The sequence below is a fragment of the Aeromonas sp. Y318-3 genome, assembly GCF_027706185.1.
In the GTDB taxonomy this organism is placed as follows: domain Bacteria; phylum Pseudomonadota; class Gammaproteobacteria; order Enterobacterales; family Aeromonadaceae; genus Aeromonas; species Aeromonas veronii.
Genome location: NZ_JAPDCN010000008.1, coordinates 113,960 through 171,630, shown reverse-complemented (window position 1 = coordinate 171,630; position 57,671 = coordinate 113,960). Strand labels below are relative to the sequence as shown.

The 57,671-nt window shown below is 59.7% G+C and carries 49 protein-coding genes, 1 tRNA gene and 1 riboswitch (2 of these 51 running past the window's edge); of the genes, 20 read left to right on the top strand and 30 right to left on the bottom strand.

Going from position 1 to position 57,671, the window contains the following annotated elements; translation table 11 throughout:
* Positions 1-386, top strand: the final stretch of a protein-coding gene (locus OKB77_RS13120) for an efflux RND transporter permease subunit (protein WP_042056447.1). The gene continues 2,719 nt to the left of window position 1, outside the view; 386 of the gene's 3,105 nt are visible here — the last part of the coding sequence; its start codon lies off the left edge, out of view; its stop codon occupies positions 384-386.
* A gap of 60 nt (positions 387-446) precedes the next feature.
* Here OKB77_RS13120 and OKB77_RS13115 read toward each other — a convergent pair whose 3' ends face one another.
* From OKB77_RS13115 to OKB77_RS13105, 3 genes are all read right to left on the bottom strand, one after another.
* A complete protein-coding gene (locus tag OKB77_RS13115) occupies positions 447-1,532 on the bottom strand; it encodes an HlyD family secretion protein (protein WP_270817800.1) in 1,086 nt (361 codons plus the stop codon).
* A complete protein-coding gene (locus tag OKB77_RS13110) occupies positions 1,529-1,984 on the bottom strand; it encodes a hypothetical protein (RefSeq protein WP_005353240.1) in 456 nt (151 codons plus the stop codon). Before OKB77_RS13110 ends, OKB77_RS13115 begins: the two co-directional genes overlap by 4 nt.
* A gap of 134 nt (positions 1,985-2,118) precedes the next feature.
* Positions 2,119-3,303, bottom strand: coding sequence for an OmpP1/FadL family transporter (locus OKB77_RS13105; protein ID WP_247823097.1), 1,185 nt, complete (start codon positions 3,301-3,303; stop codon positions 2,119-2,121).
* Between the two features lie 394 nt (positions 3,304-3,697).
* On the opposite strand from OKB77_RS13105, the gene OKB77_RS13100 reads away from it, so the two are divergent.
* The 4 genes from OKB77_RS13100 (at position 3,698) to OKB77_RS13085 (ending at position 9,633) form a co-directional block, all read left to right on the top strand.
* A complete protein-coding gene (locus tag OKB77_RS13100) occupies positions 3,698-4,198 on the top strand; it encodes a hypothetical protein (protein ID WP_247823098.1) in 501 nt (166 codons plus the stop codon).
* Between the two features lie 296 nt (positions 4,199-4,494).
* Complete coding sequence (locus OKB77_RS13095) at positions 4,495-6,030, top strand: efflux RND transporter periplasmic adaptor subunit (protein WP_270817799.1); 1,536 nt, start codon at positions 4,495-4,497, stop codon at positions 6,028-6,030.
* Positions 6,031-6,106: 76 nt separating this feature from the next.
* Positions 6,107-9,235: an efflux RND transporter permease subunit gene (locus OKB77_RS13090; protein WP_270817798.1), complete on the top strand. Its 3,129-nt coding sequence runs from the start codon at positions 6,107-6,109 to the stop codon at positions 9,233-9,235.
* Positions 9,236-9,279: 44 nt separating this feature from the next.
* Entirely contained in the window at positions 9,280-9,633 is a 354-nt protein-coding gene (locus OKB77_RS13085; RefSeq protein ID WP_042055517.1) for a copper-binding protein, read from the top strand.
* 119 nt (positions 9,634-9,752) lie between these two features.
* Here the strand turns inward: OKB77_RS13085 and OKB77_RS13080 are convergent, their stop codons facing one another.
* From OKB77_RS13080 to OKB77_RS13055, 6 genes are all read right to left on the bottom strand, one after another.
* Positions 9,753-10,670 (bottom strand): ABC transporter substrate-binding protein, encoded by a 918-nt coding sequence (locus OKB77_RS13080; protein WP_042055514.1) that lies wholly within the window; start codon positions 10,668-10,670, stop codon positions 9,753-9,755.
* 83 nt (positions 10,671-10,753) lie between these two features.
* On the bottom strand, positions 10,754-11,557 hold the full coding sequence (locus OKB77_RS13075) for an ABC transporter ATP-binding protein (protein ID WP_042055512.1): 804 nt from the start codon (positions 11,555-11,557) through the stop codon (positions 10,754-10,756).
* Positions 11,557-12,594: a FecCD family ABC transporter permease gene (locus OKB77_RS13070; protein WP_042055510.1), complete on the bottom strand. Its 1,038-nt coding sequence runs from the start codon at positions 12,592-12,594 to the stop codon at positions 11,557-11,559. The genes OKB77_RS13075 and OKB77_RS13070 overlap by 1 nt, the downstream gene beginning before the upstream one ends.
* Before the next feature lie 7 nt (positions 12,595-12,601).
* Positions 12,602-13,618 (bottom strand): FecCD family ABC transporter permease, encoded by a 1,017-nt coding sequence (locus OKB77_RS13065; RefSeq protein WP_110302427.1) that lies wholly within the window; start codon positions 13,616-13,618, stop codon positions 12,602-12,604.
* Between the two features lie 124 nt (positions 13,619-13,742).
* Positions 13,743-15,710 (bottom strand): TonB-dependent receptor domain-containing protein, encoded by a 1,968-nt coding sequence (locus OKB77_RS13060; RefSeq protein ID WP_110302644.1) that lies wholly within the window; start codon positions 15,708-15,710, stop codon positions 13,743-13,745.
* A gap of 278 nt (positions 15,711-15,988) precedes the next feature.
* Entirely contained in the window at positions 15,989-16,792 is an 804-nt protein-coding gene (locus OKB77_RS13055) for a siderophore-interacting protein (RefSeq protein ID WP_247823103.1), read from the bottom strand.
* A 324-nt stretch (positions 16,793-17,116) separates the two neighbouring features.
* Here OKB77_RS13055 and OKB77_RS13050 point away from each other — a divergent pair, with 324 nt between their 5' ends.
* Positions 17,117-18,634, top strand: coding sequence for an HD domain-containing phosphohydrolase (locus OKB77_RS13050; protein WP_270817835.1), 1,518 nt, complete (start codon positions 17,117-17,119; stop codon positions 18,632-18,634).
* Between the two features lie 93 nt (positions 18,635-18,727).
* On the opposite strand, the gene OKB77_RS13045 is transcribed toward OKB77_RS13050, so the two are convergent.
* Together OKB77_RS13045 and dnaQ are read right to left on the bottom strand one after the other, a co-directional pair.
* Complete coding sequence (locus OKB77_RS13045) at positions 18,728-19,993, bottom strand: TIGR03503 family protein (RefSeq protein ID WP_270817833.1); 1,266 nt, start codon at positions 19,991-19,993, stop codon at positions 18,728-18,730.
* Positions 19,990-20,724, bottom strand: coding sequence for a DNA polymerase III subunit epsilon (gene dnaQ, locus OKB77_RS13040; protein WP_047439188.1), 735 nt, complete (start codon positions 20,722-20,724; stop codon positions 19,990-19,992). The genes OKB77_RS13045 and dnaQ overlap by 4 nt, the downstream gene beginning before the upstream one ends.
* A 79-nt stretch (positions 20,725-20,803) precedes the next feature.
* Here dnaQ and rnhA point away from each other — a divergent pair, with 79 nt between their 5' ends.
* Positions 20,804-21,268, top strand: coding sequence for a ribonuclease HI (gene rnhA / locus OKB77_RS13035; protein WP_005353268.1), 465 nt, complete (start codon positions 20,804-20,806; stop codon positions 21,266-21,268).
* Here the strand turns inward: rnhA and OKB77_RS13030 are convergent.
* Complete coding sequence (locus tag OKB77_RS13030; protein WP_005361718.1) at positions 21,256-21,978, bottom strand: methyltransferase domain-containing protein; 723 nt, start codon at positions 21,976-21,978, stop codon at positions 21,256-21,258. The genes rnhA and OKB77_RS13030 overlap by 13 nt on opposite strands.
* Before the next feature lie 72 nt (positions 21,979-22,050).
* Here OKB77_RS13030 and gloB point away from each other — a divergent pair, with 72 nt between their 5' ends.
* Together gloB and OKB77_RS13020 are read left to right on the top strand one after the other, a co-directional pair.
* Complete coding sequence (gene gloB / locus OKB77_RS13025) at positions 22,051-22,815, top strand: hydroxyacylglutathione hydrolase (protein WP_005337817.1); 765 nt, start codon at positions 22,051-22,053, stop codon at positions 22,813-22,815.
* A gap of 70 nt (positions 22,816-22,885) precedes the next feature.
* Positions 22,886-24,439 carry a LysM peptidoglycan-binding domain-containing protein gene (locus tag OKB77_RS13020; protein WP_247823107.1) on the top strand — a complete coding sequence of 518 codons (1,554 nt, stop codon included), beginning with the start codon at positions 22,886-22,888 and terminating at the stop codon, positions 24,437-24,439.
* A gap of 160 nt (positions 24,440-24,599) precedes the next feature.
* Here the strand turns inward: OKB77_RS13020 and astE are convergent, their stop codons facing one another.
* Together astE and OKB77_RS13010 are read right to left on the bottom strand one after the other, a co-directional pair.
* Positions 24,600-25,625 carry a succinylglutamate desuccinylase gene (gene astE / locus OKB77_RS13015; protein ID WP_247823108.1) on the bottom strand — a complete coding sequence of 342 codons (1,026 nt, stop codon included), beginning with the start codon at positions 25,623-25,625 and terminating at the stop codon, positions 24,600-24,602.
* Positions 25,626-25,918: 293 nt separating this feature from the next.
* The gene (locus OKB77_RS13010) at positions 25,919-26,128 is read right to left on the bottom strand and encodes a DUF1127 domain-containing protein (protein ID WP_005337823.1); all 210 of its coding nucleotides are present in this window, start codon (positions 26,126-26,128) and stop codon (positions 25,919-25,921) included.
* A gap of 525 nt (positions 26,129-26,653) precedes the next feature.
* Here OKB77_RS13010 and OKB77_RS13005 point away from each other — a divergent pair.
* The gene (locus OKB77_RS13005; RefSeq protein ID WP_270817796.1) at positions 26,654-27,547 is read left to right on the top strand and encodes a DNA replication terminus site-binding protein; all 894 of its coding nucleotides are present in this window, start codon (positions 26,654-26,656) and stop codon (positions 27,545-27,547) included.
* 140 nt (positions 27,548-27,687) lie between these two features.
* Here OKB77_RS13005 and OKB77_RS13000 read toward each other — a convergent pair whose 3' ends face one another.
* The 3 genes from OKB77_RS13000 to OKB77_RS12990 form a co-directional block, all read right to left on the bottom strand.
* Complete coding sequence (locus tag OKB77_RS13000) at positions 27,688-31,524, bottom strand: DEAD/DEAH box helicase (protein ID WP_270817795.1); 3,837 nt, start codon at positions 31,522-31,524, stop codon at positions 27,688-27,690.
* Positions 31,525-31,957: 433 nt separating this feature from the next.
* Entirely contained in the window at positions 31,958-33,043 is a 1,086-nt protein-coding gene (locus tag OKB77_RS12995) for an ATP-binding protein (RefSeq protein WP_268011413.1), read from the bottom strand.
* On the bottom strand, positions 33,040-33,768 hold the full coding sequence (locus OKB77_RS12990) for a response regulator (protein WP_268011414.1): 729 nt from the start codon (positions 33,766-33,768) through the stop codon (positions 33,040-33,042). The genes OKB77_RS12995 and OKB77_RS12990 overlap by 4 nt, the downstream gene beginning before the upstream one ends.
* 157 nt (positions 33,769-33,925) lie before the next feature.
* Here OKB77_RS12990 and OKB77_RS12985 point away from each other — a divergent pair, with 157 nt between their 5' ends.
* Positions 33,926-35,083 (top strand): efflux RND transporter periplasmic adaptor subunit, encoded by a 1,158-nt coding sequence (locus OKB77_RS12985; RefSeq protein WP_270817794.1) that lies wholly within the window; start codon positions 33,926-33,928, stop codon positions 35,081-35,083.
* A 15-nt stretch (positions 35,084-35,098) separates the two neighbouring features.
* Entirely contained in the window at positions 35,099-38,233 is a 3,135-nt protein-coding gene (locus tag OKB77_RS12980) for a multidrug efflux RND transporter permease subunit (RefSeq protein ID WP_270817793.1), read from the top strand.
* 86 nt (positions 38,234-38,319) lie between these two features.
* Here the strand turns inward: OKB77_RS12980 and OKB77_RS12975 are convergent.
* Positions 38,320-38,409: transfer RNA gene (locus OKB77_RS12975), tRNA-Ser, on the bottom strand.
* 449 nt (positions 38,410-38,858) lie between these two features.
* Between OKB77_RS12975 and OKB77_RS12970 the strand changes: the two genes are divergently transcribed.
* The gene (locus OKB77_RS12970; protein WP_234781340.1) at positions 38,859-39,767 is read left to right on the top strand and encodes a L,D-transpeptidase family protein; all 909 of its coding nucleotides are present in this window, start codon (positions 38,859-38,861) and stop codon (positions 39,765-39,767) included.
* A 39-nt stretch (positions 39,768-39,806) separates the two neighbouring features.
* Complete coding sequence (locus OKB77_RS12965) at positions 39,807-40,796, top strand: DUF481 domain-containing protein (RefSeq protein WP_270817792.1); 990 nt, start codon at positions 39,807-39,809, stop codon at positions 40,794-40,796.
* Positions 40,797-40,862: 66 nt separating this feature from the next.
* Here OKB77_RS12965 and OKB77_RS12960 read toward each other — a convergent pair whose 3' ends face one another.
* From OKB77_RS12960 to OKB77_RS12945, 4 genes are all read right to left on the bottom strand, one after another.
* Positions 40,863-42,278, bottom strand: a complete 1,416-nt coding sequence (locus tag OKB77_RS12960; RefSeq protein ID WP_144712418.1) for an SLC13 family permease — start codon at positions 42,276-42,278, stop codon at positions 40,863-40,865.
* Positions 42,279-42,523: 245 nt separating this feature from the next.
* Positions 42,524-43,249 (bottom strand): MaoC family dehydratase, encoded by a 726-nt coding sequence (locus OKB77_RS12955; protein ID WP_270656043.1) that lies wholly within the window; start codon positions 43,247-43,249, stop codon positions 42,524-42,526.
* A 245-nt stretch (positions 43,250-43,494) separates the two neighbouring features.
* Positions 43,495-44,466: a 23S rRNA (adenine(1618)-N(6))-methyltransferase RlmF gene (rlmF, locus tag OKB77_RS12950; RefSeq protein ID WP_247823116.1), complete on the bottom strand. Its 972-nt coding sequence runs from the start codon at positions 44,464-44,466 to the stop codon at positions 43,495-43,497.
* A 148-nt stretch (positions 44,467-44,614) separates the two neighbouring features.
* Positions 44,615-45,103 (bottom strand): C40 family peptidase, encoded by a 489-nt coding sequence (locus OKB77_RS12945; protein ID WP_005334331.1) that lies wholly within the window; start codon positions 45,101-45,103, stop codon positions 44,615-44,617.
* A gap of 275 nt (positions 45,104-45,378) precedes the next feature.
* Between OKB77_RS12945 and OKB77_RS12940 the strand changes: the two genes are divergently transcribed.
* Positions 45,379-46,101 (top strand): 4'-phosphopantetheinyl transferase family protein, encoded by a 723-nt coding sequence (locus OKB77_RS12940; protein ID WP_247823117.1) that lies wholly within the window; start codon positions 45,379-45,381, stop codon positions 46,099-46,101.
* A complete protein-coding gene (locus tag OKB77_RS12935) occupies positions 46,098-46,946 on the top strand; it encodes a tetratricopeptide repeat protein (protein WP_111899466.1) in 849 nt (282 codons plus the stop codon). Before OKB77_RS12940 ends, OKB77_RS12935 begins: the two co-directional genes overlap by 4 nt.
* Before the next feature lie 156 nt (positions 46,947-47,102).
* Here OKB77_RS12935 and OKB77_RS12930 read toward each other — a convergent pair whose 3' ends face one another.
* Positions 47,103-47,345: an Lpp/OprI family alanine-zipper lipoprotein gene (locus OKB77_RS12930; protein WP_005334342.1), complete on the bottom strand. Its 243-nt coding sequence runs from the start codon at positions 47,343-47,345 to the stop codon at positions 47,103-47,105.
* 225 nt (positions 47,346-47,570) lie between these two features.
* The gene (gene ribB / locus OKB77_RS12925) at positions 47,571-48,224 is read right to left on the bottom strand and encodes a 3,4-dihydroxy-2-butanone-4-phosphate synthase (protein WP_005334344.1); all 654 of its coding nucleotides are present in this window, start codon (positions 48,222-48,224) and stop codon (positions 47,571-47,573) included.
* A 104-nt stretch (positions 48,225-48,328) separates the two neighbouring features.
* Positions 48,329-48,485, bottom strand: a riboswitch (FMN riboswitch).
* A gap of 263 nt (positions 48,486-48,748) precedes the next feature.
* On the opposite strand from ribB, the gene purU reads away from it, so the two are divergent.
* Positions 48,749-49,585 (top strand): formyltetrahydrofolate deformylase, encoded by an 837-nt coding sequence (gene purU, locus OKB77_RS12920; protein ID WP_019445959.1) that lies wholly within the window; start codon positions 48,749-48,751, stop codon positions 49,583-49,585.
* 79 nt (positions 49,586-49,664) lie between these two features.
* Here purU and OKB77_RS12915 read toward each other — a convergent pair whose 3' ends face one another.
* Entirely contained in the window at positions 49,665-50,927 is a 1,263-nt protein-coding gene (locus tag OKB77_RS12915; RefSeq protein WP_021229238.1) for a DUF945 family protein, read from the bottom strand.
* A gap of 107 nt (positions 50,928-51,034) precedes the next feature.
* On the bottom strand, positions 51,035-52,516 hold the full coding sequence (cls, locus tag OKB77_RS12910; protein ID WP_005361740.1) for a cardiolipin synthase: 1,482 nt from the start codon (positions 52,514-52,516) through the stop codon (positions 51,035-51,037).
* A gap of 97 nt (positions 52,517-52,613) precedes the next feature.
* On the opposite strand from cls, the gene OKB77_RS12905 reads away from it, so the two are divergent.
* Complete coding sequence (locus OKB77_RS12905; protein ID WP_005353308.1) at positions 52,614-53,156, top strand: DUF1439 domain-containing protein; 543 nt, start codon at positions 52,614-52,616, stop codon at positions 53,154-53,156.
* Positions 53,157-53,161: 5 nt separating this feature from the next.
* Here the strand turns inward: OKB77_RS12905 and OKB77_RS12900 are convergent, their stop codons facing one another.
* The gene (locus OKB77_RS12900; protein WP_041980377.1) at positions 53,162-53,602 is read right to left on the bottom strand and encodes a GNAT family N-acetyltransferase; all 441 of its coding nucleotides are present in this window, start codon (positions 53,600-53,602) and stop codon (positions 53,162-53,164) included.
* Between the two features lie 327 nt (positions 53,603-53,929).
* Here OKB77_RS12900 and OKB77_RS12895 point away from each other — a divergent pair, with 327 nt between their 5' ends.
* Entirely contained in the window at positions 53,930-54,679 is a 750-nt protein-coding gene (locus OKB77_RS12895) for a lytic transglycosylase domain-containing protein (protein WP_429041964.1), read from the top strand.
* 92 nt (positions 54,680-54,771) lie between these two features.
* Here the strand turns inward: OKB77_RS12895 and aqpZ are convergent, their stop codons facing one another.
* The gene (aqpZ, locus tag OKB77_RS12890; protein WP_270817790.1) at positions 54,772-55,461 is read right to left on the bottom strand and encodes an aquaporin Z; all 690 of its coding nucleotides are present in this window, start codon (positions 55,459-55,461) and stop codon (positions 54,772-54,774) included.
* 270 nt (positions 55,462-55,731) lie between these two features.
* On the bottom strand, positions 55,732-55,944 hold the full coding sequence (locus tag OKB77_RS12885) for a DUF1653 domain-containing protein (RefSeq protein ID WP_005334366.1): 213 nt from the start codon (positions 55,942-55,944) through the stop codon (positions 55,732-55,734).
* Positions 55,945-56,325: 381 nt separating this feature from the next.
* On the opposite strand from OKB77_RS12885, the gene OKB77_RS12880 reads away from it, so the two are divergent.
* Positions 56,326-57,540 (top strand): pyridoxal phosphate-dependent aminotransferase, encoded by a 1,215-nt coding sequence (locus OKB77_RS12880; RefSeq protein ID WP_005334367.1) that lies wholly within the window; start codon positions 56,326-56,328, stop codon positions 57,538-57,540.
* Positions 57,541-57,603: 63 nt separating this feature from the next.
* Here the strand turns inward: OKB77_RS12880 and OKB77_RS12875 are convergent, their stop codons facing one another.
* On the bottom strand, positions 57,604-57,671 hold the 3' end of the coding sequence (locus tag OKB77_RS12875) for a YfcC family protein (protein ID WP_270817789.1). Its footprint extends 1,408 nt past the window's final position; the window shows 68 of its 1,476 coding nt (coding positions 1,409-1,476); its start codon lies beyond the right edge, outside the window; the stop codon is at positions 57,604-57,606.

Genomic DNA, 57,671 nt, shown 5'->3' with positions numbered 1-57,671 from the left:
TGTTCGGTGCCCTGCTCGCCACCTGGCTGGTGGGGCTGACCAACAACGTCTACTTCCAGATCGGGCTGGTGACCCTGGTCGGCCTTGCCGCCAAGAACGCCATCCTGATCGTGGAGTTCGCGGTGATGAAGCACGAAGAGGGGATGAGCCTCATCGAGTCGGCACTGGAGGCGGCGCGCCTGCGTTTCCGTCCCATCGTGATGACCTCGCTCGCCTTCATCCTCGGCTGTGTGCCTTTGGTCACCTCCAGCGGGGCCGGTGCGGCAAGCCGTCACGCCCTCGGCTGGCCGGTCATCGGCGGCATGCTGGCCGCCACCTTTATCGCCATCTTCTTTATCCCGCTCTTCTTCCGGCTCATCATGCGCCGCTCGGAGAAACGGGCCTGACCACTGCGGTCTCGCTCACCAAGCCCCTCCCTCACGGAGGGGCTTTTTTATGTCACTCCGTTACATCGCAAACAGATAGGCCTTCATCGCCTTGAGACGCACGGTGGCGGCACCGATGATGTCGATAAAGCCAAGCAGCGGATGGGGTTTATGTGCCGAAATCCAGGCTGAGCCGGTTGCCCCAATTGGCAGGTCCACACCGTCCGGCACCAGCATGTCGAGTACCACTGTTCGGCCATGGCTCGACATGTTGTTGCCCACATGCTGCCGTACATCCTGATCCCCCTGCGCAACACTCATCTGGGCCTCCCCCGTACCAGTAAGTACTGAGTGCACCCGTGCCCGAAAGATGCGCCCGGGATAGGCATCTACATAAAACTCGGCAAACTGGCCTGGTGATATGTTGCGAAAACTCTGATCCGGAATGCGAAACTCCAGAAACTTGCGAGAAGTGTCGTATAGGTGCATGTTGCCGGTACGGGAACCGCTGGCAATATTGACTATCGAGACCTGACCATCAAACGGAGCCCTGATCACCTTCTCTTCATTCCGTCGCTCCTGCAAGGCCAGCTCTGTCTCTAGATTCAACACCTGAGCTTCAATCGCCTGAACCTTCGCTTCACTGGCACTCAGTTGCGCCAGATCGCCATCAATTTGGGTCTGCAGCTGGTCACGGCTCTGAATACTGGCAAAGTTACCCAACTGGGTCAGCCGAGCCAATTCCTTGTGATTGAGGTTCAGTCGTGACTGGATCGCTCTCTGCTGGCTTACCTCTGACGCCACCTGGGCATGCTGGGCGTCAATCTGATAGCTCAACGCCTGAGACTTACCGTTACTCTCCCAGTCCGCAAGACTATAAATGGGCTGACCACGCGCAACACGCTGATTATGCGCAACATAAATCTGATCTATCTGATGAAACTGGTTGATGCCTAGTAAGGGTCCCAACACCGCATGAGGTGCCTTGACCGTCGCCGAATCGGTAAAATCCACCGGAGCCAAATGGCGAGAGGTAGTCAACAAACCAAGCGCCAATAACGCGCCAATTGCGGTACTCCAAAAACCCGTTTTTAGGTTCCAAGGCAATATGTTCAGCTTGACCAGCAACCAGACGATCAGGATATAGGGCAGCAGGATCTCTTTCATGATGCCTCCCCCTCATGACGGCCACGTCGAATACCATGGCCGATAATAAGGCTCATCCGCTCGCTCAGCACATCCCAACGGGCAAAGGCGATGATGACGGCAAGCACCCACCAGGTCTTGTCGATAAACAGTCCGCACAAGGAGAGCGCAAACACCAGGGTGATATGCACCGACTCGGACACCTTGGCACGATGCACAGCGATCTCATGCAGTTGCCACAGCAGATAGACCAGATAGAGGACCACATAGAGAGTGATCACAGTAATCACCCCCATAAAGATCTCGGAATCAAGCAGTACCATGATGGCTGGCAAAGCATGGTTGAACCTGGTCGCCTCAATTGGATAGATGTGGGCACCTTTCGAGAAGAAGACAACCAGAGCGACCGTGACCAATATAAACGTCAGGCGCCAAAGCCACCGCGCTAACGCAGAGGTTGATTGTGATGACATTTGATGTTGTTCCTTGAGTAACGGATGAGCAAACAAGTGGACCTCACGAGCCACCTGGCTAATAACGCGCCGAATCGGCGCGACGGGCAGGATGGAGAAGCCCCCAATCAGTGAAGGCTTGCAAGGCTCACAACTCAGAACTGGTGTTGCACACCGATGTTGAAGAAGTTCAGGTAGCTGTTGTTGTAGCTGCCGGACAAGTGCGGGCGACCGATCCCGTCCTGATCCACTGGCATATCACCCAGCCAGGCCAGGGTATAGCTGGCTTCCACCTTGGTGGCTGGGCTCAACTGATAACTGGCCCCCAGCCCCCAGCGCCAACCAGAACCCACTGGAAGCATCACAGTACGGTACTCATCACTCACGGCACTACTGTCATAGCCTATTCCGCTGCTCAAACGCAGTGCAGGGGTGACATCAACCTGTGCCCCCAGGCTGGCATGCCATGTATCCTTGTAATTCATATCAATGGTTTGGCTGCCCATGGCAGATGCCACACCGATATCGCCAAAACGGGACCACTGCTGCCAGTTGGCACTGGCCAGCAAGGCCCACTGGTCGTTGAGCTGGTGATAGCCACTTAGCGTAATGGTCTGCGGAATCATGATATCGACCCCTAGACCTGCCACATCAGCACGTGGGAAGAGCTGATCTTCCAGCTCCCACTTCAGTTCGGAGAAGTAGCTCAAGCCGATACGGGAGTGCTGATCCAGCTCGTAAAGTACCCCGAATGAGGCGCCATACGCCCAGTCGCTGTTGGAGAATTCCCGCCCGTCCCCCATCCCGGACGTCAGATCCACAGAGGCTTCCATCGAACCATTCATGGCGATCAGGCTGGCTCCCACTGACCAATTTGAGTCAATGCGGTACGCCAGACTCGGAGCAAAGGCGATGCCGGTCAGCTTGGCCGACTGGGTATAACCACGACCATCCCAGCCATCACCATAATCGATACCCAGACCGTGACTGCCAAAGACGCCGAGACCTGCGACCCATTGATCGTCGATGGCATGAGTCAGATAGAGGCTGCCGAGCGGCGCTGTCTGCAGGGCATTTCCACCGTTGTTACCGCCGTTGTCCAGATCCAGCTCAAGGTCGCCGTATACCACACCGCCATTGACCTGCAACTGGGTACCTTCCAGTTTGGTCATAGCGGCCGGGTTGCTTGCGATAGTATCTGCCCCTTGGGCACGGGCGGCAGACCCTGCGTTGGCCAGCGCACTGTTGGCAGTGCTGGTCTCGTAGAGGGCAAGGCCGCCAGCCATGGCTGATGGACTCAGCAAAGCGGCAAGCATCAGCGACAGCAGTCGTGGCTGCATTTCAATACTCCTGAATAGTGAACATGGTGAGCACCCGGCAAGGTGTGCTGCTCAAAAACACGGTTTGACTCTTTGATTGTCAGCATCCGGGAGACCTGCAGCTTTATACTGCTCGCTCATGGCGTCACGGGATGGATAAGGTCGGCAAGCACTCCTGCCGCAGTCATTTATGCCGGAGCAAAAGAGTGAACCATCACGCCATCGTGGTAACTGACAGGGGGCATCCTAACGGGATGAGGGGCATGCTTCATTAGGGTTGGGCATACGCAATGGTTAAGCATTGCTTAAATATCCTCCCCCCAACACAGCACCTCTATTACATCACCGGCGCCATTGACCTTCACCTCGTGGCAAGGTTTACAGTCCCGCCATCTGCTCCCAAAGGATGCCCGGATTGTCACTCACCCAGCTTGCTGCAAGATTGCCCTCTGTTGCTCTGGCCCGGCTATTGCTGGCGCTGCTGCTCGTCTGCAATCTGACCCTCTGCATCAGCTGGCATGGTTCTCCCCTCTCCTCCGAGCCGACCCCAAGCAGCGCCCAGTCGATGGTGATGTTCGATTCATCCATGGCGATGGCGGATGGCGATATCTCTCATGCAATGCCTGCTATGGATCACCCGGGCGATGTCATGCCCCTCTCCTGCCATCAGGGAGACGAGGGGTCAGCCATGGGCGATGAGTGCCAGATGCAGACAGGCATCAATGCCCCCTCCTTCGGCGCGATGACTCTGCTTGGGGTACTGGTCGCTCTGCTGCTCTTTCCCTTTCTACTTGGCAACAACGTCGCAGCGTCACTGCTTGATAACTGGTTGCGGGATCCCTTCCTGCGATCCCGCGGTACTCACCCTCCTTCCTGGCCGCGCCGACATCTGATGCTGTCGGTGTTACGCCACTAGAAAGTCCTTCTCTTGCGGCACAGGCAAGCTTTAACTTGCCCGTTTCCTGCCGCCTTGCCTGACCCTGTGCCCCGGCCAAACCGGTCCGCTCACAGGGAGCCGTGCGCACTGATACAGCTGCGCCCCGTTTGCCGCCAGCCCCTTGGGTGATGCCTTGCACCTCACCCGACCGGCGGCCTGCAAAAGAGAAGACGTATTATGTCACCAGCCCACTTTTCACCGTCCAAGGTTGCTGCCTTTGCGGGCGCCTTATCCTCCTGCACTTTCTGCATGCAGATCCGCGCCGGAGGCCTGTCATGAACAAGATCATCCTGATGTCGGCCCTGCTGCTCGCCCTTGGCGCCGGTGGCGGCTACTGGGCCGCCAAACAGACCTCCGATGGCGCAAGCGCCAAAGAGAAGACGCCCCTTTACTGGGTCAACCCCATGGATCCCCGCGACAAGCGCGATGCCCCCGCCAAGGACAACATGGGGATGGACTTTATCCCCGTCTATGAGGAACAAAAAAACGGCTCACCGGGCACCGTCACCATCAGCCCCGAGATCCAGCAGAACCTGGGGGTGCGACTGGCTAAGGTCGAGCGACTGCCTATCCACCAGCAGATCGAGACGGTGGGCTATGTCGGGTATGACGAGGATCGGCTGGAGGCGATCAACGCCCGCATGGCGGGCTGGATCCGCACCCTCGCCATCAAGAGCGAGGGGCAGCAGGTGAGCAAGGGGAGCCTTATTTACGAGCTCTACGCGCCGGATCTGGTCAACGCCCAGCACGAATACCTGCTGGCACTCAACACAGCCAACCCACTGCTGCTCCGCGCCGCCGAGGGCAAGCTCAAGTCCCTGCAGGTACCGGCAGATCAAATCTCAGCCCTCAAGCGCACCCGTCAGGTGCGCGAAACCATCAGCATTTACGCCCCCAGCAGCGGTTATGTCTCCGAACTCAAGGTGCGCGAGGGCCAGTATGTTGAGCCCGCTGCGGCGCTGTTTAACATCAGCACCCTCAAGCAGGTGTGGGTCAGTGCCGAGGTGTTCGAGCGCCAGGCCGCCCAGCTGAAGGTGGGGGATCCGGTCACCATGACTCTCGACTATGCCCCCGGTCGCAGTTGGCAAGGTAAGGTGGATTACCTCTATCCGACCCTGGATGCCGCTACTCGCACCCTCAAGGTGCGGCTGCGCTTTGACAACCCGGACGAGTTTTTGAAACCCAATATGTTTGCCAAGGTGAGCATTCGCACCGGGCAGGGAGAGCCGCAATTGGTGGTGCCAAGCGAAGCGGTGATCCGCACCGGCAGTCAGGATCGGCTGGTGCTGGCACTGGGGGATGGCAACTTCAAGTCGGTCGCCGTCACTCTCGGCCCCCAGTTTGGCGACAAGGTTGCCATCAAGGCAGGGGTAGAGGCTGGGGATAACATCGTCAGCTCTGCCCAGTTCCTGCTCGACTCCGAGTCGGCCATCGATTCTGACTTCCAGCGCATGACGGCGGTGCGCCCAGCCCAGGTATGGACCCAGGGTGAGGTTGAAAGCATCGATCTGGCCAACCGTACCCTGATGGTCTCCCACCAGCCCATCCCCGAGTGGCAGTGGCCCGCTATGGAGATGGAGTTCAGCGTTGCCGAGGGGGTCGACATCAGCCTGCTGGCCGAGGGGCAGACCCTGCATCTGCAAGTGATGCAGGAGGGGGATGAGTACCGCATCACCACAATCTATCAGGAGAAGGCACCCGCTACTGACGGCGACGCCACCAAGCCTGCATCGGATGATATGGGCAAGATGGAAGGCATGGACCATAGCCAGCATCAGATGGCGATGCCCGAGATGGAGAAGAAGTCATGATCCTCTCGATCTCTTGCCGCTTTACTAGCAACCATGTCCTGACGTTCACACCACGCCAAGAGGAAGGAGCCAGATCATGATCCCTTCCATCATTCGCTGGTCAATCGGCAACCGCTTTCTGGTGCTGCTATTGACCCTCATGCTCACCGCCTGGGGGCTCTGGTCGGTCAAACAGACCCCGGTGGACGCCCTGCCGGATCTCTCCGACGTGCAGGTGATCATCAAGACCTCCTATCCGGGCCAGGCGCCCCAAGTAGTTGAGGATCAGGTCACCTACCCGCTCACCACCGCCATGCTGGCGGTGCCGGGGGCAACCACGGTGCGCGGCTACTCCTTCTTCGGCGACGCCTTCGTCTATGTGCTGTTTGACGACAACACCGACCTCTACTGGGCCCGCGCCCGGGTGCTGGAGTATCTGAGCCAGGTTGCGCCCAACCTGCCCGCCTCCGCCCGCCCCCAGCTCGGCCCCGATGCCACCGGGGTGGGCTGGGTCTATCAGTACGCGTTGGTGGACAGAACCGGCAAGCACGACCTCAGCCAGCTCACCTCGCTGCAGAACTGGTTCCTCAAGTACGAGCTGCAGACGGTGGATGGGGTCTCAGAGGTCGCCACCGTGGGCGGCATGGTGCGCCAGTATCAGGTGCGGGTCGACCCGGACAAGCTGCGCGCCTACGGCATTCCGCTCTCCCTAATCGAGACCGCCATCAAGCAGGGCAACCAGGAGACCGGCGCCTCCGTCATCGAGATGGCGGAAGCGGAGTACATGGTGCGCTCCAACGGCTATCTGAAAAGCGTCGAGGATCTGAAGCAGATCCCGCTCGGTACCAATGTGCGCGGCGCCCCACTGCTGCTGGGTGACGTGGCGGATGTAGTCACCGGCCCCCAGAGCCGGCGCGGCATCGCCGAGCTCAACGGCGAAGGGGAAGTGGTAGGCGGCATTATCGTCATGCGCTATGGCGAGAATGCCCAGCACACCATCGACAGGGTCAAGGCGCGGCTCGCCCAGCTGAAGAGCAGCCTGCCGGAGGGGGTGGAGGTGGTCACCGTCTACGACCGCTCCGACCTTATCCAGCGCGCCATCGACAACCTCTCCGGCAAGCTGGTGGAGGAGTTCGCAGTGGTGGTGCTGGTCTGCCTCGCCTTCCTGTTCCACCTGCGCTCGTCGCTGGTGGTGGTCATCTCCCTGCCCATCGCCATCCTGACCGCCTTTATCGTGATGCACCTGCAGGGGATCAACGCCAACATCATGTCGCTCGGCGGCATCGCTATCGCCATCGGCGCCATGGTGGATGGCGCCATCGTGATGATCGAGAACGTCCACAAACACATGGAGCGGGAGGCGCTCACCGACAAGAACCGCTGGCGTATCATCACCGAGGCGAGCATCGAGGTGGGGCCCGCCATCTTCTTCTCCCTGCTGATCATCACCATCAGCTTCCTGCCGGTGTTCGCGCTGGAGGCGCAGGAGGGGCGGATGTTCCACCCGCTCGCCTACACCAAAACCTACGCAATGGCCGCCGCGGCCGCTCTCGCCATCACGCTGGTGCCGGTGATCATGGGCTACTTCATCCGTGGCAAGGTGCTGGCGGAGCAAGCCAATCCGCTGAACCGCTGGCTGAGTCAAGGCTATGTACCGCTGCTTAAAGCCGTGCTGGCCCGTCCGAAAACCACTCTGGCTGTCGCCGCCGTGGTGACGGTGGCGGGCTTCTGGCCGCTCAAGTACTTGGGCTCCGAGTTCATTCCGCCGCTCGATGAGGGGGACATCATGTATATGCCCACCACAGCAGCCAATATATCGGTGGGCAAGGCGCGAGAGATATTGCAGCAGACCGACAAGCTCATTCGCACCGTGCCCGAAGTGCAGAACGTGTTCGGCAAGGCGGGGCGCGCCGAATCGGCCACCGACCCCGCCGATCTGGTGATGATGGAGACCAGCATCCAGCTCAAGCCCCGCGACCAGTGGCGCCCCGGCATGACCCCGGAGAAGCTCAAGGAGGAGCTGGATTCCCTTATCCGCTTCCCCGGCCTCACCAACGCCTGGGTGCCTCCCATCAAGACCCGCATCGACATGCTGGCCACCGGTATCAAGACTCCGGTCGGCATCAAGATAGCGGGGCCGGACCTCAAGGTGATCCAGCAGCTCGGCCAGCAGCTTGAGCAGATCGTCGGCAAGGTGGAGGGCGCCTCATCGGTCTACGCCGAGCGGGTAGCCGGTGGCCGTTACGTCAAGGTAGATATCGACCGGCTGAAAGCGGCCCGCTACGGCCTCAACATCGCAGATGTGCAGGCAGTGCTCGCCACCGCGGTGGGCGGCATGGAGGTGGGACAGACCATCGAGGGGCGCGAGCGTTACCCCGTCAACCTGCGCTATCCCCAGAGCTATCGCGATTCGGTGGCGAGCCTCGAGCTGCTGCCGGTGGTCACTCCGAGCGGGGCGCGCATCGCGCTGGCGGACGTGGCGCGGGTCTACATCAGCGATGAGGCCCCCATGCTGCGAAGTGAAAACGCGCGCCTCAACGGCTGGGTCTACGTCGATATTCGCGGCCGCGATATCGGCTCCTTCGTCGATGAGGCCAAGGCAGAGGTGGGCAAGCAGCTGGAGCTACCGGCGGGCTACGCCCTCACCTGGTCTGGCCAATACGAGTACATGGAGCGGGCCAAGGCGCGCCTCGCCTACGTGGTGCCGCTTACCATCGCCATCATTGTGCTGCTGCTCTATCTGGCGTTTCGCCGCGCTCAGGAGGTGCTGCTCATTCTCACCACCTTGCCGCTGGCGGTGGTGGGGGGGATCTGGACCCTCTGGCTGCTCGACTTCAACCTCTCGGTGGCAGTCGGGGTCGGCTTTATCGCTCTGGCCGGGGTGGCGGTGGAGACCGGCGTCCTGATGCTGGTCTACCTCAACCATGCCTGGGATAACCTGGTGGCCAGTGGCAAGCCGAACAAGGCGGGTCTGCATCGGGCGGTGATCCACGGCGCCGCCCTGCGCCTGCGTCCCAAGATGATGACGGTGGTGACCATTATCGCCGGCCTCTTGCCCATCATGTGGAGCCACGGTACCGGATCCGAAGTGATGCAGCGCATCGCCGCCCCCATGATCGGCGGCATGGTGAGCGCGCTGGTGCTGACCCTCTTGGTGCTGCCAGCGGCCTATTACCTGTGGCGCAGCCGCAGCCTTGGCAAGGGCGCGAACCCGCAATCCGAATAACCCGATTTCACGATCCATATTGACTGAACTATGAGGAAACCATCATGAACTACAAGACGCTGACCCTGACCCTGCTGCTTGGCCTTGCTACCCACACCAGCCTGCAAGCCGAAGAGATGATGCACCATGAAGGGCACGATATGAGTCAGACGGGTGAGATGAGCGAACAGGGCGCAATGGTGATGACCAAGGGGGTCATTACCCGCCTCGATGAGGGGAGCGGCAAGGTCGGCATCAAGCACGAGGCGATCGAGAATCTCAAGATGCCCGCCATGACCATGGTCTTTCGAGTGGCAGATCCGGCCCAGCTCAAAGGGCTCAAGGTGGGGGATGCCATCCACTTTCATGCCGAAAGCCAGAGCGGCAAGCTCACAGTGACAGCCATCCAACCGCAATAAACGGCTCTGGCTCGCCGAAGAGGTCACGATAGACAGTGACAACGCAAGAGGGAGGCATCAGCCTCCCTCTTCTTTTGCTCAACCTGTTCGTTGGGTCAAACTCTGGCGCGCGATAGCACTCAGCTGCGGGTTGCCAGCAACTGCTCCACATCCTCGATCACCTTGAGGGCCGCCTGCGGGCCGCCGCTGGAGGTCCAGAGCGACCCGTCAACGGCACCAAAGCGCTTTGCCTTGATCACCGGCAGTTGCTGGAACGCCGGGGTCTGCTCCGCCTGACGCATGGCATCCACCGCATCACCGCTGGCGCTCAGAGTGCCGACCACCAGCCAGTCAGCATCCAGCAGGTTGAGGGACTCTAGACTGAGCGCCGGTGAGTGGGGCGCGCCAGTCCCCTGTTGTTTGTCCGGACGCACCAGGCCCATCGACTCCACTACGCTGCTGGCAAAGGTGCCCTGATACATAAAGCTCGGCCCCTTGGGGTTCCAGCGCACTATGCTGATGCTCTCCCCCTGATGTTTGGCCAGCTTGCTGCGGGCCTGAGTCAACCGCTCGGCATACTGCAGCAAGAAAGTATCCCCTTGCTGGTCGCGGTTGAGGGTGTGGGCGGTGCGGCGGAAGCTATCCTGCCACGGCTCACCCCACTTGCTGGTCACCACGGTCGGCGCGATCTCCCCCAGTAAGGTCAGCAGCTCTGGACGGGTCTGGCCTGTCAGGATAAGGTCGGGCTCCAGCGCAATCAGCGACTCCAGATTGGGGCTGTCGAGATCGCCGATCACCTGGATCCCCATGCCCGCCTTGTTCAGCAAATAGCGGGGCAAGGTGGGTTGACCACGGCCATTGACGGCGCCGATGGGGGTCAGCCCCAGGGTCAGGGTGCTGTCGAGTTCGAGCTCGCTCAGCACCACCACCCGCGTTGGCTGGACTGGCACCTGCACCTTCTGGCCAAACGCATCGGTCACTTCACGCATCTCCTGCGCCTGAACCAGCGGCGCGGCCAGCATCAGGATGGCTGCTGCCAGGGCGGCAAAACGCTTCATCATCTCACTCCTTCTCGTTGCACGGCCCGGATAATCGGCCGCGTGAATATACTCGTTGGGCCCACAGAACAGGCCCATATGACTCAACTCGCCGAACGCAGGGTGCGGCCATGTTCGTGGCGACGGGGTACGATAATGGGCGCCCCGTCGCCGGGGGCATGCAGAATGTCGACACTGGTCTGGTAGAGCTGGTCGATCAGGGATTTGGTCACCACCTCCCGGGCCGGGCCCATGGCGGCAATGGTCCCCTCGCCGATGGCGATCAGCTCGTCACAGTAGCGGGCCGCCATCGCCAGATCGTGGATCACCAGCAGCACGGTTTTGCCCTCGGCCGTGATGCGATGGATCGCCTCCATCACCTCGGTCTGGTGACCGATATCGAGGGCACTGGTGGGCTCGTCGAGCAGCACCATGTCGCTGTCCTGCGCCAGGATCATCGCCAGCCACGCCCGCTGCGCCTGCCCGCCGGAGAGGGACGCAGCGCTCTGCTGCCAGATCCCCTCAAGCTGCATTCGCTCGCAGGCAATACGCACCATGCGGGCATCCTCCTCACCCCACTGATTGAACCAGCCCTGATGAGGGTGGCGGCCATACTGCACCAGCTGCTCCACCAGAATGCCGGCAGGCAGGGTCGGCCGCTGGGGCAGATAGGCGAGCTCCCGCGCCAGCCCCTTCATGGGGTAGCTGGCAAGCGGCTTGCCTTTGAGCAGGATCTCGCCGCGTTGGGCTTTCATCTGGCCGGAGAGCAGCTTGAGCAGGGTCGATTTGCCGCAGCCGTTGGGGCCGACGATCCCCACCAGCTTGCCCCTTGGCACGCTGAAGGAGATGTCCCGCAGGATGGGAGTCTGCTGATAGGCGAAGTGGAGGCGATTTACGGTGAGCGTCATCAGTCAGCCCTCTGGCGATCGTTAACAAGAAGAAACAGCAGCAACAGGCCACCGAGAATGCGGGTCATGATACCGGTCGCCACCTCGTGGGGGCTGGCCAGCCCCCGAACCAGGGTATCACTGGCAAGCAGCAGCAGGGCGCCGCTAAGCGCCGCCAGCCAGAGCGGCACCACCCGGTCTTTTACCAGCCAGGAGGCAAGAATGGGGGCCGCCATGGCGATAAAGACCACGGGCCCGCCGATGGCGGTGCCGAGCGCCGCCACCAGAATGGCCTGGGCCAGAATGCCCAGTTGTACCCGATCGCCGTTGACGCCAAGCCCTCTGGCCATCTCGGGACCAAAGCGCAGCACCGCCAGCGCGCGGGAGAGATAGACGATCCAGGGGCAGAGCAGCAGCAACAGGATGGCGATGGGGGTGATGGTGCTGTAACCCACGGCGATAAAGCTGCCCATATTCCACAGATAGAGGGAGCTCAGGTGCAGCAGGGCCTGAGTGGACATCACAAACTGGCCGAGCGCCTCGAACAGCTCGGAGAGGCCGATACCGATCACCACGAACAGATAGCCCTGCTCACCCGGTTTGCGGCAGAGGGCATAGAGCACCAGCGCCGCGAAGATAGCGCCGATGGGGGCAGCCCACCAGGGCCAGCTGCCCACGGTCAGATAGAGGGAGAAGATGATGATGGCCAGAGAGGCCCCGTTGTTGACCCCCACCATGTCGGGTGTGGCCAGCCGGTTGCGAACCAGCGTCTGCACCAGACAGCCGGAGAGCCCCATGGCGGCACCCGCCACCATGACCCCAAGAATGCGCGGCAGCCGGATCTTGAACAGGGTGAGCTGCTCAAGCCGCGTCCCCTCCCCCAGCAGGGTGTTGACCACCCCGGCCAAGCCAAGCTTGCCGCCGCCAACACTCAGGGCCAGCAGAGCAAGTGCCAGCAGCGCCATGGCCAGCAGAGCCAGCCAGCGCCAGCTCGGCAGATGGACCAGCAAAGAGCGGTTGCCGGCCCGCAGGCAGAGCATATCGGTAGGTGTGCGCATCAGCCCCTCACTTGACGGTCAGCAGGGTACGAAAGCCCCCGCGATGAACAATGGCGATCAGCACAGGTGCGCCAATCAGGGCCAGAATGACGCCATTGGGCAGCTCGAACGGCTGGATCAGCCAGCGCGCCAGAATGTCGGCCAACAGCAGAAACAGCATGCCGAACAGGGCGGAGAAACAGACCTGCACCGACAACCTAACCGGCTCTACCAGTCGGCCACAGTAGGCGGCCAGAAAGCCGACAAAGCCGATGGGACCGGCGATGGCGATGGCACTGGCGGTAAACAGGGTGGCGGCCAACAGCACGCCAATTCGCACCCGGTTTGGGCGGATCCCCAGCGCCTGGGCCTGACTGTCCCCCATCTGCATCAGGGTCAGCTGGCGACAGAGCAGCAAGGTGATGACAAACGCCGCCAGCACGAAGGGCAGCACGGCAATGATGGCATCGAGATTGGCCGCCGACAGGGAGCCGAGGTTCCAGAAGCGGTACTGCTCCAGCACCATCTTGTTGGAGAGCAGCAAAAAGCTGGAGAGACCGCCGAAGGTGGCCGAGAGCGCCACCCCGACCAGAATCAGCTTGAGGGGGTTGGAGCGGCCAATCATCATGCCAAGCCCCAGCACAATCACGTTGCCGAGCAGCGCACCGAGTCCGGCCCAGAGCAGATAGCCATAGGCAGACTCTACCCCGAACCAGGTGAGCCCCACTACTAGTGCAAAGACGGCCCCGGCGTTGACCCCGAGCAGACCGGGCTCCGCCAGCGGATTGCGGGTCGCGCTCTGCAACAAGGAGGCCGCCAGAGATAAAGAGGCGCCGACCACCATGGCACAGAGGGTGCGCGGCAGTCGCAAGGTATTGAGCACCATGGCGAGCTTCTCGTCGCCAGCCCAGCGGGCATCCCCCATCAGGTAGCCGAGCACCTCGCGAGCACCATAGACACCCGCACCGGTGGCGAGCGAAAGAGAAAGCAGTACGAACAGGAGGAACAATCCCAGCCAGAACAGCGAGGTCTGGTCTCTAAACACCCTTTAACTCCTTATGATCGCAATGCCATCTTGTTGAAATACATGTGGTTTTAATAAAAGTCGTCACCCGAGGTGATCCCCTGACAACAAAGGAAGCCCGCCAGTGCGGGCTCCCGCTCAGCCATTACAGCTTGTAGGCCACACCGGCATAGACAGTGCGCCCGTCGAGAATTTGATCAGCCTCGGTGGCAACCCAGTCACGCTTGGTATTGGTCAGGTTGTTGAGTCCGAACTTCAGATCCAGTGCCCGGGTGGCGTTCCAGACTGCCCCGACATCCAGTGTGTGGAATCCGGCGGTGGTCTCATAGGTGGTGCCGCTCATGCGCGGAACCGGCAGGATCTGGCTGCCGGTGTAGTTCCAGCCGAGCTGGGTACTCAGGCTCTCGATGACCTGCCACTCCAGCTTGGCGTTGGCGGTATGCTCCGGCGTCCGATAGAGATCCTTGCCGCTGGTCTTGTCCTCCCCGTCGATCAGGGTGACGTTGCTGGAGAGGGTCAGGTTATCAGTGAGATCAAACCAGCCGCTCAGCTCCACCCCCTTGATGCGGGCCTTGCTGACGTTCTGATAGGTCATCACCGCCGGACGCCAGGTGGAGGTCCATGCCTCGCTCTGGATCTTGTCCTTGATATCGTTGTGGAAGGCGGTAACCCCGGCGCCCCAGAACGAACCATCATAGGCAGTGCCCAGCTCGTAGCTGACGGCGGTTTCCGGCTTCAGGTCCGGGTTGCCCACCACAGCGCAGCGACCGCGACAGGCGGCTACCGCATAATCCGGGTTGGACTGGGCAATGGTCGGTGCCTTGAATGCCTTGCCAATGCCGCCCTTGACCACCCAGTTGTCAGTCAGGCTGTAGAGGGCATAACCGCGGGGGCTGAACTCGGTGCCATAGGTCTCGTGGTGATCGACCCGGCCACTCAGTGTCAACGCCAGATCGCCAAAGCCAAACTCATCCTGCAGATAGAGCGCGCTCTGGTTGACGCTGACATCACCCCCCTTGAGGTTGACGTTATGCTTGAGTTCGGTGATGCGGTACTCGGCACCACTGGTCAGCAGGTGGCTGCCCAGATTACCGCTCAGCTGGCCATCGAAGGTGTGGTTGGTCTGGCTCACATCGCCGCTGGTCTTGCTCAGCGCCGTCATCAGTTCGGAGTCGTCAAACAGGTCAACCTGCTCGAAGGCATAGCCGACCCGGCTGTCGAACTGATCCCAACGGCCGACGTGAGTGGCATTGAGCCCCAGTCGCTCCATCTGCTGGATATTGCGCGGCGTCTGGCCGTAGTTGTTCCAGTGGGCCTCCCGATCGTCTTTGGCGTAGTTCATCCCTACATCCAGACCCTGACGATCATCGATCAACCATTTGACGTTGGAGAGGATCCCCAGCTTTTCACGCTGCTCGATGGCATCGGCCTTGGGGTTGATGCTCTGCTCGCTCTGCCAGGCATCCCTGTGGTTCCCTTCCACCACTAGGTTGGCCAGCAGCTTGTTGTCGATCAGCGCCCCGCCCACATAGGCACTCGCCTTGTTGATATCCCCTCCGTGACCGTCGGTGGGGTCACTGAAGGTATAGGTGGCCGCCGCTTCGGTCTTCTCCCCGGGTTGGCGCAAGATGACATTGACCACCCCACCCAGCGCATCGGCACCGTAGAGGGAGGAGATGGGGCCACGGATCACTTCGATACGCTCGATGGCCGCCATCGGGATGGCGGAGAGATCGAAATCATTGCCATAACCGGAGGTTAGGGCATCGCGGGAGCTGATTCGCCGGCCATTGACCAGCAACAGGGTGTAATCCCCCTCCAGCCCGCGCAACTTGATCTCGCTGCGGCCGTAGCTGGTCGCAGGGCTGATATTGACCCCCGGCAACTGTTTCAGAGCGCCGGTCAGATCATTGACATTGAGCTTGTCGAGCTCGGCCCGGGTCACCACAGAGACGCTGGCCGGGGCGGTCAGCTCGCTGTGCCGGGTTTTACTCGCCGTCACCACCATAGTTTCATGAGCGGTGACAGGCGCAGTCCCTTGGGCCAGAACTGGCAGGGCAAAAAGGGACAACACCAGCGGATGCACTGCAAATCGTCGGGATGATGTACGCATCATCAACACTCCACATAAAACAACCAAGGCCAACACCACCGACATCCCTGTCTGACCTCGCCAGACCCGGTGCAAAGTGATGGAGTTCATTGGCATGAACAGTCGTCCATGCCCCATCACCCCGAACATCAGTGCATTACGGCAGGCCCTGCGTTGTGCTATGCCACTCGCAGCCATCAATAACAAAAGCGCCGTACCGACTGACATCGGGACGGCGCAATACTAAATGCAAATCATTTTTATTTGCAAGCGTGAATCAGGTATTCTTTCGCATCCGCTTAATTATCCATCACATCGTGACGGGTCTGGTGATAGGCCTCTTCACTCTTGCCCCGCCGCCAGTACGGCACGGCGTAGAGCGACTGGCGATCCACCTCGAGCACAGACCGAAAATGGCGGCGCAGCGGCAGCACCAGCGCCTCTTCCCCACCCAGCCAGAAGAAGCCACCATCGCGCACCAGCGGCAGAGCAATCACATGCTCCAGCAGGCCACTGGACTCGGGCTCGCCGACAAACCAGTGACAGCGCACCCCGACCGGCAGTGTCAACGGCTGAGCATCGGCCTGATCCGGCACCAGAATCGCAATTTCCCCTCTGGCATCGGCAGGCATCACCTCACACATCGCCATGATGGCGGGCAAGGCGGTGAGATCCCCCACCAAGCAGTAGTGATCGGCCGATTGCAGCATGGGGTTGGGACCACCCGGCCCGGAGAGGATCACCTTCTCTCCCGGCTTGGCATGGGTAGCAAAGGCGCTGGCGGGCCCGCCGTCACCGTGCAGCACGAAGTCGATATCAATTTCCTGCTCATCACGGCGAAACGCGCGGATGGTGTAGGTGCGGATCACCGGCTTGTCAGCCGGGTCACTCCAGCGCGGGCCGCTCGGGGTCATGACAGGCAGCACCGGCTCTACCTGATGGGGCTGGGCCAGCATCACCTTGATATGGGCTCCACCGCAGGTAAAGGGATAGTCAGCCAGTTCGCTGCTACCAAAGGTGATGCGACGCAAATGGGGGGTGACCTGGGTAATGGCTTTGACAGTCAGCAGACGGGGACGATTGGGAGGCAGAGATGGGGACACGATGGGGCTCCTCGTTGAGTGTGTCGCCCATGCTACACGCAAATAGGAATTACTATCAAATAAGATTATTTCTCGTCTAATAGCTACAAACTGGATTCAAACATTCCCAACCACTGGCATACACACCCCAATCCAGAAATAGGCTTTATGCACGCTAGCTCCATGATTGGGCAAAGAAAGCAGCCGGACAACGCCACTGTTACAAAGGGTTCCATTTGCTTATTTCGACCATAGTTTTTCGAGATCAAATTTTATTTCCCAATAAGTTTCCTATCCTTAGTGAAGCAGTTAATGTAAGCACAGGATGCCAAACAGGATTGTATGATGGATGACCAGATCCTGATTATTGATGATGACGATCTCTCCCTCCCCGACGCACAGCAAGCGGGCTGGAAGGTGATGATTGTTGACGATGAGCCTGAAGTGCATCGCATCACCAAAATCACCTTGAACAAATTCGAGTTTGACAATCGCCCCATCGATTTTCTGCATGCCTATTCCGCAGCGCAGGCCAAAGAGTTGCTGGCCACCACCCCGGACGTTGCCCTGTTGCTGCTGGACGTGGTGATGGAGGTCGACCACGCCGGCCTCGATGTCGTCAAATACGTCCGTGAAGATCTGCAAAACAAGATGGTACGCATCGTGTTGCGTACCGGCCAACCCGGCCAGGCGCCGGAAGATGACGTAGTCACCAACTACGACATCAACGACTACAAGGATAAAACCGAGCTCACCTCCCAGAAGCTGCGCACCCTGCTGCGGGCCAGCCTGCGATCCTATCGGGATATCCGTACCCTGGAGAGTAACCGTCAGGGGCTGGAAAAAGTCATCGAAGCCTCCAAGGGGATCTTTGAGAAACGGGCCTTGCGCCAGTTTGTCGAAGGCGCCCAGGAGCAGCTCAGCGCCCTACTCCATCTGGGGGAAACCCAGATATACGACGTCAAGCAATACGCTTATGAGGTGAAGGATCAAGTATTGGAGCCCCTGCTCCCCGGCCATCCCGCCATGCTCCTCACGGACGCGCCGGAGATCCTGCGCCAGGCTATGAGCAAGCGCAGCAATGTCTATAACGCCACCCAGATGGTGCTCTACTGCCAGAATCCGCGCCACCACCTGCTGTTCCACATCGAGACCACCCGCCAGCTCAGCCAGATCGATACCAATCTGCTGACCCTGTTTACCGAAAACATCATAGTGGCGCTGGAGAATATCCGACTCAATGAGGTGATCGCCGACAACCAGCGGGAGATCATCTATCGCATCGGCGAACTGGTCGAAACCCGTTCAAAAGAGTCAGGGCTGCACGTCAAACGGGTCGCGCTCTATACCGAACAATTCTGCCACCTGATGGGCATGAGTGAAGAGCAGAGCGAGCTGGTGAAACGTGCCTCACCGCTCCATGACATTGGCAAGGTGGGAATTCCCGATGCCATCTTGCACAAGCCGGGCAAACTGACACCGGAAGAGTGGGAGATCATGAAAACCCACGCCCAGCTCGGGCAGGATATGCTCTCCGGCAGCGATCTGGCGCTGTTTCAGATTGGTGCCACCATCGCTGGCAATCACCATGAAAAGTGGAATGGCAGTGGCTATCCCCGTGGTCTGAAGGGGGCCGATATTCCGCTGGAGGGGCGGATTGTGGCGCTGGCTGACGTGTTCGATGCTCTGGGTTCGGATCGCTGCTACAAGAAGGCGTGGCCGCTGGACAAGGTGCTGGCCCTGATTGAAGAGGAGAAGGGGCAGCATTTCGACCCCCAGCTGGTCGAGCTGATGATGGCCAATCTGGACAAGTTCCTCGAGATCCGCGAGCAGAACAAGGATGTCTATATCGGCGAACACTGATAGCCAGCTTGTTCTGTTTATGAACTAAAAAAAACCGCCCTGCTTATCAGGGCGGTTTTTTATCTCTGACATCACGCCACTTCAGTACGAGGGTTACTGCTCTGGCAGATTGAGATCCAGCTTGGCAGCAGGTTGTCCGGCTTGCTGATTCTCGGCCTGCGCAGCGGCCAGAGCACGCTTCAGGGCACGCCGTTTTTGTATCACCACAAACCCGACCCCACCCAATACCGCCAGCAACACACCACCACCCGCCAATGCCCAGATCAGCCAGCCCATTTCCTCCTCTTCCGGAGCTTCATGGGTCGCCTCGGCACTGGAGGCCGGTGCGGCGGCCGACACCACCTCTACAGGAGGCGGCGGTGGCGGGAAGACATTGAAGGTTTTCACCGGCAACTCGATTTTCAGCTCACGGCCGAGGCGAGTGGTGCCATAGAGAGTTGCTTTCACCTCATGCTGACCGACCTCCTTGATGTTGGAGAGATCGATATCAAGCTTGGGGTCGCTGGCGGTCTCGCTGAACTCGTAGAGGCCGCCCACATTGCTGGTCACACTCCCCTTGACCACCACGGAAGCGGGATCCAGCTCATCACGGTCGATTAGCAGTGAGAGCTTGGCACCCAGCTCATCCGAAGGCGGCGACAAGTTATAGCTGAACGGATAGGGGTAAAGCAGTACATCCTGATAACGGGCACGGACAAACACCTGATTGCCCGTGCTGAACATGGCGCGGTACTTGCCACCGGGAATATCCTGCAGCGTCACTTCCGCCGTCATGATGCCATCGCCCGGCACTTCGTCGAGCCCCTTGCCATCATCGCGATAGTGGCCAAGTACTTGATCCAGCACGACCTCTTTCTTATCGGCATCGCTGAACGATTGCAGCTTGACGGTCATGCCAAGGTCAGAGAGATAGTATTTATCTTTCGGCGGCTGACCATTGATCAGCAACCACGCCTTGAGCTTGACCACCTCCCCCTGATAGAGCTGCATCGGCAGGGCGGCGATATCGAGCCGGATATCGGAGAGAATGCGCACCCGGTTGTCGGGATCCACCTCGCCAATCGCCTGCCAGGGGCCCGGCATGGGATTGCGCAGGGTAATGAGATCGTGCTCCGGCAACGCCAGCCAACCCACATCTGCGGGTTTGACCTTGCCCACGTAAAGCTTGCTGCCATCGGGGCGAACCAGGATTACGGACGGGGTGCCCGGCTTGCGCTTGATGATGAAGGTTATCTCCTTAACCCCATAATCGATGCGAAAGCGGTTATCCAGCAGCGGAATATCGGAAGGGGCAAATACCTCGGTCGCCGTCGCCCCCAGCGAGAGCAATAGCAGCAGACCGGCATACCACTTGCTCATTGCCGCCACAGACAACTTCCTCCCTTTTTCTGTACCAGATCCAGTCTCGCTTCGTGCAGGGCCTGAACCTCGGCACTGGCACGCACCACCTTGAGGGCGGGTCGGTTGCTCTCCAACCGGCGAATGCTGGTGTCCTGATTGCTTTCGTTTTCGTTGCTCTCGGTAGCCAGATTGAGTTTGGTCTGGCCGCCGGTCATCAGCAGGTAGACGTCCGCCAGGATCTCCGCATCGAGCAAAGCCCCGTGCAGGGTACGGTGGGAGTTGTCGATACCGTAACGATCGCACAGCACATCCAGGTTGTTGCGCTTGCCGGGGAAGAGATCCCGCGCCATCGCCAGGGTATCTGTGATGGTGCAGATATCCGCCGTCTTGAAGTTGAGTCCGAGCTTGCTGAACTCGTAGTCCATGAAGCTCACGTCAAACGGTGCGTTGTGAGCGATCAGTTCGGCGCCGCGGATGAACTCGAGGAATTCATCGGCAATCTGGCTGAACGACGGTTTGTCACGCAGGAACTCGTCGGTGATACCGTGCACCTGGATCGCTTCCGGGTCGACCAGACGATCAGGCTTGATATAGACGTGATAGTGGTTACCGGTCAGCTTGCGGTTGATCACCTCCACACAGCCGATTTCGATAATGCGGTGACCCAGATAGACAGGGCCACCCGCCGTATTCATACCTGTGGTTTCAGTATCCAGAATGATCTGGCGATTCAGTTGGGGTGTGTTCATGATCCAATCTATGTCAAACTTCGGCTTTACTTACTCGCTAGTTTACCCCAAGCCTCATGTTAAAACAGATTGATTGCTCATGTTAAAACAGATTGATGTCTATACCGACGGCTCCTGCCTTGGCAATCCGGGCCCTGGTGGTTACGGGGCCGTCATGGTCTACGGCAAGCACCGCAAAGAGATTTCCGCCGGATTCAAGTTGACCACCAATAACCGGATGGAGCTGATGGCCGCCATCATGGGGCTGCGTACCCTCAACGAACCGTGCAAGGTGCGCCTCACTACCGACAGCCAGTATGTCCGCCAGGGGATCACCCAGTGGATCATCGGCTGGAAGAAGAAAGGGTGGATGACCGCCAACCGCCAACCGGTCAAGAACGTCGATCTCTGGAAGGAGCTGGATGCGGAAGTGGGTCGCCACCAGATTGAGTGGCTCTGGGTGAAGGGTCACTCCGGCCACCCAGAGAACGAACGGTGCGACGAGCTGGCCAGAGAGGCCGCCTGCGGCAAGGATCTGGCCGAGGATACCGGCTACCAGCCCTGACGGGCCATTCCCGGTGTGGCGAGGGACTTTGGCAGTTGCCAGCGCCGCCGCACCGGGATCAGTGGAAAGCGCCGTTTACGGGCCGCAATCACGTATACCGATGCAAATGCCCTGCAATAATCCCGCCCGATACTCTCTCGCCACCAACTGTGCCAGCTCTGTTTTCCCATAAACGAATAACCAAAGCGCTCGTCGAACATCACCTCGCATCCCAGCAGATGCAGCCAGTCCGTCACCCGCCCCGGGGTGAACATCCGTGCCGACCAGGGCATTCTGCGCCGCAAGAACGGCACACAGTGACCGATCCCGACCAGACTCATGGGGTTATAGCCACTGATGATCAGCCAGCCATCGTCGGTCAACACCCTTTCGGCTTCGCGCAACACCTGATGAGGATCGGCAGAGAAATCGAGGCAGTGAGCCAGCAGGCAGGCATCGACGCTGCCGGTCCGTACCGGCAGATCGAGGGGGTCGCCATACATGTCGAGCAGCCGCCCGCCGGGGGCGACCCCGATCTGGTGACGAATGGAGGAGCGTTTGCAGGAGAGTTCGGCGCTCAGGGCGCCAATTTTCAGCAGATGATACCCAAACAGGTTGGGGCACCAGTTGTCGAGCCGATCCTGGATCTCGGCCGCCACCCAGTCCCCCATAGGCAATGCAGACCAGCTGGTCGGGATCTCGATTTGTTGTTCGGTACGTGCCACCTGCATAATAGGGCTCAACTCGGGGTTTCGAACGCCATCCTGTTATATAAGATACCCTCCCTAAAGAGAAGCAGACTCATGTATCCAGTGATCACAGTTCCAGCCTTTAATGACAACTACATCTGGTTGATCCGCCACGAAAATCACTGTCTGGTGGTCGATCCGGGCGATGCCGCCCCCGTGCTGGAGCGGCTCGAGGCATTGGGACTGGTGCTCGATGCCATCCTGCTGACCCATCACCATCACGACCATGTCGGGGGCGTCACCGACCTGCTTGCCCACTTCCCCCACGCCCGGCTCTATGGCCCCAAACTTGACCCGATGCCGGATCACCACGGTCAGTGGCTGGAAGATGGCGATCAGATCAACTGGCACGGCCTCGCCCTCGAGGTGATCCATGTGCCCGGGCACACTCGCGGCCACATCGCCTACCACGGCAACGGCATGCTCTTTTGTGGCGATACCCTCTTCTCGGCCGGTTGTGGCCGCCTGTTTGAAGGGACGCCGGAGCAGATGTACCACTCGCTGCAACGACTCGCCGCCCTGCCCGATGAGACACTCATTTATTGTGCCCACGAGTACACCCTCTCCAACCTGCGTTTTGCCTATGCGGTCGAACCTGACAACCCGGCGATCCGCCGCCAGATCGGGCTGATCAGCAAACTGCGGCAACAAGGGCTGCCAAGTCTGCCAACCCGGCTGGGTGACGAACGCACTTTCAACATTTTTCTGCGATGCGAACAGGATTCAGTGAAATTTTCTGCTGAAAAACATGGGCTAAAATGCGTGGAAAATCCGGTAGATACCTTCACCATCCTGCGTCAGTGGAAGGACGTTTTTTGAACAAACCTTGATCAGGGGGCCATTGCCCCTTATGATGCGAGCTGTTTTTCCTAAAAATGACCGGAACGAGATGAAGGTACGAACGGCCTTATTGGCAGCGCTGTTGCTCAGCGGCTGCCAAAACCTGAGCCATCAGGATGACCGGGCGCTAACGGCAATCGAGCCGATCAAGTCCCCCCAGGTCAAGAAAAAAGCGCATAAAAAACACTCTTCCCATTTCCTGTTTGGCGATGAACAGCTGGACGAAATGGAAGATACGGACAATCTGTGGGTGCGTATCAGCGATGATATGCAACTGGAAACTCCGGACAATGCGCGCATCCGCCAACAACGTGAGTGGCTGTTGCGCAATGATAAGCATCTGGCGACCATTGCCAGCCGGGCTGAACCCTACCTCTATCTGATGGTAGAGGAGATTGAACGGCGTGAGCTGCCAATGGAGCTTATTACTGTCCCGATGATCGAGAGCATGTTTGATCCCCATGCACGATCCCGCAGCAATGCCGTCGGACTCTGGCAGTTTGTGCCAGCGACAGGCAGAAACTTCGGTCTGCGCCACGACAACTGGTATGACGGACGGCGCGATGTGCTGGCCTCCACCAATGCGGCGCTCGACTATCTGGAGTACCTGAACCGCTTCTTTGACGGTGACTGGCTGCAAACGCTGGCCGCCTACAATGCCGGTGAAGGACGGGTGCGCAACGCCATCCAGCGTAACCAGCGCGCAGGCAAACCGACCGACTACTGGTCGCTCGATCTGCCCCGGGAAACCCGGATGTATGTGCCCAAGATCCTCGCCATGGCTGACATGATCAGCAATGCTGACAAATACAATATCAAGTTGCCGGTGCTCGCCAACGAGCCGAAGCTGCGAGTGGTGGAGACCGGCAGCCAGATCGATCTGAATGTGGCCGCCCAACTGGCCGGTCTGCGCACGTCACAGCTCAAGGAGGTCAATCCGGCCCTGAGCCGTGGCGTGATGTCGCCCCGTGGCCCTTACCGCCTGCTGGTACCGGTAGAGTATGCCGATACCCTGGAGCTGGCACTGGCCGATCTGCCCAAGAGCGAGCGTATTCGTACCCGCTCCTATCAGGTCACCAGTGGCGATACCCTGTCGCGCATTGCCCAGAATCATGGCGTCAGCGTGAACGAGCTGAAGCTGGCCAACAATCTGCGCAGCAACAACCTGCGTCGCGGTCAGCAACTGGTGATCCCGACCCACGGTCAGGTCAGCAGCAAGGCCAGCTCCGCCAGCAAACCGCAACAGCTGGCAAGCCGTGGCAGCAGCCAGAAGGCCAAAGTCAGCTACAAGGTGCGCTCGGGTGACAACCTGTGGAGCATCAGCCAGGCACACGGCGTCTCCCACGAAGAGCTCGCCAGGTGGAATGGTCTGACTGCCAAGTCGGCGCTCAAGCCAGGCATGAAGCTGGTGGTCTATCCCAAGCAAGGGAAGAAGAGCGACAAATCGATGGTGTATCAGGTTCGCCGTGGCGACTCCATCTCCTCCATTGCGGCTCGCTTCCAGGTGGCCATCAATGATGTGATGCGCTGGAACCAGCTGGATAAAGGGGATTACCTCAAGCCCGGCCAGGAGCTGACCCTGTTTGTGAAGAACAACAGCTAAGCCACACCACTTGAACCCGATAAAAAATGGGGCCAGTCATCTGACTGGCCCCATTTTTTATTACTGCGGCTAACCGCTGCTGTGTCTGAGCCACCGACTAAAACAATGGCTTGGCGCCGCCTGCGGATGCATCACCGCTCTGCAGGCAAAACTATCACCGCTATTCCCAAAGCCTTGTCGGCACCACCATCAGCACGGTGCGCTGACCAATCGCCACGTTGGCATTGGGGAAGACCACCGCCTCACGCGGCTTCTCGACCGTGTAGCGAAGCTCGCCATCCTCGGCCAGCACGAACCCTTGGGGGAATTCGGTGAAGTTGTCGACATCGCTGGCAAACAGGAAGCGAAAGTCCGCCGATTTTTTGGTGATCACCCGATCGATGGCAAACAGGGTGAAATCATCCGCCCGCCACGGCTCCAGCGCCACCTCATCCTGAGTGACCAGCTCTTGCAGCGCTTGGCGGGTTTCGATAAAGCGGGTCATATCGTTCTCGCCAAACGGGCGCACCTTGCCCAACTCCACCGTAAAGGCGTGGGCACCATGCTGGCGGGAGCTGTAGTAGCTGAAGGTCGTGGTCGGGCTGGCGGAGAGCAGAATAGTACGCACCCCGCAGGCGCCGAGGAACTGCACCTGCTCGCGGCAGTGGGGCCGCTCGTGGGGGAAGGGGTAGACGGCAAACTTCTCGTGGCGCGAACCGCGAATGGCGGTGTGCAGGTCGTAGTGGTAACGGGGACGAGCCGGATTGGCAAAGAAGCGGCTCACATACTGCTCGAGGCGCATGGCGCGGATCCGCTCCCGATTGCACAGCCCCTCCCCCTTGCTGTGTGCTCCGGAGAAGAGCCGGTTCATGTTCTCCTCTACCTCCCGCAGCCCCAGATTCATAGCAGCCGGATTGCCAAACAGGAACAGCACCCGATGACGGGCGCTCAGCTCGCCTGAGAGCAGACGACTCAGCAGCTGGTTGCAGATCTCGATGGGGGCGGTCTCGTTGCCGTGAATACCGCAGGAGAGGACGATATCCTTGCGCCCCCCCGGCTGGCCGCCCGCTCCGCTGGCAGGCTCCAGACAGATGACACCGGTATCCCAGACGCTGACTTGCGTGCCATCCGGCAGCGCAAAATCAAAGGGATCGAGCTGCCACTCGTGGCTGCGGGTCATGGCCAAAAAATCGTGCTGGGGAATCATCCGTCTCACCCTCTTGCGCTGGAACACTATGGCCGGATTATACGCAAGGCATCGCGGCTTAAAATCGTTTTTTAAACAAATTCAAACATTAACGATACAAGTGTGATAACAATCGAACGACGACAGCAATGGCAGTAGCAATGTGGAATAAAGAGGAGAGGAAAAAGGACCAACAAATAACAGGGGGAAAACGGGGGATATAAAACAGACAATGACAGACATGGCGGCCGGGCGCCACAGGGGAAGAACAGCAAACGACTCAGCAGAAAAACAAGGCATCCATGCCCGGCTGATCAACCACGCCAGAACGGCTTGGTGGTCTCTTGATAACGGTCAGCTTCGTTCAGGCCGATGTCTTTGAGCAGGTACTCGGGCAGTTCGGAGAGCTGGCGACGGCTGCGGCTGCGCTCCAGCCAGGTCAGAACGGTCATTTTAACGCGAGCAACCAGATTCAATTGGCTGGAATGCTGGTAACCGGTTTCGGTATAAGTCATGTTGGCCATGATGTGGCTCCTCTGAATATTTGTTTACGCACTGGGCTTTATTTGATGCGCAAAGCTTAGTCAGGGAGCAGGGCCGACTCAATTGACGAATTTTGATACGTTACATTAGTAAATCTAATGTCTAAAAATGGCCGGATTTAATTTTAACCATTTGATTTTAAAAAAATAATTATTTTAACGGTTGGCCAGCAGAGTCTCACAGCATATTGTGCTGCATGGCACCCATCTATATATGCATTTTACTGCTTTACATATGCAGGGATGGACAAGGTGTGAACAGCTGGCAACAGCGGAGTTACACATGGTTGTTAATTTAATGATCCTATGGCGATCTTTATTTAACACCCTGAAACATAAATAAAACCATCACCACATCCCCATTCAGAGGCGCACATTGCCCCCTCCTCAAAGTGCCTCTTGGCACTCCAACCGCATGCTGGTATGTTTATTTATACAGTAGTTTTGCTACCCGCAGCGATGTCATACCTGATGTCGTCAACAGCGGGTCAGACCACAGGATCATCGATGGATAGCTTTACCCCGACCGCCGCCCTGCGTCAACAGATGGCCGCCATTGAAGCCTCTCTCAACCAGCTGGCAGATCTGCTTTGCCAGCTCGACCTGCAGGAGGCTCATGTCTATCCTCTCCCCCCGGTTGCGCAGGGGGAAGAGCACGACCCGATCGAGCAAATTGAGGTGGGCTATCTCAACGGTGAAGCCGCGCTGGCGGCCACCCTCGCCGCTTATCGGGACCACAGCGCCCGTCCCGGCTGCTCCACCAAGGCGACTCATCGGCTGCCCGGCTGGTTGCGCTTTCCTGCTGCCGCAGCCCCCTTGCTACAACCGCTGATCGACCAAATCAACCAGCACAAGCTCGATTTCAAGGCGCTGGTGCAGCAGGCGGGGGGAAGGGACGAGAAGTTCGAGCTGGTACATACCGCCCTGCCCGGGGTGATCACCTTGCAGGTCTACCGCAAGCTGACCCTGTTGGCAGGGGAGCTGCAATCCCTCGGCTTTACCTGGGCCGACAAGCAGACCATCAATCGCCTAAGTCGCGAGCAGGTGCTTGAGATGCTGGAGCGCAGCCGCCGCTATATACCGGCCCTCTCCAACAACGAGGAGTGGAGCAAGATGGTGGATCAGGAGGTGTACGACATTCGCCGTCTGCCTGCCGATGCCGAGCTGCGGATCCGCCGCCCGGTCAAGACCCACCCGATGATCAACCTGCTCTGGCTGGAGCGCACCCCGCGCAAGCAGCAGATCAAGGCGAGCCTGCCTCTGCTGCTCTGCTCGGATACCCCGCCTGCAGTCACCCATCTGGGCAACTATCCCCCCAAGAGCCGGCAGGCGCGGCGAGATCGCAAGATTGGCGGCGAGCCCATCATCGAGCGGCTGCACCTCTATCTCTATCAGGGGTGACTGGATCAGGAATAGCTGGGCCGCCTTGCCGCGATAAACGAGTACCCCATATCTGCGTCCCAAACGAGAAAGGGGAGAACATCTCTGGATGTTCTCCCCTTTTCTATCTCGATAGGCGGTATGAAAGGCGGCGTCGCCAATCAGCCCATCAGCAGGGCTCGCAGGCTCTCCACATCCAGCCCACGCACCTCGGACTGGCCGCTCAGCAGGCCATCGGCCAGCGCCCGCTTCTCGTCGTGCAGGGCGACAATCTTCTCCTCCACCGTCTGCTCGCACACCAGCCGGTACACGGTCACCGGCTGGGTCTGGCCCATCCGGTGCGCCCGATCGCTCGCCTGATCTTCAACCGCCGGGTTCCACCAGGGATCGAGGTGCAGCACGGTATCGGCCTGGGTGAGGTTGAGGCCGGTGCCCCCCGCCTTGAGGCTGATGAGGAACAGCGGCACCTCCTCGTGACGAAAACGCAGGATGGAGTCCTGACGGGACTTGGCGGAGCAGCCCCCATCCAGATAGCAGTAGTCCCAGGACTTCTGCTCGATGCGGGTCCGCAACAGACTCAGCAGATCGACGAACTGGCTGAACACCAGCACCCGATGACCGCCGTCGATCGCCTCTTCCAGCAGGGCCATCGCCTCGTCCAACTTGCTGCTGGTTTGCGACCACTCGGGCATCACCAGCTCCGGTGAGCAGCAGAGGCGGCGCAGCCGGGTCAGGCCACTCAGCACATGCATCAAGGCGCGTCCATCTGCGCTTTGCACCTGCTGCACCACTTCCCGCCGGGTCGCCTCGTAGAGCTGGCGCTCTTCGGGGGAGAGGCTGATGTGGTGGATGATCTCGGTCTTGTCCGGCAGCTCGGTCAACACCTGCTGCTTGAGACGACGCAGGATAAAGGGGCTGATCACCGCCCGCAGCAGCGCCATGTGCTGAGGATCCTTGACCGCCTTGCCAAAGCGGCGCTTGAACTCGCCAAGGCTGCCGAGCAGCCCCGGGTTAATAAAGGTGAAGAGGCTCCACAGCTCCCCCAGATGGTTCTCGATGGGGGTGCCGGAGAGGGCGAGGCGAAAATCGCCGTCGAGCTGGAACAGCAGCTTGGCGCGCTGGGTACCAGCGTTTTTGATCTGCTGCGCCTCATCGAGCACCATGCTGGACCAGCGGCGCGCCTTGAGCGCCTCCGCCAGGCTGCCGAGCATGCCGTAGTTGATGAGGATCACCTGACCGGCCTTGGCCTCGCGAATGATCCCCTCCCGCTCGGCCGGATTCTCGAACACCACCACATCCAGCTCGGGGGCGAAACGGGTCACCTCCTCCTGCCAGTTGGTGACCACTGACTTGGGCACCACAACCAGCGCAGGGCCAAGGTGCTGGCGCATGCGCAACACAATCAGCGCCTGCAGCGTCTTGCCCAGACCCATGTCATCGGCCAGACAGGCACCAAAACCGTGATGGGCCAGGGTCGCCATCCAGCGCACCCCCTCTTTCTGATAGTCCCGCAGGGAGGTAAGCAGCTCGTCCGGGCACTCGACCTCCTGCTGCCACTCCTGCTGCAGGGATTGCCACGCCGCATCCCCTTCGGTGGTAATGACCGAGAGCAGGCGAGTGAGCGGATAGGCCAGCTTGTTGTTGATCCGCTGCTCTTCATCGAGCATGGCCCCCAGCATGGTGAGTCGTTCCACCAGCTTGTCGCTCAGCATCAGACTGGTCTTCTCGTCGAGCTGAACGGTGCGCTGCCCCGGGGTCATCTGGCGCAGAATAAGGCGCAGGTCGAGGATCTGGTGCTCATCGAGGGCCAGTGCCCCTTCGACCTGGAACCAGTCCTGCCGCCGCTCGATACGCAGGCTCAGGGCCGCTTCATCAAGGCTCTTGAGGCGGGCGCTGTCCTGATGCCAGTGAATGACCACACCGGCGTCCACCAGCTCGGGCAGGGCATTGACCAGCGCCAGCGCCTGTTCCCCCTGCAGCAGCCACTCGCTGCCGGGCAGGCCGATGGGCAATTGATTGCGCAGCAGTTGGGCCTGCCCCTTCTCGGCCGCGAGATCCCGCTGCCAGTAGTAGTACGCCTTGATCCCCTGCCGCACGATCGCCTCCCCCTTGCCAAGGGGCTGGGGCGGCAGATCCTCAAAGCGGGTCACCAGCTTGACCGCCAGCTGGCCATCCTGCCAATCGAGCTGCACCGAAGGAATGCCCGGCCAGGGGGCCAGTTCGGCATTGCCGTGCAATCCCTCAACCTGGCTGTGCCAAGGCAGATCGGCGATCCCGTCCAGAGTGCGCTGCAACTCGCTCATCCCCTCGGCGGGCAGCAGCGGGATGGATTCGAGCGCTGGCAAGCGGTCGAGCAGCGGCTGCGGGGTGAGGATGAGCTGCCACAGATCCTGCGCCAGCGGCATGATATGGGCCCCGCGGGCGGCTGCATCTGGGATCAGCAAGGCACTCATCCCCTCTTCGGTCGCGATAATCTGCAGCAGCGGCGCCGTGATGGCGAGCTGCAGCTTCTGCCCCTTGGCGTTGAACAGGCGGGGGTGATCGGCCAGCGGCGCCCAGACATCCCGGGGCAAGCGTCCCATCACCCGCGGCAGGGTGCGCACCACTGCCCAGTCGTGCTCATCGAGCAGCGCCGCATACTGGGTGGAGAGCAGGGTGGGATCGACCCGGCGGCCCGCCGTCCACTCCCCCTTGGTGCTGAGTTTCTGGATCTTGCACTCCAGCTCGGGGCCATCGGCGTGAAGCAGCCACACCAGCCGCTCCTGCGGCTTGCGCACACCGCTGGCACGTCCCAGCCCCTGCAACCAGTTGAGCCAGCTGGCGGAGGCGGCCCCCTTCTCCTCGCCGGCGTCCTCTTCTGACTCTTCGTCTTCGGCCTCGCTGTTGCGCAGTTGGCCAAGTGGCGCCCCTTTGGCTCCCTCTCCCAGCAGCAGGCGCAGCAGATCCTGACAAAACGCCATCAGCCGATGATGGGGTTCGGCATCGAGCAGGTGGGAGAGATCCCACTTGTGCAGCATGGCCACCTGCGCGCTCTGGGCGCCGTGACGGGCCAGCGAGCAGAGATCGAGCCAGAGGTAGCCCCAGTGCAGCTCCTCCACCGGCAATTGCAGGGTATCGAACAGCCCGACCGCCTGACCATGCCGCTCACCGGCCCACTGGCTGAGCAGATCGGCCAGCAGCGGAAATTGTCCGCCAAGGCTGCGCTGCCACCTCTTGCGCTGCTCGCTGGCGATGACGGGGTCGGCCTGCTGCAACCAGCCAAGCCAGAGCAAGGCACTGAAGGCTCGGGGCCACTGCCCCTCATGACCCTCGGCCTGCCACTGGCCAAGGGCCGTGAGCAGCCGCTCACCCAGCGGGCCGCTCTCTCCTTGCGAGGCAACCGCCTGCAAAGCAGGCCACAAGAGGCTGGAGTCGGAGCTCTCGCCATCACCGCAGAGCCAGCGCCACTCCGCCTCGAACGCTTTGGCCCTGGCCTGCACCTCGGGGGCACAACGCACCAGCGCATTCGCCAGCGGCCAGCGCTCTTCATAGGGGGCATCGAGCAAGAGTTGCAGCGAGAAGTGCTCCAGCAGCAGTTGCTGCCAGGCAGGGCTGGAGCCCGCCAGCAGCAGATGGGCATCTGCGGTATCGAGCAGGGTGAGCAGATCGCCGGGAGAGAAAAAGGCCGGGATCTCCCCCGCCTTGCCCCGACACAATTCGCGCACCAGCCCGTGAACCAGATCCTGGCCGGTCACCGAGGAGACCCTGCTCCAGTCAGGGGCAGCGCACACACCGGCCCGCACCCCCAGGATCAGCGCCAACGTCCCCTCGGCGGTCAGGCTCCACTGCTGCTCCCCGCGCAATCTGATCAGGCCGGCATCGTGCAGCCGGGTCAGGTGGCTGGCGAGCTCATGGCCCGCGCCGAGCGTCTCTTGCAACAGACGGGTACTGGCGACACGCTGCAGTTGCAAGGCACTGAGCAGGAGATAACTATCCGAAGAGAGGGTGGAGGCAGACATCAAAACTCACGGGCAGATGCAAAAGCGGAATTTTAACGGTAAAGCGCCGCCCACTCGACCCTTTACCGTGAAATAACTCAAAAAAAAACGGCCATCCGTGATGACCGTCGAAAGTAACGAAGGAAATAGCCGGATCATCCGGTTACCTCCCACAGCGGGAAAATCGGGAGCGCTAGCCCCTAATTCGTGGAGCCAATGCTAGAGGTTGGCGCCCGAAAAAGCTTTGAAGCGGATCACAGTTGAAAAGGATTTCTGAAAACGGTTTCAATTTTTAGCGGCAAAAAACCATGATTTCGCGCCAAATGAGCCATGTCCAAACCCCTCCTGCTCACCCGGCACAAGCGGTAGAAAACCCTATAACGGTCGCTTGTCAAACGCCCCTGTGCGGGCAGCTGTCAGCTGTATAGCTTCATCAGAACCTGCCGCCCGCAGGCTAGGTTTCAGGGCAACCGGACATGGCCGAGATGGGCCAGGAGAGCACGAATCGGCTCCCTCCCTGCCCGGTAGCTTGGCAAACCGCGCTGCCGCCGTGCGCCTCGGCAATCGCCTTGACCACGGCGAGTCCGAGTCCGCTACCGCCGCTCTTGCGCGAGCGTGACGGATCTCCGCGACGAAACGCATCGAAGATACAGGCGGCAATCTCCTCGCTGATGCCTGGCCCCTCATCTTCCACACTCAGGACGCACACACTCTCCGAGCGATACAGCCGCACGGTCAGCAGGCCTGGCTGCGCGTGCTTCTGGGCATTTTCCAACAGCGCCATCAGAGCCTGACGGATGCGAAACAGATCGCAGCAGACATGAAGTTCGCTATCGAGCTCCCGCTGCAACACAAATCCGCTCGCCGCCAGAGGGCTGGCAAATGCCTCAAGCACCACGGCAAGCTCGTCGGCCAGCCTGACCTCGGTCCGCTGCAACTCCAGATGGCCGCTGTCGTTGAGGCTCAATACCCGCAAATCCTCGATCAGGTGATTGAGCCCCTCGACCTGACGAAGCAACCCCTCGAAGAGTTCGCTGCTGGGAGGAAATACCCCTTCGGCCAGCCCCTGCAAGCGGCCGCGCAAAATGGTGACGGGAGTGCGCAACTCGTGGGCAATGGCGGCATTCCAGAACTCCCGCTCGCGGGTCATGCTCTGCAGCCGCTCGGCCATGGCGTTGAAGTCGCGCACCAGTTGCGCCGTCTCCCCGATCGCCTGCTCATCCTCCGGCACGCGGGCATCGAGTTTGCCCTCGGCCACCTCGCGCAGGCTGGTTGCCACCGAGTTGAGGGGAGTCAGGATGCGGCGAGAGAGGCGAACCGCCACGTACAGCGCCATCCCCAATGCAATGAGAATGGTGGAGCCGATCCATAACATCTCGACTCTGGAGGGCACCCAGGTCTCGGAGATACTGCCCGGCACAAATGCCACGGCGATGCCATAAAACACATAGGTGCCGATCACCGCGAGGGAGATGATGCCAAGCGTCATCAGGCCCAGAGAGCGGATGATCTGCCTGCGAAGGCCGGGCGCCGATTTCATGCATCGCCCCCGAAGCGATAGCCAACGCCCCAGACACTGGCGGGGACCCCCTGAATGCCGTGTGTCTCCAGCTTTTTGCGCAACTTGCTGATGTGGCTATCCACCGTACGCTCCTGGGTATCCCCCTCCGGCAGGCAGTGAGTCAGCAGTTCGGCGCGACTGAACACCCGTTTCGGCGCCCGCATCAAAGAGGCGAGCAACTTGAACTCGGTCAGGGTCAGTTCCAGCACCTGCTGCTGGTCATCGCGGCAAATGCTGGCCTCGTGGCTCTCCAGATCGATCTGAAACTGGCCGACCCGCAGCACGTTCGCCGTGGCTGGCTTTACGGCCCGGGTGCGCCTTAGCACGGCCTGCACTCGCGCCACCACTTCGGCCGGATTGAAGGGTTTGACCACATAGTCATCCGCCCCCATGCGCAGCCCCATCAGCTTGTCGAGATCCTGATCGAGGGCGGTCAACATGATCACCGGCGTGTCGCCACGCGCCCGGATCTCGCTGAGCACCTGCCAGCCATCCAGTTGCGGCATCTGCACATCCAGCAGCAGGAGATCGGGTTTGAATGCCTGATGCATGGCCAGCGCTTCACGGCCATCGGCGGCGTGCAGGGAGCGCAACCCATGACGTTGCAGGTAAGCGGCGAGGATGTCGGCGATCTCGGTTTCATCCTCTGCAATCAGTACCAGTGACTGACCCGCCGGGCTGACGGAAGCATTGAGATGGGACATAGTCGGACTCGAAAAAAGGTGGCGTTGAACTTTATCATCGCCTCCATGGATTCTCCACAAAGCCTCGAATCATTCGCAATAGCCCCTCGCCATAATGGCCGCTCGATGCACTCTTCGGTCACATCACACCGGAGAGACGGTTTAACGAGGTGAGTGGATGATGTTTGTCAAACAGCGGTATGCGGGCGCCCTGCTCGCCGTCATTGCCGCATTCGGGTTGGCGGGGTGCGATGTCGCGCCACAAGAGCAGGAGGCACCCGCCCTTCCTCAGGTGTCGGTGCTGACTCTGACTGGTCGGGAGCTGGTCATCAGCGAGGATCTGCCCGCCCGGGTGGCGGCACTGCGCAGCGCCGACATTCGCGCCCAGATCAGCGGCATCGTACAGCGCCGCCTGTTCGAGCAAGGCGCCGAGATCAGCGCAGGCACTGTGCTGTTCCAGATAAACCCGGCCCCCTTCAAGGCCGATGTCGACAGCGCCGCCGCCGCATTGCAACGGGCCGAGGCCGTGCTGGCCCGCGCCCGCATCCAGATTGACCGCCTGAAGTCGCTGCTGCGCACCGACGCCATCAGCCGCCAGACCTATGACGATGCGGTCTCCCAGCGGGATCAGGCGGCCGCCGATGTAGCCCAGGCCAGGGCGACTCTGGCCCGGCACCAGCTGAACCTGCAATTTGCCAGCGTGGAGGCCCCCATCGCCGGGCGCATCGATCAGGCGCTGGTGAGTGAAGGGGCCCTGGTGTCGCCCACCGATGCCATACCCATGGCCAGGATCCAGCAGATTGATCAGGTCTACGTTGATGTGCACCAACCGGCCTCGGTGCTGGAATCCCTGCGCCAGCAAGCTGGCTCAACGGCACCGGAACTGGCGGTGGAGATCCTCGGCAGCAATGGCACACCGCTGGGCATGCAGGGGCACATCCTCTTCTCCGGTATCGAGGTCGATGCCGGAACCGGCGACGTGTTGCTGCGGGTGCTGGTGGATAACCCTGAGCGGCGCCTGTTGCCCGGCCTCTATGTGCAGGCGCGCATCCCCCGTGCCCGCTATGCCAACGCCCTGACCGTGCCCCAGCAGGCGGTAGTTCACACCTCGGGTCAGACCAGCGTGTGGGTGGTGGATGGCCAGGGGCTGGCACAGCTGGTTCCGGTCAATACCGCTGAACTGGTGAATAACCAGTACCGCATCGCGTCCGGGCTCAGTGCCGGGCAACAGGTGGTGATCGAAGGGATCGACCGTCTGACACCGGGGGTTCAGGTCACAGCTTCCCCCTGGCAACCACCCGCCGTCAGCCAACCGGCTGACGGTGGCATTCGCTGAATCGGAGAGTTATCCATGCCGCAGTTTTTTATCCATCGCCCGGTGTTTGCCTGGGTGATCGCCCTGTTCATCGTGCTGGCAGGGGTCATCGCCATCCCCAAGCTCCCCATCTCCCGCTATCCCTCGGTGGCGCCGGTGTCGGTGACCCTCTATGCCACCTATCCGGGCGCCACGCCGCAGACCCTGAACGATGCGGTGGTGAGCCTTATCGAGCGCGAGCTGTCGGGAGTGAAGAACCTGCTCTACTTCGAGTCCTCTGCGGACGCCTCGGGCAGCGCGCAGATCACTGCCACCTTCAAGCCGGGCACCGATCCGGAGCTGGCCCAGATGGACGTGCAAAACCGCATCAAGGCGGTCGAACCTCGCTTGCCACAAGCGGTGCGGCAAACCGGCCTGCAGGTGGAGTCCGCCTCATCCAGTTTTCTGATGATGGTCGGCATGACCTCACCGGATGGCCGCTTCGATGAGGTTGCCCTCAACGACTACATGGCACGCAATATTGTGCAGGAGCTGCGCCGCATCGACGGGGTAGGACGAGTGCAGCTGTTCGGCGCCGAGCAGGCCATGCGCATCTGGGTAGATCCGGCCAAACTCGCCGCCTACGGGCTGACCATCGGCGAGGTGGCGCAGGCCATCGAGCAGCAGAATATCCAGATTGCCCCGGGGCGCCTCGGTGACGAACCCTCCCTGCCGGGGCAGCGCCTGACGGTTCCCCTCACGGTTCAGGGGCAGCTGACGACCCCCGAGGCATTCGCCGCCATCGTGCTGCGAGCCGGTGGTGATGGCGCCAAGCTGGTGCTGGGTGATGTCGCCCGGGTCGAGCTGGGGGCGCAATCCTACGCCTTTTCCAACCGCGAGAACGGGGTAGCCGCCACCAGCGCCGCCATCCAGCTCTCCCCCGGCGCCAACGCCGTGCGTACCGCCGATGCGGTGCGCACCCGTCTAGCCCAGCTCGCTCCCACCCTGCCAGCGGGCATGGCCTATTCGATCCCGTTTGACTCGGCCCCCTTCGTCAAGGTCTCCATAGAAAAGGTGATCCACACCCTGCTGGAAGCCATGGTGCTGGTGTTTATGGTGATGTTTCTCTTCCTGCAGAACCTGCGCTACACCCTGATCCCGGCCATCGTCGCCCCCATCGCTCTGCTTGGCACCTTCGCGGTGATGCTGCTGGCCGGTTTTTCGATCAACTCCCTCACCATGTTCGGCATGGTGCTGGCCATCGGCATCATCGTCGACGACGCCATCGTGGTGGTGGAGAACGTCGAGCGCCTGATGGCCACCCGGGGGCTCTCGCCCCGGGAGGCGACGTCGCAAGCCATGAAGGAGATCACCGGGGCGGTGATCGGCATCACCCTTGTGCTCACGGCGGTGTTTCTCCCCATGGCGTTTGGCAGCGGCTCGGTGGGAGTCATCTACCAGCAGTTCACCCTGTCGATGGCGGTGTCGATCCTCATTTCGGCCTTCCTCGCCCTGACCCTGACGCCTGCGCTCTGCGCCACCTTGCTGCGTCCGGTCAGTCCGGATCATCATGAGAAGCGCGGCTTCTTCGGTGCCTTCAACCGGGGTTTCGAGCGGTTCACGGCAGGCTACGGTGCGCGGGTAACCCGGCTGGTCGGGCGCAGCGGACGGATGATGGCAACCTTTGCCGCCCTCTGCGCCGTGCTAGCCATCGCCGCCGCCCAGCTGCCCTCCTCTTTCCTGCCAGACGAGGATCAGGGCTACTTCATGACCTCCATCCAGTTGCCAACCGGCGCCACCAGCGAGCGTACTCTTGAGGTGGTCAAGGCCTTCGAGGCTCACGTCGCCTCTCGCGAGGCGCTGGACACCAACCTGGTGGTGCAGGGCTTCAGCTTCTCCGGTGCAGGCCCCAATGCCGCCATGGCCTTCACCATGCTCAAAGATTGGGATCAGCGTCATGGTGCCACGGCAGCCGAAGAGGCAGATCTGGCACAAGCAGCCATGGCAAATATTCCTGAAGGCACGGTAATGAGCCTGCTGCCGCCCGCCATCGACGAGCTAGGCACCGCCTCCGGCTTCACCCTGTTCCTGCAAGACAGGGCCAATCGGGGGGAAGCCGCGCTGCTGGCCGCTCAGGCCCAACTGCTGGAACTGGCCGCCAACAGCCAGGTAGTCAGTGATGTGTATCCCGACAATCTGCCTCCCGGCGAGAGCATTCACCTCGAGATCAACCGACAGAAGGCCGAAGCCATGGGACTCTCGTTCGCCAGCGTAAGCAGTACCCTGTCGGCCGCAATGGGGTCGCTCTACGTCAACGACTTCCCCAACGGCGGGCACATGCAGCAGGTCATTCTGCAGGCAGACGCGTCGGCGCGCATGCAGCTCGATGACGTGCTCGGCCTGCGGGTACGCAATGCCAGCGGCGGCATGGTCCCCCTGCGGGAGGTGGTGACACCGGAATGGCGCGAATCGCCGCAACAGATGATGCGCTTCGATGGCTTCCCTGCCGTGCGTATTGCCGGGGGGGCAGCGCCCGGCATCTCCAGCGGAGCGGCGATGGCGGAGATGGAGCGTCTGGTGGCGCAATTGCCGCCAGGCTTCGCATTGGCCTGGACGGGACAGTCGTTGCAAGAGCGCCAGTCGGCCGAGCAGGCCCCCCTGCTGATGCTGTTGTCGGCACTGGTGGTCTTCCTGGTTCTGGCAGCACTCTATGAAAGCTGGTCGATCCCGCTCTCGGTGATGCTGGTGGTGCCGCTGGGCCTGCTCGGTGCTGTCGCGGCCGTGATGCTGCGCGGCATGCCCAACGACGTCTTCTTCAAGGTGGGCATGATCACCATCATCGGTCTGTCGGCCAAGAATGCCATCCTCATCGTGGAGTTTGCGCGCCAGTTGCGCAGCGAAGGGCGCTCACTGCTTGATGCGGCTGTCACTGCTGCCCGCCTGCGCCTGCGCCCCATTCTGATGACGTCGCTGGCCTTCACCCTCGGGGTGGTGCCGCTGATGCTCGCCAGTGGCACCAGCGCGGAGACCCAGCACGCCATCGGCACCGGCGTGTTTGGCGGCATGATCAGCGGCACCCTGCTGGCCATCTTCTTCGTACCGGTCTTTTTTGTCTTCATCATCGGGGCGCAGCAGCGCCTGCACTCCTGGCAGGCACGGCGAGCATCTAACAGCATTCATCCGGATCGATAACCACAGATACACAGGCGGCCGGATAGTCCCTCAACACATCACCAAAAGAAAAAGCCCAACCTGCTAAACAGGTTGGGCTTGGTATGTGGCGGAGAGACAGGGATTCGAACCCTGGGTGGCATTGCTGCCACAATTGATTTCGAGTCAATCCCGTTCGGCCACTCCGGCATCTCTCCGTGGGGAGAGAGTTTTACCCAAGCTGGGCCGAGGATGCAATAAAAATTTCTTAGATATCAAATGGCTGAATCAGCTATCTGGGAGCAGGATCACAATGCGGCGCGTGCTGTTCGCGTTGCGAGGCCACCTTGTATAGCCCTGCATCCACCCGACATTAACCCTCTCGCACACCCGGCCATTATCCACGTCGTGATATTCCCCCATTGCCATCAGGCGTCTATTTTTCCTGCTTGGCGCTCAAATTTATGGGTGATGCCGATTTTGGCCGGTTTCCTATGTATCCCCACATCATTGCGGGTGCGCGGCAAGCTGGTAATCATGGGCTGATTGAGGAACAATCGCGCCATCCTGGCGGCTGTATTGATGATGTTCCGCCCCGATTGAACTGATGGATCTTCTTATGCGATTGCCGAAACTCAAGCCCCTACCCTTAACGCCCGCCCTTTCCATGCTGCTGGCAGCGATCCTGCTCTGCGCGGCGCCGGCAGAGGCCAAACGCTACCCGCTGCCACCTGCTGGGAGTCGCCTCATCGGTGAGCTGGAGGATTACATTATCCAGCAGAATGAACATCTGGAGCTGGTTGGCAAAAATACGCAAATTGGATTTTTGGCACTGCTTGAGGCAAATCCGGGTGTAGACCCCTATTTACCCAAGCCGGGCACCCGTTTGACGCTGCCCACCCAGATGCTGCTGCCTGATGTGCCTCGCGAGGGGATCGTCATCAATCTGCCCGAACTGCGCCTCTACTACTTCCCCAAAGAGAAGAGCGAGGTCATCGTGCTGCCCATCGGGATTGGCGATATCGGCCGCGAAACACCCGAGATGACCACGACGGTCATCGAGAAGAATCCCAACCCGACCTGGGTGCCCGGCCCCATGGTGCGCAAATCCTGGCTGGAGCAAAAAGGGATCACCCTGCCCGCCGTAGTGCCCCCCGGCCCGGAGAATCCCCTTGGCAAGTTCGCCATGCGCCTTGGCTATGGCAAGCGCGACTACCTGATCCACGGCACCAACAAGGATTTTGGCGTTGGCCTGCGGGTAAGTGCAGGCTGCATCCGGCTGCGACCTGACGATATCGAGGCCCTGTTCAAGATTGTGCCGATCGGCACGCCGGTGCGGGTCATCAATCAACCGGTCAAGGTCGCCATCGAACCGGATGGTCGGCGCTGGCTGGAGGTACACTCCCCGCTCTCCCGCACCGAAGAAGAGCTTGAAAATGGCGCCCCGCTGGTGCTATCTCCGGCCATAGAGAGCTTTATCAGCGCACCTGACGTGATGCAGGATGAGGTGACGGCTGCGCTGGAGAGCAAAAATGGCCTGCCCCGCCCCATCAGCAGCCAACTTGTCAGTGGCTAAGTCACCAGCGCCCGAGTCGCACCGGAGTCACCTTACCTCATGAAATTCCTGCCCCTCCTATTCCTGTTGGCCTGTCACTCCTTGTGGGCCAAGGACATTCTCTGGATGAACAATGGCGATCGTCTGACCGGTAACATCGAGGAGGTGACCGAACAGTCGGTGCGCATCGCCCTGCCCTACAGCGGCGCGGTGACCGTCAAGCGGGAGGCCATCAAACGCTGGCGCATTGATAAAGAGGACAAACCCAAGGCAACGGCAAAGGGTGGGCTCAAGCTGTTCGAGGATGACAAGGATGAACGCAACGCCTGGCTCTGGACCGGCAGCGGCGATCTCAATGTCAAACTCAAACAGAATGACAAGCAGACCAACAACGTCAACCTCAAGTGGAAAAGCGAGCTGGCCAATCTGGACTGGCGTTACAGCTTCTCCGGTGAATATACCTATGAGACCGCTGACAACGTCACCGACAGCCATGATTATCAGCTCAACCCTACGCTGGACTACTTCTTCAACCAGCAGTGGTTCTTGCGCACCTCACTCGATGCCGAATATGACATGCTGGATAAAGATCGCTATCTCTACATGGACTATGGCTCGGGGCCTGGCTATCGCTTCTGGAACGATAAACGCCGCCGACTGGAGCTGATGGCCCAAGGGGGATTAAGCCGACTCTACTTCCGTGAAGATAGCGAGGTTCCCAAGATTTTTCTGGGTGAACGGGTCATTGACTACCCCTTCGCCGGTTTTAACTGGGATTATCGCCAACCTTTCTCCCTCTGGCAGGAGAAAATGGAGCTGTTCAGCCAGGGGCGCTATCTGAAATATCTGGCACAAGCCTCCCCCTATTTCACCCGTAATCAGGATCTGAAAGGCAGCATAGGATTGCGCTACTACTTCAACGACCATCTACGCCTCTCCTGGTCGAGTGAGCTGGATTGGGAAGATGCTGACATCCTTGTCGACACAGGCAGCCCAGAACCCCGGGAGAGCGAATTAAGACACCTGCTCAGCCTTGGCGCCAGTTTCTAGCCTCGGATCCCCAACACGCAAAGAGGAGCCAAATCGGCTCCTCTTTGCTTTAGGCGAACAGGCTCGCTAGATCAGCCCCCAAGCGGCAATCTGGTAGATCCACACCATCGCCAGCAATGTGCCGACCAATCCCATGATGACGCCGATGCGCACCATCTGGTGACTCTCCACCAGACCGGTGGCGTGGGCCAGCGCATTGGGCGGGGTACTGATGGGCAGAGACATCCCGAGCGAGACCGAGATGGTAACCGCCAGGATCAGGGTATGACTGCCGCCCCACTCGGCCAGCTCCGGCATGCTGACCGCCAGTGCCGCCACCAGTGGCAGCAGCAGATTGGCGGTTGCGGTATTGGACATAAAGTTGGCCATCACCACTGCCAGCAGACAGGCGCCGACCAGCACCGCCAGCGTGGAGTATTCGTGGAACGGAATATGGGTGATGAGCCGCTCGGCCAACCCGGAGTCCTCCAGCGCCAGCCCCAGCGCGATACCGCCCGAGACCAGCCAGAGCACGTCGAGGGAGATCTTGTGCAGATCGTCCTTAGTGATGATGCCGGTGGTCAGGAACACAGCTACCGGGATCATGGCGACCACGTAGGAGCTCATGCCGTGCAGATCCCCCAGTAGCCAGAGCACTATGGTGGTGATAAAGGTGAGGTAGACCACCCAGGCGCGAGGGGTCTGCATAAAGCGCCCCTCAATCTTGAGATCCATCCGCTTGAGGGTGCTCGGGAAGAAGCGCCCCAGCAGGAACCAGCCAAGCAGCAACAGCAATACCACAAAGGGCACCGCAAATCCCATCCACTGACCGAACGAGATGGCATGCTCGCCGGTCAGGTATTTGAGGGCCACTGCGTTGGGCGGAGTGCCGATGGGAGTGCCGATCCCGCCGAGGTTGGCCGCCAGCGGAATGGCCAGCACAAAGCCGATTTTGGCCGGGTCCTTGTCGGGAAACGCCGCCAGCACCGGGGTAAGGATAGCCAGCATCATGGCGGTGGTGGCGGTATTGCTCATAAACATGGAGAAGGTGGCGGTGATCAACATCAGCCCCAGCATGACGATCCGGGGATCCTGACCGAACGGGCGCAGCAGCACCCGCGCCAGATTGACGTCCAGATGGTACTTGGTCGCCGCAATAGCGAGGAAAAAACCACCGAGAAACAGCATGATAACCGGCGAGGCAAAGGTCGCCATCACCTCGGTGGACTTGAGCAGCTCACCAAACCCCGGTTCAGCCTTGTCGGCAGTCATGAACCAGAGCCCCTTGTCGGAGAGCAGCAGCAGCTCCAGCACGATGATCAGCACCGAGGTAGCAAAGATAGGAATGGGCTCCAGGATCCAGCAGAGGGCGGCCAGCACGAAAATGGCCACGACCCGCTGCTCGATGACGGTGATCCCCTCCAGCGGGATCCACTGGGTCGGGATCAGCAGGATGGTGAGGCTCAGCAGCAGTGGCAGAATAATCTTGTTATTGATGGGCACTATTGTCTCCAGGATCGGGAGTAAGAAGCCAATAGTGGCATAACATGCTATCGCCTCACGCGGCCAACTCGCCAAAATGAGAGCTGGCTAACTGCACGACGCACCGTTTTGTGAGTCATATCAAGCTGGGGTCGGCGCACTATGGCTGACGCCTCAACCCTTGCAACAAACAGGCAAAAAAACGGGCCCGCTGTTCGTTGCACACGACCGCGGGCCCGTTTCACCATTCATGCCGATGAGGGGGCTCAGAAGTAGATGCGGGTCACCGACTCGATGACGCAACCCGGGCGGCGGATCCCTTCGATCTCAACCTTGATCTCTTTGAGCAACTCCAATCCGCCCTTGATGGGGGTGACCCGGGCCAGCTTGGTGCGGGCGCGGATGTTGCTGTCCACCTTGATGGGGTACGGGAAACGTACCTGATCCAGCCCGAAGTTCACCACCATGCGGGCGGTCGGGAACTCGGGGGTGGCCTCATCGACCGAGCCGGTCAACTGCGGCAGCAGCGCCAGGGTCAGGAATCCGTGGGCGATGGTGGTCTTGAAAGGCGACTCGGCGGCCGCACGCTCCGGATCGGTGTGGATCCACTGGTGATCCCCGGTCACGGCAGCAAACTGATCGATCATCTGCTGGCTGACGTGCAGCCACTCGCCGACATGGGTCTCTTCACCAATGCGAGCCTGCAGGGCAGCATAGAGCTCGGCCGCCTCGGCCCCCAGCTCAACAGCGGGTTCCTGAGCCACGGCAGGCTGACCGTTGGCTACTTGTGCCACGGTTGCTGCATCCTGTTGCAGCTCGCTCTGGGACTCGGCTTGCAAGTCCAGCACACGCCCCAGCAAAGGGTGAAGATGTGCCTTTTGCTGAAACTCACGCCAGTAGTCGCGGATCGCCGGAGAGAGCCAATCCTTGAGCTCAAAGGGGTGCTGCGCCAGAATTTCGCGCTTGCGCTTCAGAAAATCGACAACTTTCATCTACCGATCCCTATTTGATTCAATGCCTGTAAAGAGGTCTAACCAGTCCTATTTTATTAAAGTTTCAGCTGTAAGTGCAAAAAAATCTCGGCGTACACCTGTACCAAGGCGGAAGTAACTACTTATACCATGTAAACCAGCACGATCTGCCAATGAGGAAATCGATTACCAAAGATGCCGCCGGCAGGGGAAACTCGCGGGATTCATAATGAAAAAAGGCCCTCATCGGGCCTTGTGGTGGGGACTCAGCGCGCGCTCGGCCAGCCGCTACGCAATCCCTCCTCATCCAGAAAGGACCAGGCGAGGATCCGGCTCACCTTGTTGCCCTGTGCCATGTCGATCACCCGTACCTGACGCGCCCCCACCCGGCTCAACGCCTTTTTCGCCCCCGGCAGGTTCTCCTTTTTCGACACCAGCGAGCTGAACCAGAGGCACTGAGTGGCAAACTCCTTGCTCTGGGCAATCATGTTGGCCAGAAACGCCGCCTCGCCCCCTTCGCACCAGAGCTCGGCCTTCTGGCCGCCGAAGTTGAGCACAGGAGCGCCTGTCACCTCCTTGCCCAGATTGCGCAGCTTGCGCTCCGTCCCCTTGCTCGCCTCTTCCAGCGATGCATGGAACGGCGGATTGCACAGCGTCAGGGCGAAGCGCTCCTTCGGCCCTATGATGCCGCGAAACACATGGTTGGGGTTGCCCTGCAGACGACACTCAATCTGGTTGCCGAGTCCGTTGCTCTTGGCCAGCAGGGTGGCCGCCTTGACCGAGACCGGATCGATATCCGATCCCACAAAACGCCAGCCATATTCGCGGCAGCCGAGCAGCGGATAGATGCAGTTTGCCCCCACCCCGATATCCAGCACCCTCACCCCCTTGCCGGTAGGGAGCTGGCCTGCGCTCTCGGCCAACAGGTCGGCCGCCCAGTGCAGGTAGTCCACCCGTCCCGGGATGGGTGGGCAGAGGTAACCGGCAGGCAAGTCCCAGTGGGCAATCCCGTAGTGATGGGCCAGCAGGGCGCGATTGAGGGTCTTCACTGCATCGGGATCGGCAAAATCGATGGTGCGGGTGCCGTAGTCATTGATAAAGACGTGGGCAGCCAACTCGGGAGTTCGCAGGCAGAGCGCCTCAAAGTCGTAACCCGCCTGATGGCGATTACGGGAGTGAAGTCCGGATTTACGGTCGCCCGACTTGGGGCCACCGGCTGATGGGATGCGGGGTTTCATGCTGAGCCTGCCGAAGAAAACGGGCCCACACTATAGTGATTTGACTCGGGAAAGTCTAAACGAGGGCAATAAAAAACCGGGCTATCGAGCCCGGTTCAAGTGAGGTTGGAAAAACAGTCCGTACTGCGAGCCGTTTGTCCAGCCTGACTCAGATATCGATCCGGCGAGCTTGCCAGAACTTGTTGCGCCAGTATTGGCTATCCAGCTTGGAGCGCGTCACACCGGCTCGAGTCGAGGCGTGGATGAATTCGCCATTGCCGACATAGATGCCAACGTGGTTGAGACGACGATTGATTTTGAAGAAGACCAGGTCACCCTCGACCAGATCCTGCTTGGAAACGCGCGTCCCTTCATGGACTTGGGAGCGGGTATCGCGGGGTAATTCGATACCGACGGCATTGCGGAACACTTCACGGGCAAAGGCGGAACAGTCGATACCGCGCTGGCTGCTGCCACCCATGCGGTACGGAACACCACGCCACTCTTTATATACAGTCAGGATTTCATTCACATCGGGTGTCTGGGAAGCTTCCGGTTCGATGACAGGTTCAACCATGGAAACTTCGATCTTGCTCGCGACCTCGGGTTGGGGTGCCGAGGCACAACCCACCATTCCGAGCGCGACCAGCAGTAGCATCAGGTGGCGCAATCCTTTATCCCCGCTAAATAGTAAATCTTGTTAAAATACGGCCCCAAAGGGCAATTTATAAGGCAACAGCACCCGACTATATCCAAGAATTCTATCGAGGCAAGTGAAAATCCCTATCAAGCTCACATTTTTGCAAGGAAATGCACGATTTTTCATAATTAATGTGATCATGCCCAAACAATATACAATCGCAAAAAGAGCCTTGGGCCTCCTAGATAACTGGCTTTTATCCCTGCTTCAGCACCTTTTTAAAGTGAAAAATCATGATCGAAACCGATCTTTTTTTGTTAAAACCGGCCAGAGTATGCCAGGAACTGCTTGCTCAATTGCCTGAATGGCTGTCAACCGATGAGCAGCATATCTGGCAAGCCATGACCCATCCTGAACGGCGTCAGGAATATCTGGTGAGTCACGCCCTGCTGCGCCAGCTATTGGCCGGGCGGCTGCAACAACCTGCCGCCAGTCTGCAATTTTGCAACGGCCCCCACGGCAAGCCCCGACTGCATGATGATGCTTGGCAGTTCAATCTGAGCCACAGTGGCAGCTGGCTGGTGTTGGCGCTCTGCCCACAGGGGCCGCTTGGGGTGGATATCGAACTGGGCAAACGGCGGCATCATCCCCTCCCCCTGGCCCGCCGGTTTTATGCACAGAGTGAATATGAGTGGCTCTGCGCACAGCCTGCTCAAGAGCAGGAGAGCTCCTTCTACCGGCTCTGGTCACGAAAGGAGGCGGTACTGAAAGCTCATGGTGGCGGCATAGCGGCGGGGCTGGAGAAGGTAAGGTTTCTCCCGGAGGAAGGATGGCGACTCGACAACCGGCTCGATGACACCCCTTATCAGGTACAGGATTGGCCCTTTGCCAGCGGCTGGCTCAGCCTCGCGGCGGCGGCAACCCCCGTGGCCTTTTACCGGCTGGATGAGCGCTTGAATTGCCACTCGCTTAACCCCATGTTATTCAACACCCTTTCTGAAGAGTCCAACTCATGATCGTCGACATTACTCCCCAGAATTTTCACGCTGAACTTATCGATGCGTCCATGAAGAAGCCGGTCGTCATCTATTTCCATGCACCGCAGATGCCGGAGTGCCAGGGGATGACACCGCTGATCGAATCATTGGTTGGGCCCGCCAATGAGCAGGTCACCCTGGCCAAGGTGGATATGAACGATCCCCAGCTGCAGCCGCTGGCCAGCCAGCTCGGCCTGCGCGCCCTGCCCGCACTGGTGCTGTTCCATCAGGGTCGCCCTGACGAACAGGGGATCATCGAAGGGCCGCAGGATGAAGCCACCCTGCGCCAGTATTTCGCCGCTTTCGCCCCCAAAGAAGAGGAAGAGTTGCTGGCCAAGGGGCAACAAGCACTGGCTGACGAGCAGCCCAGCATCGCCTATGCCCATCTGACCAAGGCACACCAGCTGGCTCCTGAACGTCACGACATCAGCCTGTGGCTGATCCAGGCTGCGCTCGACCTCAATCTGCTGGAGGAAGCGCAGGAGCGCCTCGGCGCCATCCCGATGGTAGCGCAGGATAGCCACTTCCATACCCTGAGCTCACGGCTGGCACTGGCCCTGCAAGCGGCAGACAGCCCGGAGCTGCGCGCGCTGGAAGCCCGTCATGCAGAACAGCCTGATGATTTTGCCCTGACTCAGGAGCTGGCGGTGCAATACAACCAGGCTGGTCGTCAGGAAGAGGCGTTGGGACTGCTGCTGGAGATCCTCAAGCGGGATTTGGCATTCGGCGATGCCAGAAAGACCTATCTCGATATTCTGGCGACCATGGGCAGCACACCGGCGGCACAGAGCTACCGTCGCAAACTCTATAGTCTGCTCTACTGATCGGAATCGAACTGGCTGGTAATGATGGGGGAGTGCCGGGAGACCGGCATGACCTCATGGGTCAAGTACGAAAAAGGTGCTGTGGGAATAGTGGAGATACGGTGAATTTCAGGCAAAAAAAAATGGCGCAAAACTGCGCCATTTTTTTCGCATGGATTACTTCTTGTAGGAAGTAGCCATGTTGTCGATGCGCTGGTTAGCACGCATAGCTTCTTGCTTGGCTTCGGCAACATCAGCAGCGATTTTGGACTGATCAGCACGAACTGCGCTAACATCTTGAGCCAGTTGGTCAACTTTGTTAGACAGATTCTGAACGGAAGTTTCCAGTTCGCTGGTGTTTGCACAACCGCCCAGCAGAGCGGACAGACCAACAACACCTACCAACAACAATTTTTTCATTTTTAAAGCTCCCTTGAACTCGCCAGACGTTTAGCAAGCGGCGTGATTATGGCACAAAAAAATCCTACTTTGCATAGTCCCCACCACAGATAAATGCATTAAAACCCTCATTTTTTTTCGAATGAACAGTTTTTGTCCAGATTCGTCTAAAAAATGAGTGCCGTGTGGTGGGGGCACGGACAAAGGTTAACCAAATTTTTGCCTTATTACAATTTCGTATGAGGCTCAGGCTGTACGTTCTGACAACAATTGACGATATTGCACCAGATCCTCGATGGTCAGCACCGGCATCTGGTGCTTGCGACCGAACGCAACCAAGTCTGGCAGACGCGCCATCGAGCCATCTTCTTTGGTCAATTCACACAACACACCAAACGGTTTGAGACCAGCCAGCTGCATCAGATCGACCGTCGCTTCGGTATGACCACGGCGGGTAAGCACCCCACCGGTTCGCGCACGCAACGGGAAAACATGACCCGGGCGGTGCAGATCGCCCGGTTTGGCGCCGTCTGCGATGGCTGCGCGGATGGTGGTGATGCGATCAGCCGCCGAGACACCGGTCGTGACCCCCTGCGCCGCTTCGATGGTCACGGTAAAGGCGGTCTGGTAGTGGCTGGAGTTGGCCTCCACCATCATCGGCAGTTCCAGCTGGCGAACCCGCTCATCGGGCAGGCAGAGACAGACGATGCCGGAGCACTCGCGGATCATCAGCGCCATCTGTTCATTGGTCATGGATTCGGCGGCGAAAATGAGGTCGCCCTCGTTCTCCCGATCTTCATCGTCGGCCACTAGCACGCCGCCTCCGGCACGCAAGGCAGACAGCGCCGCTTCGACACGGGCAACGGGATCACCGAATTCACTGAGTAGAGACTGATTCATGGTAAAACTCCTAAACAAGACAAGGACCAGAATCAGGGCATGGAAAGGCAGACAGAGACGGGCATGCAGCGGCCAGCCCACAAGGGCCAACACGGCAAGGTCTGTCTTATCCTCTTTCATCCGGACTATGACCGTCGGCTCCGGCATCTCACCGGATCTGCTGACCCCGACCCGGCAATCAGCCAAGTCGGGCGCTCGCGGGCTCCCCGAGTCAATCGGGATACCGCCGGTGGGGAATTGCACCCCGCCCTGAGAATAAGCGCAGACAGCCTAAAGAAAAACGGTTGCAGATACCAGCCAAAATCCCCCGCAGGCTGAAAAGCGTTTCAACATTGCGCCCGGGATCCCGCTCTGCGGCCGGCCCGCTCGCCAGCGTGCGAGGCCATGACTGGCGAATTTCTTTATGGCTCGGATCGGTTTATGGCATAGTTCCCGAAACCAAAAAACAGGGCCCGAAAAGAGAGCCTGAACAACGCTGCCGGCGCAGACAGCAGCGCCAACACCACAAACGGAAAATGACAGAGATGGAAAAGAAAATACTGCTCACGGATTGCCCTGATGCCAAAGGGCTCATCGCCAAGATCACCAACATCTGCTACAAGCACCAGCTCAACATCATCAAGAACGATGAGTTTGTGGATCACGAGAATGGTCGCTTCTTCATGCGTACCGAGCTGGAGGGGCGCTTCAACGACGAGACCCTGCTGGCCGACCTCGATGATGCCCTGCCCACCGGCGCCCAGCGTCGTCTGGTCAAGGCGGGCAAGAAGCGTATCGTCATCCTGGTTACCAAAGAGACTCACTGCCTCGGCGATATTCTGATGAAGAACTACGCGGGCGCGCTGGATATGGATATCGTCGCGGTGATCGGCAACTACGACACCCTAGCCGAGCTCACCGGCAAGTTCGATATCCCGTTCCACACCGTCAGTCACGATGATCTGAGCCGGACCGAACATGAAGAGCAGGTTCGCGCCATTATCGACAGCTATGAGCCTGACTATGTGATCCTGGCCAAGTATATGCGGGTGCTGACCCCGAGCTTCGTCGAGGCCTATCCGCGCAAGATCCTCAACATCCACCACTCCTTCCTGCCCGCCTTCATCGGTGCCCGCCCCTACCGGCAGGCGTTTGATCGCGGCGTCAAGCTGATCGGTGCCACCGCCCACTTCGTGACCGACGATCTGGATGAAGGCCCCATCGTCGAACAGGACGTGATCCACGTCGGTCACGCCTTCAGTGCGGACGACATGGCCAAGGCGGGTCGGGATGTGGAGAAATCGGTGCTGAGCCGCGCGCTGGAGCTGGTACTGAACGAGCGGGTGTTCGTCTACGGCAACAAGACGGTGGTCTTCAAGTAATCCGCCCACACGGCCCGTATGCAAACGCCAGAAACAACAACGGCTCCCGCGGGAGCCGTTGTTGTTTCTGCGCCGAGTGTCAGAGCGGCAGATCGTTTACCGTCACCGCGCCCTTCTCCAGCTTCAGCTCGGAGGTCAGCGCTTGCTTGTCGGCCTTCAGATAACCCATCAGGGTCAGCTGATCGAGCATTGGGGCCAGTTGCGGCACCGCCTTGCCCAGCTTGTCGCTGAGGCTGGCATGCAGCACGCCGGAGAGGGCCTGCATTCCCGCGTCGCTGTTGAACAGCTGCTCCAGCGAGGTGGAGGCCAGCTTCACGTCCCCCTTCATGGTCACCGCCTCACCGTTGAGTTTGGCACTGAGATCGGCCAGTTCAAGGGTCGCGCCACGTTTGAGCATCTTGTCCAGCGCCTGCTGGATGGCGGCATCTTCAACCCCCTTGCCACCGGCGGCCTGCAGCCCCTGATACCCTTCCAGATCCAGACCGTTGAGGTTGAGCGCCAACTTGCTGTCGGTCACCGCCAGGGTGTCGGTCTCGTTCTCCAGATCCAGCTTGGCAATTTTCATCTGATAGCTGCTGGAGAGGGTCTGGGCATCATCACCGGTCAGCTGAGTCTCGGTAGTCATCCCCTGCAGGGCGACCTTGACGCTGTCAGGCAGTTGTACCGTGAGGGCCGAGAGGGTCATCTCGCTCTGGGGCGAGAGGAGCACACCGCTGATCTCGGCAATATCGGCACTCCCTTTCAGGTCGGCCAGCACCAAGTCCATCTTGCTCTGCTCTTCATGGACCGTCATCCCCTGCCAGGTCATGGTGAGGTGACCATTCCCCTCCAGATTACCGTGGAACTCACCGCTCAGGGGCAGGAAGCTGAACTCGTCCAGCCCCTGTTTGATCTTGAATTCATTGGCCCAGAAACGGCTGCTGTTACCCTGGGTCCAGAGACTGGTGACCGACTCCAGACCGAGTTCCCACTGCTCCATGCCCAGTGCGGTAAAGACTGGCGCCAGAGTGCCATTATGGGTATCGAGCAGGAAGTGGCTCTTGATGTAGAGCGGCAGGATCTGGCTCTTGACCACCAGTTGCAGCTCGATGGGCTGACTGCCCTCCAGCTCGCTGTCGATGGCAGCCAGCTCCTCCGGCGTCACCACGACCTTCAGGATCCCGTCACGGGTGAAGAGGTTGCTGCTACCCGGCTGCCACTGCATGTCGATACCGGTCTCTTGCTCTACCTTGGCGATCTGCTCCGCCATGATGTTGTCGAAGCTGTTGCCCGTGTACCAGCACGCAGCCAGACCACCACCTACCAGTGCCGCACCCACGGCGAGGGCCACTATCTTTTTCATATATCCATGTGTCTCCAGGGAGTTGTCACTGCACTCTACGGGGCGGACTCGGGGCTAAGCAAGTCCAATCAGATGGCGAGTCCACTTTCTTGCGGCTCGCCACAACATCACAGCAAGGGGCTGAAGAGATAGAAGATGTTCTCCATCGCCTTCTTGTACCAGGGGCGGGCCTGCCATTGGGCCAGGGTCATCGGGGTGGCTTCCGCCATATAGCCCTGTACCAGCCGGGTCATCTGGGCCACGAACGAGGGGTTATCCACCAACAGGGTCACCTCGAAGTTGAGCCAGAGGCTGCGCCGATCCAGATTGACCGTCCCCACCAGAGCGAAGTCATCATCCACCAGCACGCTCTTGGTATGGAGCAGACCGGCATCGTAGCGGTAGATCTCCACCCCGGCCGCCAGCAGCTCCTCCATAAAGGCGTTGCAGGCGTAATTGGCCATGATGGAGTCGTTGCGTGCCGGCAACACCAGCTGCACCTGCACCCCGCGCGCCGCTGCCGAGCTGAGTGCAGCCGCCAGCGGATCGTCGGGTACAAAGTAAGGGGTCGTCAGCACCAGATGGCTGCGCGCTTGATAGATGGCCAGCAGCAGGCTCTGCTGGATGCAGTCGCCGCCGACGAAGGGGCCGGACGGGATCAGCTGGGCGCGGTAGTTGGTCTGGGGCCAGGCTTCCGGCTCATGCTGCAGACTGTCGAGCAGCCGCTCGCCGGTCTCCATCTCCCAGTCCCAGACAAAGATCGACCACATCAGCGGCACCATGGGCCCCTGCACCCGGATCATGATGTCGACCCACTGGCCGACCCCGGCATCCTGCTTGAAGAAACGGGGATCCACCATGTTCATGGAGCCGGTGTAACCCACCCTGTCATCGATCACCACCAGCTTGCGGTGCATCCGCAGATCCTGACGCTGGAACAGAATGCGCCAGGCGCCGACCGGCAGCACCTCCACCAGCTTGACCCCCGCCTTGCGCAGCTTTTTGGGCCAGTGGGAGCGGAAGAACTGCTTGCTGCCCACCGAATCGAGCAGCAAGCGACAATCCACGCCGCGTTGCGCCACTTCAATCAGCGCCTCGCACACCTCGTCGGCATCGCCGCCCGGATGCCAGATGTAGAATTCCAGATAGCAGGAGAGCGTCGAGCGACGGATATCCTGGGCAATCTCGCGCAAGATCCAGTCCGGCTTGTTGAGCAAGGTCATGCGGTTGCCGGAGAGCATCGGCATGGCGAGCCGTCCCTGGATGAGATCGTGCAGCGGCTGTGCCTTGGCGCCCACTTCGCAGCAGTGCTGCGGGAACAGACGGGCCAGCTGGCGGATCCAGATGGCATAAGGGCGATACATGGCCTGGGCGCGCTCGGCACGGCGGCGCCCCAGCTTTATTTCACCAAACAGCACATAGAAGCCAACCCCGGCAAACGGAATGGCATAGATCAGCGCCAGCCAGGCCAGCGACACCCCGATGGGACGGCGTTTCATCACCACCCGAAACGACACACCGGTGACAATCACGGTATGAAAAAGCAGTAGCAGCCAACCCAGAAAACGGGAAAACAGCAGTTGAAGATCGTGTTCCAGACCGTTAAACAACGGGGACTCCTTCTAATCGACAAACAGCGCAGTGGGCAGACCCCAACCGGCCGGGATGGTATGCTGTAAGGCAAATCCATTCTATCAGGTCGCACGCATGATCCTGCAATCTATGCTGCTCAGCCTGGCCATGCTAGGCCAAGGCTCATATGACATCAATGAGCAACAGATAAACCAGTACCTGCAATCTCAGGTGCAAGTCGACAAACAGCTGGAGCTGCCGGGCATCATCAAGGCCCATGTGACGCTTGAGCAGAGCGATGTCCAGATCGGTCGCCAACGCCCCGATACCGCCCGGGTCTATGGCAAGGGCAAGCTCAAAATCGCCCTGCCAGACAATACCGAATATGACGCCCGCCTGCAGATGACCTATGAGGCGAGGCCCCGCTATGACAAGAGCCAGAGCGCCCTGTTTCTCGATAACATGAAGCTGGTGGAGTACAAGCTGGAGCCGGAGGCGGCCGAGAAGAAGTTCGGGCTGATGCTCAACATGCTGCTGCAGAGCATGGAGAAGCGACTCGAGACCAAGCCGGTCTACAAACTCAATGACAAGGATCCGGATCAGGCGTGGCTGAAGGAGAATCTGCTGGGGCTGGAGCTGTCACCGGGCAAGATCCACCTGCTGACCAAACCCCGCTAAACCGCTCAATTCAGGAGGGGCTGGGTGGTATCCCGTACCAGCAGCTCCACCTGATACCCCTGCTGCTGCTGCCGCTCGTAGAGGGAGAAGAGCGACCCGCTCAATTGATTGAGGGGCATATCGGCAAACCCGGCCTTGAGATAGAAAGGCTTCTCGAAGGGCAGCGCCTGACAAACCACAGGTTTGTCCAACAGACCGTGACAGGCGTGCTGCAGCAGCCGTGATCCCAATCCCAGCGACTGGTAGTGGGGCAACAGGCGAAAGCCGCACAGATGGTAAAACTCCTCCTCGTCCCGCAACCGAACCGCCCCCACCAGCCAGTGAGCATCACGCACGACAAAGATCCGCTCGGCCAGATCCGGCACATAGTGGGAAAACGTCGTCTCGTAATAGTCCCTGATTAGGGAGAGGTCGGCGTCGCAGTACTCTTCGAAAGTGAGTTCCATCGCCAGCTTGCTTGTCACAGACAAATCCTTTGATAATCAGTTATTAGTGCCAGATACGGTGCGCTAATCCGACCACATGACGCCAGCACGATAGCATGCCTTTCGTCAACAAAAAAGCGGGCGTCATGGGCAGCTTGCTTACCCGGTGGAAGAGGCCATGACCCACCGCCTGACTGCCAAAACCGTGCTTTATGATGACAATCCTTTATTGCGGCGGATACTTTGATCCCGGTCACCGAATCGGATCATTTGCCCCCTGTTGGCCGCTTGTTCTGCCCTCGTCATGATGCTTTACTCAACATGGTCATCACAGAAGGAGTATTAGAGTTGAAAGCATGGATGCTGGCAGGCCATATGTTGTTGATCCCCCTGAGCGGATGGAGCCAGACTCCCCCTCCCGCGGAGGTGATCTTCCTGACCGCCGCGCCCTCCCCCTTGCGTCCGAGCAAAGATGCCACTCCCGCCTCACAACCCGACACCGCTCAAACAGCGGCAGTCGCCACCAACGGCAAGAAGCAGATCCAGGTCTATAAATCGGTGCAGCAGAACGGGGTGGTTCGCTACTCCGATATGGCACCCGAAGAGGGCCATTACGATCTGCTGCTGTTCAACGACTGCTTCGCCTGCGATCCCAAATCCAGCGTCAACTGGCAAACTACAGGGCTGTTTCTCTATGACTATGCCAGCACCATCAAGGCGGCTGCCAAAACCTATCAGGTTGAGCCGGCGCTGATCCGGGCGCTGATCCATGCGGAATCCGCTTTCAATCCACTGGCGGTCTCCCGCAAGGGGGCGATGGGGCTGACCCAACTGATGCCCGCCACGGCGCGGGAGTTGGGGGTCGGCAATGCCTTGCTGGCGGAGCAGAATATCTTCGGCGGGGTGAAATACCTGGCGGGACTGCTCAAGCAGTATGACGGCAACGTGGCGCTGGCGACCGCGGCCTACAACGCCGGCGCGGGCGCCGTACAAAAACATGGCGGTATTCCGCCCTATGCGGAAACCCGTGCCTATGTGGAGCGCGTCCAGCTCCTCCACCTGCGCTACAAAGAGATGCTGCAGGCCAAAGGGCTCTGAGGTTAGCCTCGGTTAATGCTCTTTTCTCGACCCTCCAGAAACAAAAAACACGCCCGCAGGCGTGTCGATACCACACTTTGTTTCGCAAATGATTACTTCTGCTCAGTCGCCACCAGGCGATAAGCCAGCGCACCCAGAATAGCACCGACAATCGGGGCAACCCAGAACAGCCACAGCTGGCTGATAGCCCAGTCACCGACAAACAGCGCAACACCGGTACTGCGGGCCGGGTTGACCGAGGTATTGGTCACCGGAATGCTGACGAGGTGGATCAGGGTCAGGCACAGACCGATGGCGATCGGCGCGAAACCGGCAGGCGCACGGCTATCGGTGGCGCCCATGATGACGAACAGGAAGAAACCGGTCATCACCATTTCGCATACGAGTGAGGCAGTCAGACTGTAACCACCCGGAGAGTGCTCACCGTAGCCGTTGGAAGCAAAACCGGCAGAGAGATCAAACCCGGCCTGACCGCTGGCAATTACGTAAAGCACGGCAGCGGCGGCAATGCCACCCAACACTTGCGCCACGATATAAGGCAGTACACCGGATGCCGGAAAACGACCACCCGCCCACAAACCGACGGTCACGGCCGGATTGAGGTGGCAACCGGAGATATGGCCGATGGCAAACGCCATGGTCAGCACGGTCAGACCGAAAGCCAGCGAGACCCCCAGCAGACCAATCCCGACGTGAGGGAAGGCTGCAGCCAGCACGGCACTGCCGCAACCGCCCAATACCAGCCAGAAAGTGCCCATAAACTCAGCAGCAACAGGTTTCACATTATTTCTCCCATTTGAGATAACACCGAACAAGACCCGAGAAGGGCCCATGCTTGAACAAGCGCAGCATTATGGGAGTGTGAGTCCAGATTGCGAACCCGGCAGGCAAAGCTCACTGAATGTGATGTTCATCACAATTAGTTGATTAGATAAGGGATTTGTCATTAAGACAGCTGGCTGCACATCTCATACCCAAGGGCGTCATGCGACAACTTGTGACACCGTTTAGCTCGAGTGCTCATCCCTTGAACGATAAAAACGGAGGCGTGGTCAGTCTCCTGCAGGGGCAAAACGGCTGACAACCTGCCCCTGATGCTCAATCCATTCCATAAACATGGCGACGGGTCGGGCATAGACCTGACCATCCTGCTCGGATTGATAAATGACCAGCTGCTCTTGGGTTTCGGTATGCAAAGCCAGAGCAAGCACTTGATAGTACCCCCCCTTGAAGTGGCGATAGCGGCCTGGAACGGGTGCTTGCATGGGAAAACCTCGCAGAAGTGAACGCCGATGAGCGAACCACATAAAGATGACACCATGAGTGCCATTCAACTCATCGAAAAGGGGGACGAAGACGATTTTTTACACAAGCCAATCGTGCCACAGGATCCGGATATTGCAACACAGTCAGGCAGCTTTGTTAATTCGTTCCCCATGTTTCACTAGTTAACCTTGGTTAGCACCAAAGATCGTGCTGAATTTAACGTTCTGGCAACCCTGTTTTAGGGCTAAAAATCAGGGAATTCTTCTAAAAAGAGGATTGTTCTAGCATTCAATTCTGTGAAGAATAGGGGAAAAGAAATTTGATACTAAAAATCGCCTTTTTCGCCAACGCGTCCCTGTGGGGAAGGAATCACACTCACCATGTTCACAATCGACAAGTCGCACAAGCTCGACGATGTCTGCTATGACATCCGCGGCCCGGTGCATAAAGAAGCTCGCCGTCTCGAAGACGAAGGCCACCGCATTCTCAAGCTCAACATCGGTAACCCGGCCCCGTTCGGCTTTGATGCGCCGGAAGAGATCATCAAGGATGTGATCCTCAACATGCCGCTGAGCCAGGGCTACTGCGACTCCAAGGGGCTCTTCTCTGCCCGCAAGGCGGTGATGCAGTACTACCAGCAAAAAGGGATGCGCAAGGTCGATATCGATGACATCTATATCGGCAACGGCGCCAGCGAGCTGATCGTGATGGCGATGCAGGCGCTGCTCAACAACGGCGACGAGATGCTGGTGCCCTCCCCCGACTACCCGCTCTGGACTGCTGCCGTCACTCTCTCCGGTGGCCATGCGGTGCACTATCGTTGCGACGAAGGGGCTGACTGGTATCCGGACCTCGACGACATCCGCGCCCGCATCACCCCGCGCACCCGCGGCCTGGTGCTGATCAACCCCAACAACCCGACCGGTGCTGTCTACGGCAGCGAGTTCCTGCTGGAGGTGATCGAGATCGCCCGCCAGCACAACCTCATCATCTTCGCCGACGAGATCTACGACAAGATCCTCTACGACGATATCTCCCACACCAGCGTCTGCACCCTGTGCGACGATGTGATGGTGGTGACCTTCAACGGCCTCTCCAAGGCCTACCGTGCCTGCGGCTTCCGTCAGGGCTGGATGGTCATCACCGGTCCCAAGGGCCGTGCCCGCGGTTATATCGAAGGGCTGGAGATGCTGGCCTCCATGCGGCTGTGTGCCAACGTGCCGATGCAGCACGCCATCCAGACTGCACTCGGCGGCTATCAGAGCATCAACGAGCTGATCCTGCCGGGCGGCCGCCTGCGCAAGCAGCGGGATAAGGCGTGGGAGCTCTTGAACGAGATCCCCGGGGTCTCCTGCGTCAAACCCAAGGGGGCGCTCTACATGTTCCCGCGCCTTGATCCCAAGGTGTATGACATCCGCGACGATCAGAAGATGGTGTTCGACCTGCTGCAACAGGAAAAGCTGCTGCTGGTACAGGGCACCGGCTTCAACTGGCCGGCGCCGGATCACTTCCGGCTGGTGTTCCTGCCCCGCGAAGAGGAGCTGGAGGATGCCATCGGCCGCCTCGCCCGCTTCCTCAAGGGCTACAAGCAGTAAGCAAGGCTCATGAAAAAGGCTCCCGCGGGAGCCTTTTTGTTATCTGTGGTTTAATTCGTGCCATCAGCCGTGCAGCAGGGCACCGGCTACCAGCACCGCCATGGTGATGAGGGCTACGCCGATGATAAAGG

Bases quoted from the DNA above. Each gene is read 5' to 3' on its own strand.
- OKB77_RS12885 (WP_005334366.1), bottom strand. From the start codon at position 55,944: ATGCAAGCACCCGTTCCAGGCCGCTATCGCCACTTCAAGGGGGGGTAC.
- OKB77_RS12965 (WP_270817792.1), top strand. From the start codon at position 39,807: ATGAAATTCCTGCCCCTCCTATTCCTGTTGGCCTGTCACTCCTTGTGG.
- OKB77_RS13030 (WP_005361718.1), bottom strand. From the start codon at position 21,978: ATGCAGGTGGCACGTACCGAACAACAAATCGAGATCCCGACCAGCTGG.
- OKB77_RS13045 (WP_270817833.1), bottom strand. From the start codon at position 19,993: ATGAGCAAGTGGTATGCCGGTCTGCTGCTATTGCTCTCGCTGGGGGCG.
- OKB77_RS13115 (WP_270817800.1), bottom strand. From the start codon at position 1,532: ATGAAAGAGATCCTGCTGCCCTATATCCTGATCGTCTGGTTGCTGGTC.
- astE (WP_247823108.1), bottom strand. From the start codon at position 25,625: ATGATTCCCCAGCACGATTTTTTGGCCATGACCCGCAGCCACGAGTGG.
- OKB77_RS12940 (WP_247823117.1), top strand. From the start codon at position 45,379: ATGATCGAAACCGATCTTTTTTTGTTAAAACCGGCCAGAGTATGCCAG.
- OKB77_RS13070 (WP_042055510.1), bottom strand. From the start codon at position 12,594: ATGCGCACACCTACCGATATGCTCTGCCTGCGGGCCGGCAACCGCTCT.
- OKB77_RS13080 (WP_042055514.1), bottom strand. From the start codon at position 10,670: ATGAAGCGTTTTGCCGCCCTGGCAGCAGCCATCCTGATGCTGGCCGCG.
- OKB77_RS13005 (WP_270817796.1), top strand. From the start codon at position 26,654: ATGGATAGCTTTACCCCGACCGCCGCCCTGCGTCAACAGATGGCCGCC.
- OKB77_RS12990 (WP_268011414.1), bottom strand. From the start codon at position 33,768: ATGTCCCATCTCAATGCTTCCGTCAGCCCGGCGGGTCAGTCACTGGTA.
- OKB77_RS12935 (WP_111899466.1), top strand. From the start codon at position 46,098: ATGATCGTCGACATTACTCCCCAGAATTTTCACGCTGAACTTATCGAT.
- OKB77_RS12915 (WP_021229238.1), bottom strand. From the start codon at position 50,927: ATGAAAAAGATAGTGGCCCTCGCCGTGGGTGCGGCACTGGTAGGTGGT.
- rlmF (WP_247823116.1), bottom strand. From the start codon at position 44,466: ATGAAACCCCGCATCCCATCAGCCGGTGGCCCCAAGTCGGGCGACCGT.
- OKB77_RS13110 (WP_005353240.1), bottom strand. From the start codon at position 1,984: ATGTCATCACAATCAACCTCTGCGTTAGCGCGGTGGCTTTGGCGCCTG.
- OKB77_RS12880 (WP_005334367.1), top strand. From the start codon at position 56,326: ATGTTCACAATCGACAAGTCGCACAAGCTCGACGATGTCTGCTATGAC.
- OKB77_RS13050 (WP_270817835.1), top strand. From the start codon at position 17,117: ATGGATGACCAGATCCTGATTATTGATGATGACGATCTCTCCCTCCCC.
- OKB77_RS13085 (WP_042055517.1), top strand. From the start codon at position 9,280: ATGAACTACAAGACGCTGACCCTGACCCTGCTGCTTGGCCTTGCTACC.
- OKB77_RS13095 (WP_270817799.1), top strand. From the start codon at position 4,495: ATGAACAAGATCATCCTGATGTCGGCCCTGCTGCTCGCCCTTGGCGCC.
- rnhA (WP_005353268.1), top strand. From the start codon at position 20,804: ATGTTAAAACAGATTGATGTCTATACCGACGGCTCCTGCCTTGGCAAT.
- OKB77_RS13000 (WP_270817795.1), bottom strand. From the start codon at position 31,524: ATGTCTGCCTCCACCCTCTCTTCGGATAGTTATCTCCTGCTCAGTGCC.
- OKB77_RS12985 (WP_270817794.1), top strand. From the start codon at position 33,926: ATGATGTTTGTCAAACAGCGGTATGCGGGCGCCCTGCTCGCCGTCATT.
- OKB77_RS12995 (WP_268011413.1), bottom strand. From the start codon at position 33,043: ATGAAATCGGCGCCCGGCCTTCGCAGGCAGATCATCCGCTCTCTGGGC.
- purU (WP_019445959.1), top strand. From the start codon at position 48,749: ATGGAAAAGAAAATACTGCTCACGGATTGCCCTGATGCCAAAGGGCTC.
- OKB77_RS12980 (WP_270817793.1), top strand. From the start codon at position 35,099: ATGCCGCAGTTTTTTATCCATCGCCCGGTGTTTGCCTGGGTGATCGCC.
- ribB (WP_005334344.1), bottom strand. From the start codon at position 48,224: ATGAATCAGTCTCTACTCAGTGAATTCGGTGATCCCGTTGCCCGTGTC.
- gloB (WP_005337817.1), top strand. From the start codon at position 22,051: ATGTATCCAGTGATCACAGTTCCAGCCTTTAATGACAACTACATCTGG.
- OKB77_RS12955 (WP_270656043.1), bottom strand. From the start codon at position 43,249: ATGAAAGTTGTCGATTTTCTGAAGCGCAAGCGCGAAATTCTGGCGCAG.
- OKB77_RS12930 (WP_005334342.1), bottom strand. From the start codon at position 47,345: ATGAAAAAATTGTTGTTGGTAGGTGTTGTTGGTCTGTCCGCTCTGCTG.
- OKB77_RS13060 (WP_110302644.1), bottom strand. From the start codon at position 15,710: ATGCGTACATCATCCCGACGATTTGCAGTGCATCCGCTGGTGTTGTCC.
- OKB77_RS13090 (WP_270817798.1), top strand. From the start codon at position 6,107: ATGATCCCTTCCATCATTCGCTGGTCAATCGGCAACCGCTTTCTGGTG.
- OKB77_RS13075 (WP_042055512.1), bottom strand. From the start codon at position 11,557: ATGACGCTCACCGTAAATCGCCTCCACTTCGCCTATCAGCAGACTCCC.
- dnaQ (WP_047439188.1), bottom strand. From the start codon at position 20,724: ATGAACACACCCCAACTGAATCGCCAGATCATTCTGGATACTGAAACC.
- OKB77_RS12900 (WP_041980377.1), bottom strand. From the start codon at position 53,602: ATGGAACTCACTTTCGAAGAGTACTGCGACGCCGACCTCTCCCTAATC.
- OKB77_RS13010 (WP_005337823.1), bottom strand. From the start codon at position 26,128: ATGGCCAACATGACTTATACCGAAACCGGTTACCAGCATTCCAGCCAA.
- OKB77_RS13020 (WP_247823107.1), top strand. From the start codon at position 22,886: ATGAAGGTACGAACGGCCTTATTGGCAGCGCTGTTGCTCAGCGGCTGC.
- OKB77_RS12970 (WP_234781340.1), top strand. From the start codon at position 38,859: ATGCTGCTGGCAGCGATCCTGCTCTGCGCGGCGCCGGCAGAGGCCAAA.
- OKB77_RS12945 (WP_005334331.1), bottom strand. From the start codon at position 45,103: ATGCTACTGCTGGTCGCGCTCGGAATGGTGGGTTGTGCCTCGGCACCC.
- OKB77_RS12905 (WP_005353308.1), top strand. From the start codon at position 52,614: ATGATCCTGCAATCTATGCTGCTCAGCCTGGCCATGCTAGGCCAAGGC.
- OKB77_RS13105 (WP_247823097.1), bottom strand. From the start codon at position 3,303: ATGCAGCCACGACTGCTGTCGCTGATGCTTGCCGCTTTGCTGAGTCCA.